The sequence below is a fragment of the Bdellovibrio sp. genome (assembly GCF_047637665.1).
Lineage (GTDB): Bacteria > Bdellovibrionota > Bdellovibrionia > Bdellovibrionales > Bdellovibrionaceae > Bdellovibrio.
Genome location: NZ_JBLJBT010000005.1, coordinates 1 through 56591 on the forward strand (window position 1 = coordinate 1; position 56591 = coordinate 56591).

The 56591-nt window shown below is 46.6% G+C and carries 57 protein-coding genes and 1 other RNA gene (1 of these 58 running past the window's edge); 41 read left to right on the forward strand and 17 right to left on the reverse strand.

The features are described from left to right. Positions 1-104 precede the first annotated feature (104 nt). From ACM64D_RS00530 to ACM64D_RS00545, 4 genes are all read right to left on the reverse strand, one after another. The gene (locus ACM64D_RS00530; protein ID WP_415061224.1) at positions 105-941 is read right to left on the reverse strand and encodes an energy transducer TonB; all 837 of its coding nucleotides are present in this window, start codon (positions 939-941) and stop codon (positions 105-107) included. Continuing rightward, complete coding sequence (locus tag ACM64D_RS00535) at positions 938-1360, reverse strand: ExbD/TolR family protein (protein ID WP_415061225.1); 423 nt, start codon at positions 1358-1360, stop codon at positions 938-940. The genes ACM64D_RS00530 and ACM64D_RS00535 overlap by 4 nt, the downstream gene beginning before the upstream one ends. Before the next feature lies 1 nt (position 1361). Beyond that, on the reverse strand, positions 1362-2102 hold the full coding sequence (gene tolQ / locus ACM64D_RS00540) for a protein TolQ (RefSeq protein ID WP_415061226.1): 741 nt from the start codon (positions 2100-2102) through the stop codon (positions 1362-1364). 74 nt (positions 2103-2176) lie between these two features. Beyond that, positions 2177-3043 carry a hypothetical protein gene (locus ACM64D_RS00545; protein WP_415061227.1) on the reverse strand — a complete coding sequence of 289 codons (867 nt, stop codon included), beginning with the start codon at positions 3041-3043 and terminating at the stop codon, positions 2177-2179. Positions 3044-3215: 172 nt separating this feature from the next. On the opposite strand from ACM64D_RS00545, the gene ACM64D_RS00550 reads away from it, so the two are divergent. The 6 genes from ACM64D_RS00550 to ACM64D_RS00575 are packed head-to-tail and all read left to right on the forward strand — an operon-like array spanning position 3216 to position 8953. Further along, positions 3216-3671: an RrF2 family transcriptional regulator gene (locus ACM64D_RS00550; protein WP_415061228.1), complete on the forward strand. Its 456-nt coding sequence runs from the start codon at positions 3216-3218 to the stop codon at positions 3669-3671. After that, on the forward strand, positions 3664-5115 hold the full coding sequence (sufB, locus tag ACM64D_RS00555; protein ID WP_415061229.1) for a Fe-S cluster assembly protein SufB: 1452 nt from the start codon (positions 3664-3666) through the stop codon (positions 5113-5115). Before ACM64D_RS00550 ends, sufB begins: the two co-directional genes overlap by 8 nt. 29 nt (positions 5116-5144) lie before the next feature. Beyond that, positions 5145-5897: a Fe-S cluster assembly ATPase SufC gene (gene sufC, locus ACM64D_RS00560; RefSeq protein WP_415061230.1), complete on the forward strand. Its 753-nt coding sequence runs from the start codon at positions 5145-5147 to the stop codon at positions 5895-5897. Positions 5898-5900: 3 nt separating this feature from the next. Next, complete coding sequence (sufD, locus tag ACM64D_RS00565; protein WP_415061231.1) at positions 5901-7160, forward strand: Fe-S cluster assembly protein SufD; 1260 nt, start codon at positions 5901-5903, stop codon at positions 7158-7160. Between the two features lie 6 nt (positions 7161-7166). Continuing rightward, positions 7167-8396, forward strand: a complete 1230-nt coding sequence (locus ACM64D_RS00570; RefSeq protein ID WP_415061232.1) for an aminotransferase class V-fold PLP-dependent enzyme — start codon at positions 7167-7169, stop codon at positions 8394-8396. Further along, positions 8393-8953: a NifU family protein gene (locus ACM64D_RS00575; protein WP_415061233.1), complete on the forward strand. Its 561-nt coding sequence runs from the start codon at positions 8393-8395 to the stop codon at positions 8951-8953. The genes ACM64D_RS00570 and ACM64D_RS00575 overlap by 4 nt, the downstream gene beginning before the upstream one ends. 6 nt (positions 8954-8959) lie before the next feature. On the opposite strand, the gene ACM64D_RS00580 is transcribed toward ACM64D_RS00575, so the two are convergent. From ACM64D_RS00580 to ssrS, 3 genes are all read right to left on the reverse strand, one after another. Continuing rightward, positions 8960-9523 (reverse strand): hypothetical protein, encoded by a 564-nt coding sequence (locus tag ACM64D_RS00580; protein WP_415061234.1) that lies wholly within the window; start codon positions 9521-9523, stop codon positions 8960-8962. Further along, on the reverse strand, positions 9502-11475 hold the full coding sequence (locus ACM64D_RS00585; RefSeq protein ID WP_415061235.1) for a hypothetical protein: 1974 nt from the start codon (positions 11473-11475) through the stop codon (positions 9502-9504). Before ACM64D_RS00585 ends, ACM64D_RS00580 begins: the two co-directional genes overlap by 22 nt. A gap of 136 nt (positions 11476-11611) precedes the next feature. Then, positions 11612-11789, reverse strand: a non-coding RNA gene (gene ssrS, locus ACM64D_RS00590) — 6S RNA. A gap of 78 nt (positions 11790-11867) precedes the next feature. On the opposite strand from ssrS, the gene ACM64D_RS00595 reads away from it, so the two are divergent. The 7 genes from ACM64D_RS00595 to ACM64D_RS00625 are packed head-to-tail and all read left to right on the forward strand — an operon-like array spanning position 11868 to position 17711. Further along, the gene (locus ACM64D_RS00595) at positions 11868-12086 is read left to right on the forward strand and encodes a hypothetical protein (RefSeq protein ID WP_415061236.1); all 219 of its coding nucleotides are present in this window, start codon (positions 11868-11870) and stop codon (positions 12084-12086) included. A gap of 53 nt (positions 12087-12139) precedes the next feature. Further along, positions 12140-13546, forward strand: a complete 1407-nt coding sequence (gene xseA, locus ACM64D_RS00600; protein WP_415061237.1) for an exodeoxyribonuclease VII large subunit — start codon at positions 12140-12142, stop codon at positions 13544-13546. Between the two features lies 1 nt (position 13547). Continuing rightward, positions 13548-13772, forward strand: coding sequence for an exodeoxyribonuclease VII small subunit (locus ACM64D_RS00605; RefSeq protein ID WP_415061238.1), 225 nt, complete (start codon positions 13548-13550; stop codon positions 13770-13772). 1 nt (position 13773) lies between these two features. Further along, a complete protein-coding gene (locus ACM64D_RS00610) occupies positions 13774-14643 on the forward strand; it encodes a polyprenyl synthetase family protein (RefSeq protein ID WP_415061239.1) in 870 nt (289 codons plus the stop codon). Positions 14644-14647: 4 nt separating this feature from the next. Then, positions 14648-15418, forward strand: coding sequence for a TlyA family RNA methyltransferase (locus ACM64D_RS00615; RefSeq protein WP_415061240.1), 771 nt, complete (start codon positions 14648-14650; stop codon positions 15416-15418). Next, the gene (locus ACM64D_RS00620; RefSeq protein WP_415061241.1) at positions 15387-16382 is read left to right on the forward strand and encodes a patatin-like phospholipase family protein; all 996 of its coding nucleotides are present in this window, start codon (positions 15387-15389) and stop codon (positions 16380-16382) included. The genes ACM64D_RS00615 and ACM64D_RS00620 overlap by 32 nt, the downstream gene beginning before the upstream one ends. A gap of 9 nt (positions 16383-16391) precedes the next feature. Beyond that, positions 16392-17711 carry an aminopeptidase P family protein gene (locus tag ACM64D_RS00625; protein WP_415061242.1) on the forward strand — a complete coding sequence of 440 codons (1320 nt, stop codon included), beginning with the start codon at positions 16392-16394 and terminating at the stop codon, positions 17709-17711. Here ACM64D_RS00625 and ACM64D_RS00630 read toward each other — a convergent pair whose 3' ends face one another. Beyond that, the gene (locus tag ACM64D_RS00630; RefSeq protein WP_415061243.1) at positions 17712-19058 is read right to left on the reverse strand and encodes a PAS domain-containing protein; all 1347 of its coding nucleotides are present in this window, start codon (positions 19056-19058) and stop codon (positions 17712-17714) included. Between the two features lie 91 nt (positions 19059-19149). Then, positions 19150-19893 carry an HAD family hydrolase gene (locus ACM64D_RS00635; RefSeq protein WP_415061244.1) on the reverse strand — a complete coding sequence of 248 codons (744 nt, stop codon included), beginning with the start codon at positions 19891-19893 and terminating at the stop codon, positions 19150-19152. Positions 19894-19944: 51 nt separating this feature from the next. Between ACM64D_RS00635 and ACM64D_RS00640 the strand changes: the two genes are divergently transcribed. Beyond that, on the forward strand, positions 19945-20400 hold the full coding sequence (locus tag ACM64D_RS00640) for a hypothetical protein (RefSeq protein ID WP_415061245.1): 456 nt from the start codon (positions 19945-19947) through the stop codon (positions 20398-20400). A 4-nt stretch (positions 20401-20404) separates the two neighbouring features. Next, the gene (locus ACM64D_RS00645) at positions 20405-22039 is read left to right on the forward strand and encodes an FAD-dependent oxidoreductase (protein ID WP_415061246.1); all 1635 of its coding nucleotides are present in this window, start codon (positions 20405-20407) and stop codon (positions 22037-22039) included. A gap of 3 nt (positions 22040-22042) precedes the next feature. Here ACM64D_RS00645 and ACM64D_RS00650 read toward each other — a convergent pair whose 3' ends face one another. Continuing rightward, on the reverse strand, positions 22043-23416 hold the full coding sequence (locus tag ACM64D_RS00650) for a PAS domain-containing protein (protein ID WP_415061247.1): 1374 nt from the start codon (positions 23414-23416) through the stop codon (positions 22043-22045). A gap of 299 nt (positions 23417-23715) precedes the next feature. On the opposite strand from ACM64D_RS00650, the gene ACM64D_RS00655 reads away from it, so the two are divergent. The 9 genes from ACM64D_RS00655 to ACM64D_RS00695 all read left to right on the forward strand — a co-directional run bounded on the left by ACM64D_RS00655 (position 23716) and on the right by ACM64D_RS00695 (position 33707). Beyond that, entirely contained in the window at positions 23716-24711 is a 996-nt protein-coding gene (locus tag ACM64D_RS00655; RefSeq protein ID WP_415061248.1) for a hypothetical protein, read from the forward strand. 103 nt (positions 24712-24814) lie between these two features. Further along, positions 24815-25858: a rod shape-determining protein gene (locus tag ACM64D_RS00660; RefSeq protein WP_015089392.1), complete on the forward strand. Its 1044-nt coding sequence runs from the start codon at positions 24815-24817 to the stop codon at positions 25856-25858. A gap of 80 nt (positions 25859-25938) precedes the next feature. Further along, the gene (locus ACM64D_RS00665; protein WP_415061249.1) at positions 25939-26409 is read left to right on the forward strand and encodes a hypothetical protein; all 471 of its coding nucleotides are present in this window, start codon (positions 25939-25941) and stop codon (positions 26407-26409) included. Beyond that, complete coding sequence (locus ACM64D_RS00670) at positions 26390-27337, forward strand: hypothetical protein (protein ID WP_415061250.1); 948 nt, start codon at positions 26390-26392, stop codon at positions 27335-27337. Before ACM64D_RS00665 ends, ACM64D_RS00670 begins: the two co-directional genes overlap by 20 nt. After that, a complete protein-coding gene (locus ACM64D_RS00675; protein WP_415061251.1) occupies positions 27334-29301 on the forward strand; it encodes an ATP-binding protein in 1968 nt (655 codons plus the stop codon). The genes ACM64D_RS00670 and ACM64D_RS00675 overlap by 4 nt, the downstream gene beginning before the upstream one ends. A gap of 31 nt (positions 29302-29332) precedes the next feature. Then, positions 29333-29557 (forward strand): hypothetical protein, encoded by a 225-nt coding sequence (locus tag ACM64D_RS00680; RefSeq protein ID WP_415061252.1) that lies wholly within the window; start codon positions 29333-29335, stop codon positions 29555-29557. 75 nt (positions 29558-29632) lie between these two features. Beyond that, complete coding sequence (locus tag ACM64D_RS00685; RefSeq protein WP_415061253.1) at positions 29633-30364, forward strand: molecular chaperone; 732 nt, start codon at positions 29633-29635, stop codon at positions 30362-30364. Then, entirely contained in the window at positions 30361-32778 is a 2418-nt protein-coding gene (locus ACM64D_RS00690; RefSeq protein WP_415061254.1) for a hypothetical protein, read from the forward strand. The genes ACM64D_RS00685 and ACM64D_RS00690 overlap by 4 nt, the downstream gene beginning before the upstream one ends. Then, positions 32775-33707 carry a hypothetical protein gene (locus tag ACM64D_RS00695; RefSeq protein ID WP_415061255.1) on the forward strand — a complete coding sequence of 311 codons (933 nt, stop codon included), beginning with the start codon at positions 32775-32777 and terminating at the stop codon, positions 33705-33707. Before ACM64D_RS00690 ends, ACM64D_RS00695 begins: the two co-directional genes overlap by 4 nt. 44 nt (positions 33708-33751) lie before the next feature. Here ACM64D_RS00695 and ACM64D_RS00700 read toward each other — a convergent pair whose 3' ends face one another. Further along, positions 33752-34237 carry a hypothetical protein gene (locus ACM64D_RS00700; protein WP_415061256.1) on the reverse strand — a complete coding sequence of 162 codons (486 nt, stop codon included), beginning with the start codon at positions 34235-34237 and terminating at the stop codon, positions 33752-33754. Positions 34238-34491: 254 nt separating this feature from the next. Between ACM64D_RS00700 and ACM64D_RS00705 the strand changes: the two genes are divergently transcribed. Beyond that, complete coding sequence (locus tag ACM64D_RS00705) at positions 34492-35085, forward strand: hypothetical protein (RefSeq protein ID WP_415061257.1); 594 nt, start codon at positions 34492-34494, stop codon at positions 35083-35085. On the opposite strand, the gene ACM64D_RS00710 is transcribed toward ACM64D_RS00705, so the two are convergent. After that, positions 35079-35495 (reverse strand): JAB domain-containing protein, encoded by a 417-nt coding sequence (locus ACM64D_RS00710; RefSeq protein ID WP_415061258.1) that lies wholly within the window; start codon positions 35493-35495, stop codon positions 35079-35081. The genes ACM64D_RS00705 and ACM64D_RS00710 overlap by 7 nt on opposite strands. A gap of 129 nt (positions 35496-35624) precedes the next feature. On the opposite strand from ACM64D_RS00710, the gene lpoB reads away from it, so the two are divergent. Beyond that, complete coding sequence (lpoB, locus tag ACM64D_RS00715; RefSeq protein ID WP_415061259.1) at positions 35625-36224, forward strand: penicillin-binding protein activator LpoB; 600 nt, start codon at positions 35625-35627, stop codon at positions 36222-36224. A 3-nt stretch (positions 36225-36227) separates the two neighbouring features. Further along, entirely contained in the window at positions 36228-37469 is a 1242-nt protein-coding gene (locus ACM64D_RS00720; protein WP_415061260.1) for a COG3014 family protein, read from the forward strand. Between the two features lie 91 nt (positions 37470-37560). Here the strand turns inward: ACM64D_RS00720 and ACM64D_RS00725 are convergent, their stop codons facing one another. Then, entirely contained in the window at positions 37561-38085 is a 525-nt protein-coding gene (locus tag ACM64D_RS00725) for a polyhydroxyalkanoate synthesis regulator DNA-binding domain-containing protein (RefSeq protein ID WP_415061261.1), read from the reverse strand. Between the two features lie 283 nt (positions 38086-38368). Between ACM64D_RS00725 and ACM64D_RS00730 the strand changes: the two genes are divergently transcribed. Together ACM64D_RS00730 and ACM64D_RS00735 are read left to right on the forward strand one after the other, a co-directional pair. Then, positions 38369-38845 (forward strand): hypothetical protein, encoded by a 477-nt coding sequence (locus ACM64D_RS00730; RefSeq protein ID WP_415061262.1) that lies wholly within the window; start codon positions 38369-38371, stop codon positions 38843-38845. 95 nt (positions 38846-38940) lie between these two features. Beyond that, a complete protein-coding gene (locus ACM64D_RS00735) occupies positions 38941-40806 on the forward strand; it encodes a tetratricopeptide repeat protein (protein ID WP_415061263.1) in 1866 nt (621 codons plus the stop codon). Here the strand turns inward: ACM64D_RS00735 and ACM64D_RS00740 are convergent. Continuing rightward, positions 40784-41410 (reverse strand): hypothetical protein, encoded by a 627-nt coding sequence (locus ACM64D_RS00740; RefSeq protein ID WP_415061264.1) that lies wholly within the window; start codon positions 41408-41410, stop codon positions 40784-40786. The two genes, ACM64D_RS00735 and ACM64D_RS00740, sit on opposite strands and share 23 nt — an antisense overlap. A 17-nt stretch (positions 41411-41427) precedes the next feature. On the opposite strand from ACM64D_RS00740, the gene ACM64D_RS00745 reads away from it, so the two are divergent. The 8 genes from ACM64D_RS00745 (at position 41428) to ACM64D_RS00780 (ending at position 49364) form a co-directional block, all read left to right on the forward strand. After that, positions 41428-42054 carry a hypothetical protein gene (locus ACM64D_RS00745; protein ID WP_415061265.1) on the forward strand — a complete coding sequence of 209 codons (627 nt, stop codon included), beginning with the start codon at positions 41428-41430 and terminating at the stop codon, positions 42052-42054. Positions 42055-42130: 76 nt separating this feature from the next. Beyond that, positions 42131-44206, forward strand: coding sequence for a PrkA family serine protein kinase (locus ACM64D_RS00750; RefSeq protein WP_415061266.1), 2076 nt, complete (start codon positions 42131-42133; stop codon positions 44204-44206). Continuing rightward, positions 44206-45303, forward strand: coding sequence for a DUF444 family protein (locus ACM64D_RS00755; RefSeq protein ID WP_415061267.1), 1098 nt, complete (start codon positions 44206-44208; stop codon positions 45301-45303). The genes ACM64D_RS00750 and ACM64D_RS00755 overlap by 1 nt, the downstream gene beginning before the upstream one ends. Positions 45304-45380: 77 nt before the next feature. Further along, complete coding sequence (locus tag ACM64D_RS00760) at positions 45381-46907, forward strand: SpoVR family protein (RefSeq protein ID WP_415061268.1); 1527 nt, start codon at positions 45381-45383, stop codon at positions 46905-46907. Beyond that, positions 46904-47266 carry a translation initiation factor gene (locus tag ACM64D_RS00765; protein WP_415061269.1) on the forward strand — a complete coding sequence of 121 codons (363 nt, stop codon included), beginning with the start codon at positions 46904-46906 and terminating at the stop codon, positions 47264-47266. Before ACM64D_RS00760 ends, ACM64D_RS00765 begins: the two co-directional genes overlap by 4 nt. Before the next feature lie 60 nt (positions 47267-47326). Beyond that, positions 47327-48040, forward strand: coding sequence for a response regulator transcription factor (locus ACM64D_RS00770; RefSeq protein WP_415061270.1), 714 nt, complete (start codon positions 47327-47329; stop codon positions 48038-48040). A gap of 83 nt (positions 48041-48123) precedes the next feature. Next, the gene (locus tag ACM64D_RS00775; RefSeq protein ID WP_415061271.1) at positions 48124-49083 is read left to right on the forward strand and encodes a protein-glutamine glutaminase family protein; all 960 of its coding nucleotides are present in this window, start codon (positions 48124-48126) and stop codon (positions 49081-49083) included. Then, positions 49080-49364: a hypothetical protein gene (locus tag ACM64D_RS00780; RefSeq protein ID WP_415061272.1), complete on the forward strand. Its 285-nt coding sequence runs from the start codon at positions 49080-49082 to the stop codon at positions 49362-49364. The genes ACM64D_RS00775 and ACM64D_RS00780 overlap by 4 nt, the downstream gene beginning before the upstream one ends. Here the strand turns inward: ACM64D_RS00780 and ACM64D_RS00785 are convergent. The 3 genes from ACM64D_RS00785 to ACM64D_RS00795 are packed head-to-tail and all read right to left on the reverse strand — an operon-like array spanning position 49361 to position 52400. Continuing rightward, positions 49361-50692, reverse strand: coding sequence for a DEAD/DEAH box helicase (locus tag ACM64D_RS00785; protein WP_415061273.1), 1332 nt, complete (start codon positions 50690-50692; stop codon positions 49361-49363). The two genes, ACM64D_RS00780 and ACM64D_RS00785, sit on opposite strands and share 4 nt — an antisense overlap. A 29-nt stretch (positions 50693-50721) precedes the next feature. Then, the gene (gene tadA / locus ACM64D_RS00790; RefSeq protein WP_415061274.1) at positions 50722-51651 is read right to left on the reverse strand and encodes a tRNA adenosine(34) deaminase TadA; all 930 of its coding nucleotides are present in this window, start codon (positions 51649-51651) and stop codon (positions 50722-50724) included. Continuing rightward, positions 51651-52400, reverse strand: a complete 750-nt coding sequence (locus tag ACM64D_RS00795; protein ID WP_415061275.1) for a TerC family protein — start codon at positions 52398-52400, stop codon at positions 51651-51653. Before ACM64D_RS00795 ends, tadA begins: the two co-directional genes overlap by 1 nt. A gap of 176 nt (positions 52401-52576) precedes the next feature. Here ACM64D_RS00795 and rpsU point away from each other — a divergent pair, with 176 nt between their 5' ends. The 4 genes from rpsU to rpoD all read left to right on the forward strand — a co-directional run. Further along, the gene (rpsU, locus tag ACM64D_RS00800) at positions 52577-52771 is read left to right on the forward strand and encodes a 30S ribosomal protein S21 (RefSeq protein WP_407652927.1); all 195 of its coding nucleotides are present in this window, start codon (positions 52577-52579) and stop codon (positions 52769-52771) included. A gap of 71 nt (positions 52772-52842) precedes the next feature. Next, positions 52843-53289: a GatB/YqeY domain-containing protein gene (locus ACM64D_RS00805; RefSeq protein ID WP_415061276.1), complete on the forward strand. Its 447-nt coding sequence runs from the start codon at positions 52843-52845 to the stop codon at positions 53287-53289. Positions 53290-53334: 45 nt separating this feature from the next. After that, on the forward strand, positions 53335-55194 hold the full coding sequence (gene dnaG, locus ACM64D_RS00810; RefSeq protein ID WP_415061277.1) for a DNA primase: 1860 nt from the start codon (positions 53335-53337) through the stop codon (positions 55192-55194). 14 nt (positions 55195-55208) lie between these two features. Then, positions 55209-56591 carry the 5' portion of an RNA polymerase sigma factor RpoD gene (gene rpoD, locus ACM64D_RS00815; RefSeq protein ID WP_415061278.1) on the forward strand. It continues 447 nt past the right edge of the window, so 1383 of the gene's 1830 nt are visible here — the first part of the coding sequence; the start codon lies at positions 55209-55211; the stop codon falls past the right edge of the window.

Sequence of the window (56591 nt, forward strand, 5' to 3'; positions counted from 1 at the left end):
TTAATGTAGATTCCGTTTTCTTGGGCTTGCGCGAAAACAGGTGAAAGTCCAAGGACGAGGAGCACGGCCAAAAGCTGCTTTATCATAAGATTCCTCCTAAAAAGTTATTCTGGGAACCCAATAAGGATTCCATCGACAGACACGACCGCCAAGAACTTTTCTGGCGGAGCCGGGAAGGGCGCGGATCGATCAATTGTTGCTAATACTTCTTCATCGTAGCTGGTATTGCCGCTCGATTTAATAATTTTTCGTCCCAAAATATTCCCGCGCGAGTCGATAAAGACGCGCGCTTGAGCTTTAAAGTCTCGCTTCGCCAACCACTCTGGCAGGGCCCAGTTTTGTTTGATGTGGCGATCTAAATCTGAAGCGTAAGATTCGTGTTGAAGTTTTGTCAGACCGGTCAGTGAAGTGCCGGGAGACAACACATTGCCTTTAATTTTCGAAGCCCCTGTATCGGATTTTCCAGCACCAGGAGGACTCTTTCTTTTTTCTTCAGCCACGTCTTCTTTGATTTTCTCAAGGGCTGCCATGGCTTTAAGTTTTTCCAGAGCACTTTGTTGCTTGGACTTCACCTTCTCAAGATTCACCCCATCATCTTCTTTTTTGGGGTGTTCTTTTACAGGTTCTACCTTGGGTTCGACTTTCTTTTCGACGACTTTTTCCACAGGCTTTTCAACAGGTTTTACCGCAGAAGTCTCTTTATCAGGAAGAGCCGCCTTGGCCTCCTCCTTGGAAGGTGGGGGTAAAGTTTTGGGTTCGACCTTGTCGGGCAATCCGACGATATCGACGCGCACGGCTTGAGAAAAATCAATGGGCTCAGAAGAAAAGAACACAGTCTTCAAGGTGAAGATAGAAACAATCAACGCATGCAGGGCAAAGGAAACCCCGAGGCCGCGCGAAAGTTGTTCATCTTGTTGGTTGTCTTCTTCTAAGTAATTCACTGTTCTTTAGGTAAGGTGATAAGACCAATGTTAAAAATTCCCGCAGCGCGAACTTCGGCCATGGCTTCGGCGACAAAACCATAATCCACTTTGCGATCTGCCTGGATATAAACCTGTTTGTTCTTTTTGTTTTCAAAGATAGCTTTTAGTTTTGGGCGAAGTTCGTTCATGGCAATTTTTGTTTTTGCCACGGTCATCTTTTGATCCGGCCCAATGACCAAAACAAAAGGCTCATCGTTCAACTCCACGCCCGAAGACGACGTTTTGGGAAGATCGACTTCGATTCCCTGTTGCATCAAGGGAGTGGTCACCATGAACATAATGAGAAGCACCAGCATCACATCCACGAGGGGAGTGACGTTGATTTCGCTCAATGTTGCGCGGCTTTTTCCTTTGCCGCCGCCAGAACCCATTCCCATGTTAGTTTCCTTGGAAGAAGTTTCTTTTTACAATATTCAAGAAGTCCGCGCTGAAATTATTCAAGGCGATTTCTTGCTTACGGATGCGCGAAATAAAGTTGTTATACAAAACAACCGCAGGGATGGCTGCCGCCAATCCGATGGCTGTGGCAATCAAAGCTTCAGAAATACCCGGAGCAACAACGGCCAAGCTGGCTGTGCCTGTTTGACCAATTTTATGGAAAGAGCCCATGATTCCCCACACGGTTCCAAAAAGACCAATGAAGGGTCCCGTACTTCCGGTTGTGGCAAGAACGGTCAAGCGAGACTCCAGTTTCGCGATCTCGTTTTCAGAAGCTTTGTTGAGCATGCGCTCCAGATTGTCGAGACCAGACAAGATGGGCTTATCGCCCTCCGTTTTTGCCAACAAAGGGGATTCCGAGATTTTCTTCATCTCAAGATAGGCCGCCTTAAAAACACGCGCGACGGACGATTCATTATACTGATCAATGTCTTCATAAAGAGTGTCTAAAGAGTTCACCTTCCAAAATTTATTAAGAAAGAGCTCGTCAGATTGTTTCATCTTTTTAAAGGTCTGATATTTGGAATAACCAATAGCCCAGCAGAACACAGACAAGATGATCAGAATCAGCAAAGTCAGTTGCACAATGGGGCTAGCTTGAAAAATCGCATCAATGGAGCTGGTATTCACTGATACAGAGGGGGCGGCCTGGGCCACATTAACAAAGGATAGAACGGACATATCTTGACCTCCGATGGGGGACGCAAACCCGTCCCTAGAGTAAAAAGATATGCTCAAATGCAGTCGAGTTCAACCTATTGCGCAGGACCTTGGCCGAGGAGGCGAAGCAATTCCGGCAGATTCTCCGTGATATATCCGTCCGCCTTATAGCGACTCGCCTCGGCAAGTTGAGAATCACTCTGGATCGGCCCTAGGAAAATTCTTTTATTGCGACGACGCATTTCTAGAATGATGTCGTCGTTAAACGCGGGACGATTCAAAATCTTAAAGGGCGCAATGAAGACATCCCCTTTGAATTGGGTGGATGGCAGAACATACATGGCGTCAAAGGTCATCAGTCGCATCAGATCGGGAGTGCTGGTTCCGTAAACCCACTCGGGCTTGATGTCTTTGATGGAGGTCATGATAATCAAAGCTTCACTTTGAATGAGCGTGCGCTCATTGGGTTTCAGGTCCTTGATGGCCTCGACAAGGGCGGTGTGAGCTTCGGAAACATTGTCCACCACATTCAGGATGAAGCGAGTTTGCGGAAACTGTTCGTAATATTCTTTGATTGCCGGGGTGGTTTTGTAAAACTCGTTGATTTGTTCCCAGGGGTATTCGGGAAGTTTGCCGCCAATCAGGATCGGTGTGGTGGGATTTTTTTCCTGTTCTTGGCGTTTCATCTCTAGAAATTCTTTATCGCGCGAAGGGGACAATGCAAAAGGCACCTTTTCGCGGGAATAACGAACATCCACCCAAATGATGGCGTCAGGACGAAGTTTCAAGGCGTTTTCGACATCCTCAAGAGTGTTGGCTTTCACGATGATGGCGGGGGTGGGGCCAGCAAAGAAGGCGTGTTCATATAAGGGGTAGTTTTGACCCAGGCCCCAAATACGGGCCATCACAACTAGAACTCCCAGGACGACAAGGCTTGCAACAGTAATGAAAAAGATTCTCATAGGACCTTCGTATAGCACCCTAAGGCATTGAAATCAGCATATTTTTTTCAAACTAACACAATCTTTTCTGTCACGGGCTTAAATACGCTAAAATTAGGCGTATTTCATCTTGTTTTTCATTACACTTTCGTTTAGAAACGCTGAGGACCCATATATTGGGGGAGTTGAGGACATGAACAAAATCAACCGTAAGCTTGAGTATGCTTTGATGGCTTTAAAATATATGAGCCAAAAGATTCCAGGAGAATTAACGACGGCCAAAGAAGTTTCAGATTCTTTTCACACCCCTTTTGATGCAACTGCCCGAGTTATGCAACAGATGGCTCAAAAAGGCGGAATTTTGCGCGCCGAATACGGAGCCAATGGCGGCTATCAAATCACCAAAGATTTGGCGAAGGTGTCTATTCATGATCTGGTTGAAGTCGTGGATGGCCCCACTGCCTTAGTCAAGTGTCTTCATAAAGAGGGCCCCTGCCAGATTCAAGGGACCTGCAATATTGTTTCTCCAATCACACAATTGAACGATCGACTTACGGATTTCTATAAGGGCCTGAGCCTAAAAGATCTTCTTGTGGAAAAATCATCAGCAGCTGGAAAAAAATCAGCAGAGGCAGCAACTCATGGATAACAAATCCTCCAACAATCCTCTTGAGAGTTATGAATACAAGTATGGTTTTACGACCGATATTGAAACCGACGCGGTTCAACTGGGTCTGAATGAAGATATCATTCGCCTGATCTCGTCTAAAAAGAATGAACCTGAGTGGATGCTTGAGTATCGTTTAAAAGCCTATCGCCATTGGTTGACGATGGAAGAGCCCACTTGGGCTCACGTCTCTTATCCTAAGATCGACTTTCAAGCGATTCGTTACTATTCTGCGCCGAAAAAGCAAAGCGAAGCGGATAAGCCCAAATCCTTGGATGATCTGGATCCCGAGCTTATTAAAACCTTCGAAAAATTAGGAATTCCTCTTTCTGAGCAAAAGCGTATTTCTGGTATTGCCGTTGACGTGGTTTTTGACTCCGTCTCTGTGGGCACAACACACACGGAGGTTCTGGATAAGGCGGGGGTGATCTTCTGCTCTATTTCTGAAGCCGTTCAAAAGTATCCAGATCTTGTTAAGAAACACTTGGGTTCGGTCGTTCCGTACACGGACAACTACTATGCGGCTTTAAATGCGGCGGTCTTTACAGATGGCTCTTTCTGCTACATCCCTAAAGGGGTTCGCTGTCCGATTGATCTTTCCACCTACTTCCGTATTAACGCCAAAGACACTGGACAGTTTGAGCGCACTCTTTTGGTTTGCGATGAGGGTGGTTACGTGAACTATCTTGAGGGATGTACGGCACCTCAGCGAGATGAAAATCAACTTCATGCCGCTGTGGTTGAGTTGATCGCCTTTGATAATGCGGAAATTAAATATTCGACAGTGCAAAACTGGTACACCGGCGACAAAGAGGGCCGTGGCGGAATTTATAACTTCGTAACCAAACGTGGAAAAGCCGCCGGCAAGAACTCGAAGATTTCATGGACTCAGGTAGAGTCAGGCTCTGCAATCACCTGGAAGTATCCTTCTTGCATCTTGCAAGGAGAGGGTTCTGAGGGAGCGTTTTACTCGGTGGCACTCACGCATGATCTGATGCAAGCAGATACCGGAACCAAGATGATCCATATCGGTAAAAACACGAAGAGCACCATCATTTCCAAAGGGATTTCGACAGATCGATCTTCCAATGCGTATCGTGGTCAGGTGAAGATCATGCCTTCGGCAGAGAACGCGCGAAACTATTCGCAATGTGATTCGATGTTGGTCGGAGATCAGTGCAGCGCCAGCACCTTCCCTTATATTGAAGTGAAAAATAAAACCGCAATGATTGAACACGAAGCGACCACTTCGCGGATCAGCGAAGATCAAATCTTCTATTTGCAGTCGCGCGGTTTGGATATGGAAAAAACAATTTCGATGCTGGTGAACGGATTCTGCAAAGAAGTCTTTAAAGAACTTCCTTTGGAGTTTTCTGTCGAGGCAGTGAAATTGATTGAAATGAAATTAGAAAACTCTGTGGGTTAGTGTCTTAAAGACAGTCAAAGGTAAAGAAAATGTTAGAAATTAAAAATCTCCATGCACGTGTTGAAGAAAAAGAAATTCTTAAGGGTTTAAACCTGACTGTGAAGGCAGGTGAAGTTCATGCCATCATGGGGCCGAATGGCTCTGGCAAGTCGACGCTTTCAAAGGTTTTGGCAGGACATCCGGCCTATCAAGTCACCGGCGGAGAAGTAAATTATGAAATCAACTTCCATATGCAAAATCTTTTGGAGCTGGAGCCGGATCAACGCGCCAAAGAAGGCATCTTCTTGGCATTCCAATATCCTATTGAGGTTCCGGGCGTTTCTAACTTCACCTTCTTGCACACGGCATTTAATTCGATCTTACAGCATCAAGGCTCTGAGCCGATGCCTGAAGGGGAATTTCGCGAGTTTCTTGTTCAGAAGTTAAAGCTGGTCAGCATGAAGCCGGAATACTTGGACCGTCCGGTGAATACGGGTTTTTCGGGCGGAGAAAAAAAGAAGAACGAAATTTTGCAAATGGCGGTTTTGTCTCCACGCTTGGCTCTTCTTGATGAAACGGACTCAGGTTTGGATATCGATGCGCTTCGTGTGGTGTCTGAAGGTGTCAATAAACTTCGTCGCAAAGACAACGCCATCATCTTGGTGACTCACTATCAAAGACTTTTGGATTACATTAAGCCGGACTTTGTCCACGTTTTGGTGAATGGAAAAATTGTTGAAACAGGTGATAGCTCTTTGGCCTTGAAGCTGGAAGAAAAAGGCTATGACTGGTTGGAGAAGTAAATCATGAACCTACTTTCAACCTACGAGAGATTCAGTCAAGCTTATCCTGCCGAGGGGGCCCTGGCCTCTTTCCGACAGGCGGGTTATGACTATGCCCTTAATAAGGGTCTTCCGACCCGTAAAGATGAAGAGTGGCACTACACCAGCGTGAAGGTATTGAGTGAAGTGAACTTCATGCCCAGTGCTTTTAACCCGGTTGAGCCAAGTCACGATACGATTCTTGAGATTAAAAAACGTTTGAACTCGGCTTTTACGAATGTGGTGTTCTTTAATGGCGTTCTTAATAAAACGCTTTCGGAAGAGTTGCCCACGGGATTTTCTTTGCGGGAACTTTCTGAATATCCGAATCATTTTGATGATGCTTTTGATGCTCTGAATGGAGCCTATTTGGCCAAACCCTTTGCTCTTTCTTTAGCGAAAGAGACCTCTGTGGAAAAACCTGTGAATTTCATCTTTTTCACGTCTGTGGAGGGGGGGCCTGCATTAATGGTGCATCCTCGTCTGTACGTCGAGGTGGGCGCACGCTCTTCAGTGAAATTCATGGAAAGTTACTATGGCAAAGCTGGAGTTTCTTATTTTGTGAATTCCGTATTAGATCTTCATGTCGGCGAAAGTGCCAAGGTCACGTACGTGCGTGTTCAGGGTGACAATGAGAGCGCCATCAATATTGGTCGCACGCGTTTGTGTGTCGAAAAAAATGCCAACTTGGAAAGTCTGGCTTTTGCCACGGGTGCGGGTTTGTCCCGCCATACTTTGGAAGTTATTTTGAAAGGGCCGGGATCGAACTCTGAGATTCTGGGTGTTTACGCCGTTCAGGGGTCTCAACACGTTGATAACACGTCTTTGATTGATCATGCGGTGGGTGAATGCAACACCAATCAGTTGTACAAAGGGATTCTGGATGGCGAATCGCGCGCCGTCTTCTGTGGCAAGGTGTTGATTCAAAAGGGCGCTCAGAAGGCGAACTCAGCTCAACTAAATAACAACCTTATTTTAAGTTCCAAGGCCGAAGCCGATAGCAAGCCCAGTCTTGAGATCTACGCGGACGACGTAAAAGCGGCTCATGGATCTACTGTGGGTCAGCTGAATCGTGAAGAGCTTTTTTATCTTCAATCTCGTGCGATTCCTAAAGAAAAGGCCATCCCGATGTTGAGCTATGGATTTCTTTCTGAAGTGATTTATAAAATTTCTGACGAGAACATTCAAAAATGGTTGTCTCGCCAATTGGACGAGGCGTTCAGCCGTTTGAGTCTGAATCGGTAAGGGTGTATGAGCGAATTAGAAAGTCTCTTTTCCTCTGTACGTAACGAGTTTCCGGCTTTGAGCCAAAAGGTTCACGGTAAAACATTGCGCTATCTTGATAGCGCGGCCACAACCTTAAAACCCAAGGCTGTGGTGGATCGTATTTCTCATTTTTATTCTTATGAGACTTCCAATGTGCACCGAGGGGCGCACTATCTTGGTGACGTGGCGACACAGGCCTTCGAGGCCGCTCGTCAAAAAGTAGCAGAATTTCTGCACGCCAAACAAATCGAAGAAATTGTTTTTGTTCGCGGCACCACAGAGGGTGTCAATTTGGTCGCTCATTCTTGGGGTCTGACAAACTTGAAAGCGGGCGATGAGATTCTGATCACCGAGATGGAGCATCACGGAAATATCGTCCCTTGGCAGATGGTGGCCGAGAAAGTCGGGGCGCAAGTTCTTGCGGCTAAAATTCTCGACAATGGCGAATTGGATTTAGAAGACTTCAAAAAGAAGTTGTCTGCAAAGACAAAAATGGTGGCCTTCACGGCGTGTTCCAATGTCTTAGGCACCAACAATGATATGGCCTTGCTGACGAAGTTAGCTCATGAGGTGGGAGCCAAAGTTCTGATTGATGGCGCACAGATTGTTTCTCAGTCTCCCGTTGACGTGCAAAAAATCGACTGTGATTTCTTTGTATTTTCGGCTCATAAGCTTTTTGGTCCTTTCGGATTTGGTGTTTTGTACGGAAAAAAAGAGATCTTGGATCAAATGCCTCCTTATCAAGGGGGCGGAAGTATGATTGCCAAGGTGACAGTGGAAAAAACCACTTTCAATGAGGTGCCATTTCGATTCGAAGCTGGAACTCCTCATGTGGAAGGGGCCATCGGTCTTCACGCGGCTATTGATTTCATGGAAAAAATCGGATTTGAAAAGATTCACGCCTATGAAATGGAGCTGCTTAAGGAAGCCACGACGAAACTGGAGATGATTCCAGATTTGAAAATATTTGGAACCGCGTCCAACAAGGGGCCTATTATCTCTTTCAATTTAAAAGGAACTCACCATTCGGACGTCGGTCAGATCCTGGATCAAGAAGGAGTTGCCGTTCGTGCGGGTCACCACTGCACTCAGCCGTTGATGGCTAGGCTGGGAGTTCCTGGCACCGTACGGGCTTCTTTTTCAGTGTATAATAATCGTGAAGATATTGATGCGTTAGTAAAAGCCGTGGCCAAAGCCCGGGAGATGTTGTTATGAGTACACAAGATGTTCTAATCAGAATTCAAGCAACCCCCAACCCCAATGCATGGAAGTTTGTCTTGGATCGCCCCGTTTTAACTGAAGACAAGGCGACCTATGCAGATGCCAAAGAAGCCGAACAAAGTCTTTTGGCTTCGTCGCTTTTTCAGGTGGAGGGTGTTCGTCAGGTTCACTTTTTCCAAAACGTCATTACCATCACTCACAATTTTGATGCGGATCCTGAAGAGATTCAAAAAAACGTGTGTTCAGTGATTCAAACCAGAATGCCAGCTCACAATCCTAACGTGACTCGTGTCGATGAAAAGAAAATGCGTCGAGCTAGTCAGCCTCCTGAAGTTCAAAGGATCGAAGAGATTTTGGATGAAACGGTTCGTCCGGGTCTTCAGGGCGATGGTGGTGACTTGGATATCGTGAAGTATGAAGACAATAAACTTTATGTATTCTATCAAGGGGCGTGCGGAACGTGCCCTAGTGCCACATCCGGAACCTTGATGGCGATTGAAGGGATTTTGAGAGACCAATTCAATCCCGAGATTGAAGTCATTCCCGTTTAATTAGAACTACTGGCCGCGATCAGACTTCGAAGTGCCCAGTTGCGCTTCGGCTGCCTGGCGCATCTCGGGGGCGACAGCCTCCCAGGTGTCTTCCGGGCGGCTGGCAACCACGGCGGAATTCCCCAAAACTTCAGCACCCTTTTTTCCAGATGCTTGCAAAGAAATCAGTCTTTGTTTTTCTTTATTAAAACCGCTGACGGTGATTTTGACCTCGACGATCTGTCCATTTTTTACGTTTGAAAAACTGTCGCTGACTTGTCCATCAACGACTTGTACGTCCTCGGGCAAACTCCAGGAATAGGAGAGATCCCCTTGCAGCTCTTGATTCACTAGGATCCGCCCTGTGAGAGTCACCTCATCAGAGCCAGCTTCTGGAATCGACTCGGGCGAAGTGATTTCGACCTTTAATAGGGCGAGATGTTTTCCCAAAGGTGTGGGCATCCAGATTTTTTTCTCACCAACGGAGGAAGGGTGTCTTTGGGCCTTCGCCTTGTCTTTAACATAGGCGGCACCTGAAATTCCGATGATAAGACCGAAGAGGATTACGGTCAGGGTCGTTCTGTTCCGCATAGTTGAGTTCCATCCTTTTTAATGGTGTAGCTGGCGGTTCCTGATTGAGAGCTTTTGCCGTACATATTTATTTTTACATTCAACATATAGAATCCAGCGGGCAAACCGCCGAGATTGATTTGTTCGCTGGTGCCGCCGACGGTGCGACTGTACTTAGCGATATAGGGCGAAGATTTTCCCGCGTACCAATAAGAGTCTTCGAAGTAGACATAAGTTCCATAGTAAAGAATTAAATCCAAATCCATCGCAGTCCCGGTGGTAGAGTAATCCAAACGAAGAGTCGAGTTCGCGCCATTGTGATAGTAAAGATAGAAATCGTTATTCATTTGCAGATCCGAACGAACGATGGGGTCGTCCGCCGACATCCCTTTTTCCTGGGCACTGTTGGTAAATGTCACAGCACTGCACGTGGCCGGTGTTAGATAGTAGGCATAGTCCTTGGTGCCGACGGTTTGTCGCTCTTCGGTCAGGATGTTTGTCCACTCTGTTCCACTAACTCCGTTTTGAGTGAGAAGCCAATGGAAAAGACCTGCATTAGGAATGGGGTAGGTCGTTTTATTGGGAAAGCTATAGGGAAGGGGGACGCTATGATTGTAGCCATTGGTGTCTTCACCCGCGAAAACCTTCCAGATATTCCTAAAGGCGACGCCGCCACCTTTTTTGGTGGAGCCGGTATCTGGGTAAACGGAGGCCACATTGCGAGTTGATTTATAGAGAGTGCGAGCAATGGAAACTTCTCTGAAAATTCCTGTGTCTTGGGGATGGGTTCCAACGGGATCATAGGTGGCGTTGGTTCCAATTTCAGCCAAGTTAAAGGCGATACCGATTCCGTATTTTGAGCTGCCCTTGTAGCCGTAGGTGTCGACATAATAGTGATAACGTTTGGTGGTGGGCATTCGATCTTCTGCTTGGGAGTTACTTTTGGCGTCAGCTCCGGTTAAAACAGCGGCTTGGAAGTAGTTGGCCCAGCCCTCACTCCAAGACAGGCGTGGATCAATCACGAAGTTTCCAGAGTGAGAACCACCCGGAGATTGAGAGTTACCATAGACGTCTTCAAGAAAATGTCCGTATTCATGTAGAATGACAGAATCATCAAAGTGGTCGGTGTCTGAGGCTCTCACGTCCCCGTTGACACCCCCTAAGATGTAAAGCTTTTGTTCTCCTGTTGAGTAAAATGAAAGCGGGCTGGAGTAACCAAAATAAGTGTACGGATTAAAGCCGGCTTTCCAGTAGACGGTCACCTTGTCGGCCACCCACCACTTCGTGGCGTCGGTGCTGGGCACTCCGGGAGTGATTCCGTTTTTTGAGATATTTCTGCGGATGTATTCGTTGGCGATCAAGATATCAAACATGATATTGAAGGCGCCGCCTTCAACTTTAGACGAGAGGCTTTCGTTGGCTTCGGCATAGAGTACATCGGAAGAAAGGTCTTTGCTTCCCGCTAAGATGTCCGCGTCCGAAATCGTGAAATTTTTTGAAATTGAATAGGGTGTGTTTGCGTAGGTGTCCTCGAGGACACTCACCTTAAGATAGTCATTATAGGCTCTGGAAAATACGCGAAGGGTGTAAGAGCCCTGAGTTTTTGGAATCTTAAAGACCGCCAGACCATTGGTATCTGTTTCACCTTGCTGGATGCGAGTGCCGGCTGAATCATAAATATGAAATTCGACAAAAGGAATGGGGACTGCGTTGGCGGTGCTGACCACACTTCCCAATCCGTTGCTAAGCGAGCCGGGTGTGAAATCGAGCTGACGATATAAAAATTTAGCAGGGATGGTCACACGAACGGCGTTGGCGTCGGCAATTTCATTGGGCTTTCCATAATATGTGGGCTCTGCGGAAGCGGGACCCTTGGAGGCGAAGTCGTTCCCCTCAAATTTAGCGCCACCACAAGCAGAAAGTAGTAATGTCATAAGGCTAAAAGCCGCCACAAAAGTCCAACGTAAACTCATAGCAAGCTTATCGGACTTAGGACGGCACGACTGAACGCCAGTAGAGCTTAAAACTTGCTCTAAATTCTTAGCGAATTGACGAAGTTTTTTTCAGGACTGTCTCAAAGGGAGATTAGAAATGAGAAAGATAGAAATAAAAAAAGGCTCGAAGGCCACTCTGAAACATAAACCTGTTTTAGCTAAGGTGGGTGACCATTATAACAACTTTAGGCTTCTCAGTACGAGCTGAGCTTGCACACCATTGTCAGGGACAGTCCCCAAAAATATGCTTGTAAGGTTTAATTTCGATGAGCTTTACGCCGTCGAACCTCTGCTTATGATTCTACCATGTCTGCAGAATCCGTCAATCAAACCGGACTCCTACTTTTTCCCAAGGCTCCGATAAATTGCTTATGACACCAGAAAAGTTAGATTATATTTTTCCATTCGTTGTTTTTTTCTATGGACTGTTGATGGTTCTTGTGTTGGAGAACCCTGTCCTGGTGCGCCTCGGGCAGGAGCGCATGGGAGAGATGTATCAAAACTTGGCGCGGCACAAGTCCCTGGGGTGGGTTTGTTTTTTCGTGGGCGGCCTTTGGGCGGCACAGAATATCTGGTACTCGTCTCTCTAGATTGACTCTCAATGTATTGACTCAAAGGGGGTGGGGCATTAGCCTCTGCTTCCATGTCAGACGCCTCCAATCAAGCTCTTCGTAAAACGGACATTGCCGCTCAAGCCAGTCTTGGGGCGGGTGACATCTCCACCCGAGGTAACGAACCCTCTGTTTACTCCGTTGAACAATTAAATATCTACATCAAACAACTTTTGGAAGGCCAAGTCGGCATGGTGTGGGTGAAGGGTGAGATTTCAAACTTCAAAGCTCACACGTCGGGCCATTTCTATTTTAGCTTAAAAGATTCCAAATCGCAGATCACAGCCGTGATGTTCCGAGGTCACAACGCGCGTCTTAAGTTTAAACCTCATGATGGGATGGAAGTGATCGTTCGTGGCAGAATCACGGTCTACGAGCCGCGCGGAAACTATCAGTTGATGTGCGAGATGATGGAGCCTGTTGGTGCGGGGGCTTTGCAGAAAGCTTTTGAGCAATTAAAGACAAAACTCAAGGCCGAGGGTCTTTTTGAAGCCGCCAAGAAAAGACCGATTCCCACCTTTCCTCGTCATATTGCGATTGTCACTTCTCCGACGGGTGCGGCGATCCGAGACATCCTCAATGTTCTTTCTCGTCGAGCAAGATCCATTCAAGTGACGGTTGTGCCGACCATCGTTCAAGGGGAAGCAGCGGCTCCACAGATTTGTGAAGCTTTTAAAAAAGCCACGGCCTTGCCTGGTGTGGACGTTATTATCATTGGACGGGGTGGCGGTTCCATTGAAGACATGTGGTGTTTTAATGATGAAAAGCTGGCGCGTCTTATTGCTGCAAGTCCGATCCCGGTCATTTCCGCCGTGGGGCATGAGATTGATTTCACCATCGCGGACTTTGTAGCTGACTTGCGAGCGCCCACGCCCTCAGCGGCCGCTGAACTGGTGGCAAAGAGTTCGGGCGAGCTGGGCACGAAGGTCAAGTCATTAGAGCGCATGTTGTATTTGTCTTTTGAAAAAAAGATGAAGTATTTGAATGAAAAAATGCGAGGCCTTTCCAAAAGATTGGTGGATCCGAAAAGACGTTTGCAGGACCTTGAGTTGCGCAATGACGATCTTCTCAATCGCCTTGAGTTTGCCATGAACCGTTTGCTTTCTGACAGAGAACATCGGGTGGAGCTATTAACTGAAAAGTTGGGCAGTCCTCAGGATCTTATTGATGAGAAGAAAAAAGATCTGGAATATTTCCAAGCCCGCTCCGAAAAGGCTCTGGTCTTTGCGATCGAAAAAAAGAAAGCTAGTATGTCTCGAATGATGGCTATTCTGGACAGCTTAAGTCCTCTTAAAGTCGTTGAAAGAGGCTACTCAATTGTTACAAAAAAAGATGAAGTTATAAAATCTGCGAGCCAAGTAAAAAAAGGTGATCTTTTGGATATTCGTTTGGCTCAAGGCTCACTGACCGCGATTGTGGACGGTGTGAAGGAGGATTAGCGTGGATTTTGAAAAAAAATTAGGACGTCTGGAAGAGATCGTTCAAAAGATGGAAAAAGGAGATTTGGCGCTAGAAGAATCTCTGAGACTCTTTGAAGAGGGCGTAAAACTTTCTCGCGAATGTCATCAGCGTTTGAATGAGGCGGAAGCCAAAGTGAAACTTTTGATGTCGGTGGGCCCAGATGGGCAGCCTGTTGTCACTGATTTTACGCCAGAGGAAAACTAACTTGGATCTCGCCATTCAGCTCGAACAAGAAATGGCCTCTCGGGTTCAGACTGTGAATCAGTTTGTGGAAAAGTATTTGACTGAGATGGCGCTTCCCCACGGAGAAGCAATTGCCGAGCTTAGAAAGTCCATGCTTTATTCAGCCACCAACGGAGGCAAACGTTTCCGTCCGGTGTTATCTTTGGTGGTCGGGGAGCTTTTTGGTTGCCCTCAAGATCGTATCTTGCCTTTTGCCGCCGCTGTCGAATTTGTTCATACTTATTCTTTGATTCACGATGATTTACCCTGCATGGACAACGACGATATCCGTCGGGGAAAGCCGACAAACCATAAAGTCTTTGGTGAGGACTTCGCTCTTTTAGCGGGCGACGCTCTTTTGACGGAGGCGTTCTTGCTGATCGCAGAGGCCTATGGGGATACCGCGTTTTTGATCGCGCCGTTGTCGCGTCTTCTTTCTGAGGCGGCGGGGATTCGCGGCATGGTGGGAGGTCAGGCGATTGATCTTCGTGCGGGACAAAAGAAATTCACACAGGCCGAGTTGACTCACTTGCATCTTCTAAAGACGGGGGCTTTGATTCGGGTCTCTGTCGAAGGGGCGGCCCTTATTGCAGGCGCAAAACCTTCCGAGGTGGAAAGTCTTCGCAAGTTTGGGGAAGGTCTTGGTTTGGCTTTTCAAGTAGCCGATGATGTGTTGGATCACGGCGAAAAAGATCAAGACGCTCGCAGTTTTACGGGGATCTTAGGTCTTGAGGGTGCGAAATCGTATTTGCAGGAAGTCAGCGGTAACGCCTTGGCGGAATTGCAAAAGGTTTCGGCAAAGGCTCCTCTTTTAGAATATCTCATTAGCTTTAATCAAAATCGTCAGGTGTAAAGGCATGTCTGCGAAACGACGTTTGGATGTCTGTCTTGTGGAAAAAGGATTGGCTCAGTCGCGGACTCATGCCCAAGAACTCATTGAGGCAGGACAGGTGGTCTTGCTGGTCGGATCTGCAAAAAAAGTTTTAAAAAAAGCCAGTCAGGCTGTCAGCCCTGAGGATCTTATTCAAGTTGAAGCCGGTCCGGCGAATCGTTTTGTGTCGCGTGGAGGGCTGAAGCTGGAAGGCGCTTTGGAGCATCTTAAGCTCTCGGTGACCAATCGGAGCTGTCTGGACGTGGGAATTTCCACAGGTGGATTCACCGATTGTCTTTTACAAAAAGGAGCGGCTTTCGTTTTAGGCGTGGACGTGGGTCATGGGCAAGTGAGTCCCTCGTTATTAAAAAATTCCAAGTTGAAGGTGATCGAAGGAATCAATGCCCGGTCTTTGCTCGACGAGGTCTCTGTGGTGGCACTGACTCCCAAAGAAAAATTCGACCTGATTGTGATGGATGTTTCCTTTATTTCGATTTCATTAATTATTCCCCAGTTGAGGGACTTCCTTAAGACGGAAGGCCATCTTTTAAGTCTGGTTAAGCCTCAATTTGAGGTGGGCGTTGACGGTCTTGCAAAGGGGGGTATAGTCAAGGAAGCCTCTTTGTATAAGGATGTGGAAGAAAAGGTAAAACGAATTTGCCGCGAAGAGGGCTTTGAGGTTTTGGACTATTTCTCTTCTTCGATTCAAGGAAAGGACGGAAACAATGAGTTCTTTGTCTTTGCTAAAAAGATCTAGTTGGATATTGCCGCTTTTGTTTCTGGCCAGTTGTCAGTCTTTGAGGACTCGAGAGGAGGTTCGTAAGATTCCATCTCCTTCGCGTCCCTCAGTGACTCATCCTCAGCAGCCCCCCTCGGCACCGCCGTCAGTTTCTCCAGTCGAAGAAGAGGTGAGTGAGGCGGAACCCGTTTTGCCACCGCCGGCACCAGTGATTCCTTCAATTCCTAAAATTGGAATTGTTTTGGGGGGTGGCGGCGCTAAGACCTACGCCCATATTGGCTTTCTCCACGAGCTGATGAGAGCCAAAGTTCCGGTGCACTCGATTGGCGGCGTTGAGTTTGCCGCGCCGATGGCGGCTTTGTATGCAAATAAAGAACAGGCCAATGATGTCGAGTGGCAGATGTTTAAGCTTAAAGATGAGGAGGTTTTGAAAAAATCTCTTCTGGGGTCTGTGAACAAGAATAATGATGTCACCGTTTTAAGGGACTTTGTCGGAGCGGCCTTCAGTCGCGCGAAGGTGGAAGACTTTCGCCTTCCCTTTGCATGTCCTTCTTATAGTTTAAAAAAGAATCAAGTGTATCTGATGAATCGTGGGGGCTTGGATCAGCTGATGTATCTGTGTATGGCTTATCCTCCGTTCTTTAAGCCCTATCAAGACAGTGTCGCGGGGGTGCGCGATGTCTCTGCTTTGGCGAACTATTTGCGTTCCAAAGGTGCCAACTACATTGTTTTTGTGAACGTTTTGCAGGCCCCCGGAGGCGGAAAGCCCTACACCCTGGACGCTGCGGCCACCGATAACGTCTTATGGAGTGAGATCGCAGGTCTGTATAATAGGCCTTTGCAAGGAATTGACTCCGTCGTCTCGCTTGAGGTTGGCAATTATGGTATTATGGATTTTGATAAACGTCGCGAGATCATGAATAAGGGCGCCGAATCGGCGGCTCGACAGCTTAAAAATCTGACTCGCAAATGGGGACTGTAGGAGAAGAGCATGAGAAAACCCGCTTTTGATATGAATGTTTTTGCGGAAAGAAGAAAGAAAGTTGGGCAAGAAATTGCCGGAGGAGCTTTGATCGTCGCGGCTCACCCGGAACACATCCGCAATCATGACGTTCATTTTTCTTATCGCCAGGATTCAAATTTGTTTTATCTCACGGGGTGGGAAGAACCTGAATCTATTATGATCTATCGTCCCGGGCTCAAGCCAGAGACGGTGATGTTTGTGCGCCGTCGTGATCCAGAAAGAGAAACCTGGGATGGTTTCCGCTATGGTCCTGAGGGCTGTGAGCGCGAATTTAAAATCGACAAAGCTTATCCCATTGATGAGTTCTCAAAAGTGGCGCCACAGCTTTTAAAAGAAGTGGATCGCGTTTATTACCGCTTGTACAAAAATGCGGAAGTCGATCATCTCATGCAAGGTGTTCTTGAAAGTGTTAAACAAATGCAGGGGCGTACGGGCTATGGCCTGCTTTCCATTCACGATGCCGACACCTTGTTGGGAGAGTTGCGTTTAGTGAAGTCCGAATATGAACTGACACAGTTGCGTGAGGCGTGTGAGATTTCGGCTCAAGCTCATTTGGCAGCGATGCGCTTTACTCGTCCGGGAGTCACGGAACGTCAGGTGCAAGGTGTTCTGGCGCATCACTTCTTCATGAAGGGATCTGCGCGGGAAGGGTATAACTATATTGTTGCTTCAGGAAATGCGGCAACGACCTTGCACTACAACTTCAACGATCAAGTGTGCAAAGAGGGTGATTTGCTTTTGATCGATGCGGGGGCTGAGTACAATTATTATACCGGAGATATCACGCGAACTTTCCCCGTGAGTGGTAAGTTCACGGATGAACAAGCGCGCGTCTATGAAGGCGTTTTGAAGGTTCAAAAGCAAATCATCGACTTTATCAAGCCGGGCATTGTGTTTAAAGAGCTTCATGACATGGGGACCTCTTTGTTGACCGATGTGATGTTGGAGTTGGGATTGTTATCGGGCCGCAAAGAAGATTTGATCCAAGCCTTGGCGCAAAAGAAGTACTATCCTCATGGCATTGGCCACTGGTTGGGCATGGATGTTCACGATGCAGGTTTGTACTTTAAGAAGGGTGAACCTCGTCCGATTGAAGCCAACATGTGTTTTACTGTCGAACCCGGGATCTATATTCCGGCTGAAGACACGTCAGCTCCTCAAAAGTATCGTGGTATTGGTATTCGAATCGAAGACAATATCCGCGTGACATCAGGAGGATCTGAAAATATGACCTCGTCGGTTCCGAAGGAAATTGCGGACCTTGAGAAGGTTGTTGGTAAAGCGTAACTAGACTGTGACCAATTCTTCGACCCACTTCAAATTTGAAGAAATCTTATCAAAAAGAGCATTCAAATTTCCGGAGTGGGTCAGTCCTCGTTTACATTCAGACTCAATTTGACGAAGACTTGTTTTAAACTCCAAAGTGAGATCTTCCATATCCTTCAGGCGAGCCGCCAGGGATGAGGAAAGGTCTTGAATCCGAGCCATCTCGATCTTACCCACCACACAGATGACATCCATTCCTGCGGTGACTTTCGATAAAGCATTGATCGATTGCAGAAGGGATTTGTTGTCACGGGTGAGTTCTTTGGCCGTGATCTCTACGTTTTTAAAGTTATCGGCGATAAGGTGTTTGAGCTCGGAGCAATTTGCGAACAAAGAGGGTTCTTCGTCTTGGGATGCTGCGGAGCTTTGAAGGCCGATCATTTCTTCGACAAACTGATTGAGTACTTCAATTTGAAATCTCGAGATCGCGACTGCAAAATAAATACTCATCACGGATTTTTGGAAGGACTCAAAAACAGACTCAAAGTGGGTCGAACTTTGTACGATCTCATGGCAAAGTCGTTCGAGATTGGTCGACACCATCGCCAGAGGCTTTCCCTGTTCTCCTAATTTCGAGGAAGAAATGGTTAAATTAGTCGTGACCAACTTCACGTTATTGGAGATCGCGAGGATCTCTTGCGTTGTATTCATGAGGTCTTGAGTGACTTTACTTAAATGACTTGAGTTGGAGAAGGCGGATCTCGCGGCGTCCACACAATTTACGGAAGCAGCCAGCAGGTCTTTCAAGCGAGTTTCTGAAGAGGCGATGGGCTTGAAGTTCTCAGTCAGATCTGCGGCGAGGGCTTGATCTCGGACACTGAGTTCTTCGAGCAGGGCGGCGGTCATAAACTCGTCATAAGAATTAAAACCAAGGCCCGCCAATTTTTCCAGAATCAAGGCGATACCCTCCTCCATTGGAAGGCCCGCATTTTCTTTCTCAAGAACCTCGGCATAAACTTGCTGAACGATCGGAAAGAATTTCGAGGTTGGTTTAAGTCGGACCGACAAATACCCGTCGGCCATGGGAAAGGCCATGGCAAAAACCCAATAGAACTTGCCTGATTTACTTTTATTTTTAACGTAAGCGGCGATGGGCTTTTGGGAGTGGAGAAAGCTCCAGAAGAGCTTAAAAACGCAGCGAGGGATGTCGGGATGGCGAATGATATTGTGGGGTTTGCGAAGCAGTTCTTCTTTTGAAAATTCACTCACACGGATGAAGACGCTGTTGCCGGTGAGTATTAAACCCTTGAAGTCGGTTTTTGAAAAGAAGAGTTCTTTCAGACTAAAATGTGCTTCGAGTTCGGCCATTAGTGATCCCTTATATATGAATCACTATAGCTACAGCTTCGTTTAATTCAGAAGCACTATACGAGTCCTTCGGAAGATTCCACCTGGGGGATTAGACAAAGCGATGAGTTAGCCAATTATTTTTTTCGGCATTTTCCTGGAGTTCCAACTCTGTTTTAAAAAGTTTATCGTCGCGAGAGGCTGCGCTCACCGCGAGACTCAGATGTGTTGCGGCCTGGAGAAGTTGAAAGTCACCCATGGTGTTTCCTGCAGAGAAAAAGGGAAGTTTACCTTTCGTTTTTTGAAGAAGAGCATCCACTTTTCCTTGTCGATATGTAATCAGACCCTTTTGATGTTCGGTGATGGTGTTGTTCTCAACCAGAGTCTCCACCCCGATCACACTGTCTTTGCCCAGACCCAGAATAGCAGCCCCAGGTTCCACGGACCATTTCACCGACGCCGTCACAATGAAAATCTGCACGCCTTTTGAGAGCATCAGATCAATAAGTTTTTTTTGCTCAAGAAAGACGGGCAAGGGGGATTGAGTTGACACCGCCTCTTGCGCCCACTGATGGACTTGCGCCAGACTTCTTCCGCGACAGATCTGGGCTAGCCAAAGGTAGGCCTTTTGAGGATTCTCAGCCTTCATCTCTTGGTAAAGATCCCAGGGTTTTTCGGGGAGTTCGACAAGCTTGTTGTCGATTTGATAATGGAAAAACGTTTCCCCCAGGTCGATATCCCACAAAGTTCCGTCGGCATCAAAAGCGGCGATGGGAGCCGGGTCGTCTTTTAACACGAGGTCCAGGGTTGTGTTTATGCGGTTCCAGATATGGGCGGAATAGTCTTTGTATTTCATATGCGCTTAGTATGAAATAGATAGGGTAAAATGACAAGGAGACCTCCGGCCATGAGCCTTTTTTGCCGTGTGATTCAAACGGATGATTTGCAAGATATTTTGGACTTGGAAAATAAGAAACTTCAAGAGTCCTATCCTGATGAAATGGAAAGAATGATGGCGGGATGGAATTCCAAGTTTCGTGTGGAAGCTTTGAATCACTATATTCCCTTGGGCTGGAGTTTCCTGGCTCGAGATCAGGACAGCGGTAAACTTATGGGCTACTTTATTGCCCAGCCACTTTTGTTTTTGGATGGTCACACGCAGTCCTTATGGGTAGAGCATGTCCAATACTGCTCTTTGCAGGCTCGTGATGAGCTGTGCGAATTGGCGTATCGGCTGGGGCGAGAAAAGAATCTTCAACGAGTGTATTTCCCCAACGACAACGGGGTCCCCAACTCCATCAAAACTTTCAAAGCGGAGACTTGGTCGCCCGGAACACTTTCGGTCAGAACGACAAAGGGATAACGGCATGAAGAACTTCTCTTTTGCAAATCGGATCCAAAATATCAACAAGATGAAAACTCATGAATTTGATCTTGTGGTGATTGGCGGGGGAATCAATGGGGCGGGAGTCGCTCGCGATGCTTCGGATCGCGGCATGAAGGTCGCTCTTATTGAAGCTCGAGATTTTGCATCGGGAACCTCGTCGAAATCGAGTAAGTTGATTCATGGTGGAATTCGCTATCTTGAAAATCTCGAATTCAAACTTGTTTTCGAAGCATTGAATGAAAGAACTCGTCTTTTTGAGATGGCCCCTCATCTTGTGCATCCCTTGCGTTTTATGATTCCTCTTTATGAAGAGAGCCGTGTGGGCATGATGAAGATGGGAATGGGCATGTGGCTCTATGATGCCCTGTCGTTATTTCAGGCGCCTGAAATGCATGAGCGCTTAAATGCCAAAGAGTCCTTAAGCAGGATGCCGGCGATTCGGTCCGTGAATTTACTGGGGTCCTATATCTATTCAGATGCTTACATGGATGATGATCGTTTGGTTCATGAGACCCTGCGCTCGGCGAATGAAAATGGGGCCGTTTGCGCGAACTATGTAAAAGCCATCGGCGCTGAATTTGATAGTGCGGGAAAAATCACTGCGGTGTCTTGTGAGGATCAGATCTCAAAAGATAAGTTTTTGATTAAAGCTCGTCATGTGATCAGCAGTGTCGGCCCTTGGACGGATCAGTTGGGGCAGACGCTTTTAAAAGACTGGAAAAAGATTCTACGTCCAACAAAAGGAATCCATTTAACGCTGCCCAAACATCGCCTGCCTTTGAGTAGCGCCGTGGTTATGGCCGCTGAAAAAAGTGATCGAATTGTGTTTGGAATTCCTCGTCATGAAATGATTATTATTGGAACGACGGATACGGACTTTAAAGAATCTCCCGAAACCGTGACGACGACGCCAGAAGATGTGAAATATCTTTTGTCTGTGACTGATCAATACTTTCCAGGTGCGGGGATTACGGCTCATGATGTGATTGCCAGCTATGCGGGGGTGCGACCTCTGGTGAAGGATGACTCACAAAGTGAAGGTAAGACCAGTCGTGAACACACGATCATCAATGATCCTCGCGGAATCACCTTTGTGGCCGGAGGCAAGTACACCACCTATCGTTTGATGTGTGAACAGACGGTCACCCAGGCGTTACACTTTTTCAGCATGGAAGATCGTATCAAGTTTGGTGTGTCCCATACGGCAAAACCTCTGAACCCTTACACAAGTGTTGAGGCGTTCCATCAGGCGCAGAATTTATCCGAGGTCTGGGCCCGAGAGTCGGGGCGGTCTGTCGCTGAGCTGCAACTGCTTACAGAGCGTTATGGTCTTGAAGCCGCAGAAATCTTAGAAAAAAATCCTCAAGAGTTTACATACTGGCAGTTGGAGGCGGCACAGGCCATTGATATGACCATGTGTCTGCATCTTCGAGATTTTTATGCTCGTCGTGTGCCGCTCTTTTTGGCCGACCGCAATCATGGCGTGAGATTTATGGATGAGGTGGGGCAGATCTTCCAAGAAAAGCTGAGCTGGAGCGATGCTCGCTTAAAAGATGAAAAACATCTTCTCACCGAGTACATGGCCCACGAAGTAGAGTGGAAAAAACACTTTTAAACTTCACGGGCTTCTAAGTTCTGCCGGGGTCTCGTGGTTAGAGTATTTCGATGCAAGATCAAAAATTGTATCAACGAAGCCAGCCATCGAGGATGCCGAACTTTTGATTAGGCTGCAATCGTGCTGAAGCTTTTCAACTTCACGATGAATATTCGAGTTTGAGGCCTGCAGCAGGGAAATGAATTTTTGCATTTCTTCTAGATAGTGGATAAAAACTTGGCGCACTTCATTTACACGCGCTGATTCGACGGCACCAATTTGTCGAATGACCTCAAGACCCGTGGTGAACTTCTTGACGTCCTCCATCTGGCTTAAAACGCCCTGAAGATCTTTTTCCAGCCCGGTGATTTCGAGTTCCAAATCTTTAGCGTAGCTTCGAAACAGTCGCGAAAAATGAGTTCTATTTTCAATCATATCGCCAAAGGCATTCTGAGAAGTTTTGATCTTTTGGATAGATTCCTTAATAAAGAAGTCCACCATCAACATCTGAGAATCCAGGGCCACGATTTTAAGAGCACACTTTTGAATCACATTGGCGAGCAGCTCAACAAAGTCAACGAGGCCAGAAAGATGAGATCGGATCTGTTCGGAGAGGTCAGAAAATTCTTTAGCAATAACACCGAGGCTAGAGGCAAGTTCGCCGAACTTGGCAGCGGCAACGGTCATATTCAGGGCGATGAACTTCAGATGTTGAAACCCTTTCGTGAGATCCTCCATGGTTGCAGAAAACGCCTGATTGCTCTTTTGAAACTCCTGGATGCGCAAAAAACAATCTTTCAGTTCTTCTGAGGCCTCAAAACTGATTTCGGTAATTTCCTTAAGAGCCCCTTTGGTTTCTGCGTGAATATAACCTTTGCTTTTTTCCTGAAAGGCATTGAGTTCTGCGAAGGCCGCTTGAATCATAAAATCAGTGTAACTATTGAATCCACTTTTTTTGATTTGATCTAAGAGAAAGGGGATGGATCCCTCCATACCTTCTTTTTCTTCCACCTCTAAGGCGAGAGGATAAAGGGCTTGGGCAGCTGCAAATAAAGCTGACGAGGGCTTTTGGCGGATCGAAATATAGCCATCTTCAATGGGGAAGACAAAAGCAAAGACCCAATAGTAGTTGCCATTGGCCGACATGTTCTTCACGTAGGCGGCAATCGGAGATCCCGCGTGAAGTGTGTCCCATAAAAGTTTAAATACGGCTCGGGGCATATCCGGGTGTCTGATGATACTGTGAGGGGCACCCTTCAAAACTTCTTTGGGGTAACCACTCACACGAATGAAGACGTCATTTCCAAATCGGATGACACCTCTTTCGTCGGTGGTACTAAAAAAGAGTTCGTCGAATCCAAAAGGACTTTCTGATTGCGTAGGTTTTGGTTTTATCATTCCGGTGAGTCCTGCCTTTTAAAAATTTAAACACAGGCCATGTAGACCGACAAAACAAAGAATTTTGTCTAGACTCAATGAGGGGCGAATTGAGTCTGATGATAGCTTTTTTCATGTTAGAATATGAGTTGTACTTCGCTTGCGATCCAAAGTAATTGTAATCGAGAATGAGCCTTATTTTGTCACGACCCACTAAAAGATAGACACTCCTTAAGGGCCGAAAGGGCGTTAAGCGCTCTCTACGGGTGGCAAGATCCTTGAACCTCTGCAGACGTTGGCTCTCTGAGGGAGGTCTGCTTATGAAATCTCAATGGCGATTGGTAACGACAGTGTTGGCGTTAGCTCTCGGCGCTTGCTCTAATGGCGGAGGCGGTGGGGCGGCAGCCCCGGCAGTGACTCAGACAACTACGACCACTCCACTTCCTGAGACTCCCGGAGAGTTCACTTATGAGCTTGTGTTTAATGGTTGTTCCACGGGTAAACATAAACTGACGACAAAGAAAGCATATTGTGATGCGCTTTTGAATGATGCCCTCAATAATAATTGCGCTCGCGAAATGCGTGTTGAGAACTATAATCGGCATTGCACGGGAGCCCAACCGGCCAACCCGGGAACTTTGCCGTCCATGAGTTCCGCTCGTTGTGTTGTGAATGGAATGGACCTAAAGGATCGCACCTTTCTTGATAATATAAATCCCTTTAACCCGCAAAGACGGCAAAGTTTCCGCGATATGTTTTGGGATGGAAAAAAGGAACAAGGATACGATATCTTGCTTTCTTCCGCCGATTCTTACGGGAAAGCTCGTTTTGTGTTGTCGCCTGCTTTGTCAGGAACGGCGGCTTTGGGAGAGATTCAACTTCGTCAGCGCAAGAATCAAGATAGTTTTTCCGTGCGTTCGGGTCTTGGTTCTGAGATTCGCCTTCTGGTCACGAACTATGACGTAGAAAAAGAAGTCGAAGCGGTTTGCATTTCGGATAAAAGCTTTCAAAGACCCAAGGTCGACTTACATCGAGTGCGCTGTTCGACTCAATCAGGAGAAGAGATTATTGAGTGGGATGTGAAGAGCACTGTCGAAAAAAGAATTAAAAGTTCTCGCAACAAAGAGACGGTGATTGTTCGTCTGAAGCCTGCAACTCAAGGGTCTTTAGAGCGCATTGAAATTGAAGCTTTGGAGTTAGACTACGATAAGACATTGAAGGCAGAGGGAGCTCTCAACGAAGGTCTGGAGATCCGCTATCAGGGGCGTGAAACGGCCAAGGAAGTTGCTATCTCCTGTGCGCCCGCGTCAAAATAACTCAGGGACGGGTCTAAATATCTGCATTGACTCTGGTTTTCATAGAACCTAGACTTGAGATGTTTAGCCCCCGATGAAAATTTTCTCTGAAGTGAGATTCAGCATGAGTTTTTTTGACAAAGTTCAAGATTATTTTTCCAATGATATCGCCATTGACCTTGGCACCGCGAACACCCTTGTTTACGTCAAAGGACGCGGGATTATTCTCGATGAACCCTCTGTCGTCGCAGTTCAAAAGAACTATCGCGGTATGCAAAATCGAGTTCTTGCCGTCGGTAAAGAAGCGAAAGATATGTTGGGTCGTACCCCAGGTAGCATCGTGGCAATTCGCCCTATCAAAGACGGCGTTATCGCGGACTTTGAAGTGACTCAATCCATGCTGAAGTACTTTATTGGAAAATCTTTGGGCGAGAAGAAATCGTTTATCCGTCCTCGTATCATTATCTGCGTTCCTTACGGAATCACTCAGGTTGAAAAGCGTGCGGTGAAAGAAGCCGCTCAATCCGCGGGAGCTCGTGAGGTCTATTTGATCGAAGAGCCCATGGCCGCGGCGATTGGTGCGGGTCTTCCGATCACAGAACCATCTGGGAACATGGTGGTGGATATGGGTGGCGGAACCACGGGCGTCGCTGTGATTTCTTTGGGCGGTATCGTCTATTGTAAATCAATTAAAGTGGCCGGTGATAAGTTTGACGAGGCCATCGTGAATTACGTTCGTCGCCAGTTCAACTTGTTGATCGGTGAAAGAACGGCTGAAAATATCAAAATCCAAATTGGCAATGCTTACCCATTCGAAGAAGAAAAGTCCATGGAGATCAAAGGTCGTGACCTCGTTGCCGGGGCACCCAAAACTATTGAGATCACCTCTTCTCAGGTGAACGACGCTTTGATGGATCCCTTGTCTGAAGTGGTCGATGCGGTTCGCACGGCTCTTGAGAAAACTCCCCCTGAGCTTGCCTCTGACATTGTTGATAACGGCATTGTCTTAACTGGTGGCGGCGCGCTTTTAGCGAACTTGGATGTTCTTTTGAGAGAAAGAACAGGTCTTCCCGTTTCAATTGCTGAAGATCCTTTGAGCTGTGTTGTTATGGGTTCCGGCAAGGTTCTCGATCAACTTGATCTTTTACGACAACTTACTGTCGACTAGAGTCAGCAAGAAGAAGGGGCCCATCTCTGGGCCCAACATCTGGACTGCATTTCTGTCCCCACTTCTAATAGAGTAGTTATATGACTGAGGCTGACGTACAATCGATTGCTCTATTTTTCTACTTTGCACTTCTTGATGACCAAAAGGCGATTGAAGCTTCATCGCAGGCACTCGTCTTAGGTCGAGCCCGCAAACAAAGAAATCCCAATCTTAAAAATTCAGTGGCAGTGGTCGCCGCGACAAAATCTGTTTGGGATAAATATAAAGCTCGAGTTGCAAGAGGCCGCCCCAACACCTCCGTGGAGTCCGGCTGGTTGATTCCCGAGGGAGTTGATCTGGGCCCTTGGCGCGAATTTCAGAAATCAGCGTCTGAGGACGAGCTTTTAACAGTGATTTGGTCTAAAATTTTGAAGATTGAAGATGATGACATCTCAGAGGGATTGGGAATCACACAGGGTACGATTCGCTATCGACTGGGACGAGCCCTTCGTAAACTAGGCAGTATGACCCAAGGTGTGAGTAAGTTAAAGCATGGCTCAACAGGAAAATAAGATTTCACTTTCAAAAAAAGGCAAACGAGAGATCTCTCCCTTTATTGGGCATGAACTTCTTTATGATTACCTCTCGGGAAGTTTGGATAAAGAACGTCGCGTAGTCATTGAAGATCACGTGAAATTTTCCCGAGATGCACAGTTAGATCTTACCAAGATTCAAAACGGACAAAGTTATGCGGAGAGGCTGGGCGATACTATTGTTTCTCAACCCATCATTGCGCAGATTAGTACGACCTCAAGCTACATTTCCGTTCTTATGCAAAAATCAAATTTCGATAAATGGCCTCAGGGACTCAAGTGGGGACTGGAAGCTTTGGTCGTTGTTTTGGGCATTGTGATTTTATTGTCGGTGACTCCATGGCAGAAAGTCATGCAACTTGGAATTGGCAGTGGCAGTAAAGAAGTTGTGCTGGCGGAGGTTTCAAAAACGGGAACAACGGCCACGACCTCTGCGGATGCGGAAGACAAGCCGGAGTTTGTTGACGAGGGAGTTAAAGAAGCAACCAAAGAACCTGTGGCGGCCAAGGTTCCGGAAAAAACCCCAGCGCCCGAGAAAACTGTCGCAGCAGCCGTTGTTGCCAAAAATGAGAAGCCTACGACTGAACCACCGTCTGTTACGGCCGTCTCCGGTGGGTTCCTCTATCGCGGTGAAATCGCCGTTACAAATATTGAAGTCGTCGGTCCCAAGATCACAGAAAAGATCAACGAACTGGGAGGGCGTAAGGCCGGCTCCGTGGAGTTGGGTTGGAAGAAAACTGCGAATTCCATGTATTATCACTTTACGATTCCTGAGGCGAAGTATCAGGACCTTATGGGCTTTTTGGCAACTTATGGAAAGCCAAAGATTAGCAAAGAAAAACATCCAAGAGTCATGCCCGACGGGATCGTGCGTATGATTGTTACCGTGGACGAAGCCAAGAAGTGAAAACTTTAAGGAAGAAACCAAAACGATCACTGCGAACAATTTTGATTGTCTGGTTTGTTTTGTTTTCGGTGATTCCTTTGGCGTTTGTTACGGGATATTCGATGGTGAAGTATGAAAAAGCCATCGATCATGAACTGTCGCAACGTCTTAGTGGAAATGCGCGAGAGATTGATCTTGTGCTTTCAGAGTTGCGCGCCAGTCTTCAGCAAAAGCGTGATAAGTACATCCGAGATCCCAGTCTGATCTATCATATGACCGTAGGGGACGGGGCGACCCTTCGAACTTTGTCTTCGCAGTGGATTAAATCAGATAACCTTTCCAGTCTGACGTTTTTTGATCGGGAAGGAAAGATGTTGGCGTCTGTTTTTAAGGACGATAAAGAGAACGTGCGCAGCTTTGTTCCTGTTCAAGACGCGGTTTTCCTCTCTGCAAAATACATGGCTCAGGTCAAAGATGAAAAGGAAATGGCCATAGCCGAAGCCGGCGACAATCAAAAAGTAAATTTGATTTTTATTTCTAAAGTGACGGCGGCGGCAGGAAGGCCTGTAGGTTTTGTCGAGCAGACAGTGAGCCTGGATAAGGCATTTGTAAATCGCCTGAAGAATCGTTTAAAGCTTGAACTGATCTTTTTTAAAGACAGCGGACAGGTCGTGGTTGCCAGTCACCCTGATTTTTATCTCTATAAAAAAGATTTCTTCCGTCCTTTTTTCCGTCCTGGCAACGAGCCATTTTTTGATTTGAATGTTCGATCTATACCTTACGGCTTTTTGATTTATCCCTTGGATTGGGGAATTACCAAGCTTCATGTTGCGCTGGGAGCCTCAAAAAGCGAAGCCAAAGCTGTTCTTAAGAACGTGAACTTTGCTTTTATGACAGTTGTCGGGGCGGTTGTGGTTCTTCTTGTTCTGACCATTCTGGTGACCTCAAGTTGGGTGTTAAAACCCTTGTACGATCTTGTTGAGGCTTTGCAGTCGTTTGAATCACAGGAACAAGCAGTGACCATTCCTGTAAAAAATGACACCGAGATCGGTCTGTTGACGGAATCCTTTAACGAAATGAGCAAGAAGATCTGGCAGGCGCGCTCTGATTTAAGAAAGAAAATCACAGAGCTTGAATCTGCCAACAAAGAACTCAAAGACACCCAAACAAAACTTGTTCACTCCGCCAAGATGGTCAGCCTTGGTCAGTTGGTGGCGGGGGTGGCCCATGAACTCAATAACCCGATTGGCTTTATTTACAGCAACATGACTCATCTCAAAGAATATTCAGAAAGACTGATTGAGATTGCAGAAGTGGCTGAGAAAAACCCTCCGCAACTTCCCGCACTTAAAGAAGAGTATGAGTTTGATTATATTGTAAAAGACTTGCCGAAACTTGTGGCCTCTTGCCAAGATGGTGCCCGTCGTACGCGGGATATCGTATTGGGTCTACGAAACTTTTCACGTCTTGAAGAAGCGAAGCTGCAAGAAATCGATATTCATCAAAGTCTGGATACAACCCTGAATCTCCTTCAGGGTGAAATTAAAAACCGCATTGAGATTCATAGGCAATATGAACCCACCCCTTTGATTCACTGTTATGCCAGCCAGATCAATCAGGTGTTTATGAATATTCTCTCGAATGCTGTTCAGGCCATCGAGGGAAATGGCCATATTTGGATATCCACAACGGCACTGAAAGACTACAAGGGCTCCAAAGATCGTCGCGGCTGGGTGCAAGTCTCAATTCAAGACAGCGGCAAAGGAATGTCGAACGAAACCCTTGAGAAAATTTTTGATCCCTTCTTCACGACTAAAGGCGTGGGGCAGGGGACCGGCTTGGGTCTCAGTATTTCCTACGGAATCATTCAGAATCACGGAGGAGAAATTCAGGCGCGCTCAGAAAGCGGAGTCGGCACTGAGTTTATCGTAATCATTCCGGTATATCCTCCTATACAAGAAAAAAATCCCGTACTTACGTCCTAAAGCTTTCGTCTGTAATTCCGAAAAGTTCAGCATGAAGTACCTTCTTGTTCTTTCTCTGACTTTGATGGGATCTTTGGTTTTGGCAAAAAATCAAAATCTGAAATTAGCGGGAACGGTTCCCCTTCAGGGTGAAGTCCATATTGTGTTTTCGAAATCAGGCACACTTCAAGTCGTGACCCCCAAAGATTCGTCTCTTCTTCGCGTAGAGATTCAGAAGCGCCAACCGGCCTCTTTAGTTCGCGTATCAGCTCCTTAACTATCTTAAGACTAGATGTTAAAGACTCTTAACATTCAGATTTTCCTCTCGAATTTCCTCGAATAACCTGAATGCATGACATTATTAGTATTAAGTTTTGCCGCATTGTTTGTAGGCGCACCGTCATTCGCAGGGGCCTTTCGGTTGACCCCGATGGTGGTGCAGTTTGCTTCTTCAGGGCCTAAGGCGACCCAGGTGATTACATTGGAAAACCCGGGAGGGGAGAAAGTTCCCGTGCAAATAGAGATCTATGCACGAACCTCAGATGCTCGCGGAGAAGAAGTTCGAACGAAGACCGATGAGTTCAATATCTATCCAGAGCAGGTTGTACTGCTTCCCAATGAAAAACGAAATGTGCGAATCACTTGGGCGGGAGAATTTAAAGACGCTAATGAGAAAGCATTTAGAATTATTGCGTCTCAATTACCTGTAGAGCTTCGAGAAAGAAACGCAAAACCGAAAAACAGCGGCGTGAACTTGAAGTTTCTTCTTCAATACGTCGCTTCCGCCTACGTTACTCCTGAGGGAGCCATTGCAAAAATTAGAGTTAAGGACGTAAAAAGTCTTGGGGCAAAAAAGATCTCACTGGTGATCGCCAATGAGGGGACGGCACACAAGGTGCTGCGAGCAAAAAGTCTCAAGATCTATTCTGGAGACAAATTTCTTCTAGAAATTTTGTCGCCGAAAGAGTTCGACAGTCTCAATCTCCTGCCAGGAAAAGAACAAAACGTCGAAGTTAATTTGCCCAAAGAGGCCGTTGGCTCGAACCTTCGTGCTGAGCTCAATCTTTGGGAGTCGGGAGATTGAGAACTCTTTGTGTCTTAGCTTTCCTTTTGCTTCTTTTTCCCTGGGGCGTCCGTGCCCAAGAGGCTCGCCCGTCATTAGATAAACCGTATTTAGTGGCGCCGTTCATCATGGATAATAAAACGTTGGGTGAGGCTTGGGTTTTTCCGCGCGAAGAAAAGTCAGATTTTGCCATTGAGGCCGAAACACTTCTTCGCTTACTACAGCCGCATCTGAAGGATGATCGGTTGGCTCTTTTGAGAAGCCGTATACGTAAAGAAAAAACTTTAACTTTGCGCGACCTTGAAGCCGCTGGGTTGTCGGTCAAGTTTGATGAGAGCACATTGGAAATGTATTTGGACGTGCCCCTGCGATACAGAAAAACCAATGAGCTTGATTTGAACTATTACGACATTGATGGTCAGAAATATCTTCGTCCTCAGGGACAGAGTGGTTATTTAAATATTCGGACTCAACAGTCTTATCAATATGGCTCGGCGGTGCCGGAAGAAAAACTTCCTCTGACCGGACATGTGGATTTTGTCGAAAATGTGAACGGTGTGGTTTTCGAGACCATGGCGGACTACCTTGAAGGCGCTCTTCATCCGTGGCGGCGTTTAGACACTCGCTTCCGTGTCGATGATGAAAAGAATATGATCCGCTACACCTTGGGAGATTTAACCTTAGGGTCTCGAGGTTTTCAGTACTCACCAAATATAGCCGGAATTTCGGTGGTTAAAGAGTTTTCTATCCAACCCTACAAAACACTTCGCGCCCTGAGTGCCACAGAGATCATTATTAAGAGACCCTCCCTGATTGAGATTTACGTCAACGGCTTTCTTTTTAGTCAAATGCGTTTGGCTCCGGGAGTTTTTAATATCAGAGACTTTCCTTTGGCGACGGGACAAAACAGCGTCAAGATTAAGGTGCGTGATGATCTTGGCCAGGAGGAGATCTATGATTTTTCTGTCCTCTTTGAAAATACTCTTTTAGGTAAAGATGTTCATGAGTTTTCCTACGGACTGGGTCTTCCTTGGAGTGAATCCGGGGCTGATCGGGCCTATGATAACACCGGGGCTTTGGGGACTTTCTTTCATCGCATCGGCTTGAGCGATCATTTAACCTTCGGTTTGAATTTTCAGAACTATCGCTCCACGGCCCTTAGCGGGATTGAGTTTTCTGGCGTATCGAACTGGGGCTATATTTCCTTGGAGGGCGGGTATTCGACAGGAGCTTCGCAAATACAAGGATATGCTGAGCGACTGCGCTATCGAACCTTGGATCGTATGTTCGGACGGGACGTGCCGGTTGTTCTGACTTTTGAGGCAGAAAATAGAGATGTTCAATTCCGTCCAGTTTCTGTTTTTGATTTGGGTTTGGCGAATTATTTGCGTCGTTATGATAGCCAACTCAATTTCCGTTTTGCGAATTCCTGGGTTCTGGGAGTGGGAGCCGGTGCTTTTGAGGTGAGTGTTGGAGAGAATAAAAAAATTTATCGCTCGAACCTGATCATCCCTTTGAGTGCACGAACTCGTCTAGAGCTTAGTTATAATAAGTCCGTGGAGAAGGAAGCAGAGGATCGAGGATTACTTTCGTTCTTCTGGAGCGAGTCGCAAGGACGATATAGTGCCAGTGCTTACTACGATTCCTTGCAGAGGAATACCAACCTTGCCCTCAATCGCAACAACCTACAGAAGTATAATGACAGTCGCTGGAACGTTTCTTTACAAGAATCCAACGGGGACTCGTCAGGAAGTCTTTCGGGGGAATATTTAGCTCAACCTCTCAGTTTAAGGTTAGATCATTTTACATCGAATCGGAATGGCCTTCAAACTCACACGACGGGGGTGGGTTTGAACACCGGATTTGCCTGGGTGGGATTGCAGGGCGCCTTTACGCAACCTATTAATGATAGTTTTGTTTTGATTCACACCAAAGAATTTCCGTCAGGGCAGGAATTGATTATCAATCCGAATGGAGAGAATGGCGAAGCTCAGCTAGGTCCCAGAACCGCTACGGTCCTGCGTGATCAGTCTGCTTATTATAGATACTTTGTTAATGTCGACTCAACTTCTTTGCCGGTGGGTTATCTGTTGGAAAAAGAGTTCTATGGCGTTCAGCCCACCTATCGTAGTGGGATCGCCATTGATCTTGGTCTGAAAAAAAAGGTGATGGTGAAGGGGCGACTCGTAAATCGATCTCTTCAGCCTTTGTCTTTTGTGGCGGGCGACGTGATCAACTCCCAAGGACAGTTGGTTGATAATAACTTTTTTACGAACAAGAGTGGGGGCTTCTTAATCGAGGGTCTAGAGCCAGGGATTTACAAGGTCATCACAGATCACCCTGGTTCTGCGCCAATATCTTTCGAAGTGAGAAATGTTGATGGCAATATGCTGAGCCTGGGTGACCTGATTCAACAGGAGGAGGCGGGAGAATGAGATTTCTGATATACATACTACTTCCATTTATTCCCATTTTTGCACGGGCTCAAGGGGCCTCCTGTGTCAATATGCAGCTTCAGGTAAATCAGTCGGTGATCAACTTAACCTCAGGTCAAATCACGGCCAATCCTCAACTTGTGGTTAAGGCGAACACCAACCCTGGGGGCTGCGATTTCTTTATGACTTTTGATTATGGACAGGGAAACTCTTATAACAACAGAGCGTTGCGACGCGGTTCAGATGTTTGGCCCCTACAAATTTCAAAAAATTCTTCCGGAACAGAGGTCTTAAAAAATATTCAAGACGTATCGAGCATGAATGATGTTTTGTCTGGAGCTCTCAGAGCGGGAAGCAACGATCGCCAAGTCAGCGTGAGCTATTGGGTCCTCTTGAATATGGCAAATCCGTGGTTGAGCGCCGGGTTGTATCAGGACACTTTTGTTGTAAAGCTCTATAAAGGTTCCCCCTGGGGTGTTTATTCACTGGTGGAATCAAGATCCGTGGGTATTACCTTCCAAGCACCCAAAAAGGCGGATATTTCGTTGGTGCCAAGTGGGGGGAGCTTCAATCTCAATGACACCACGGAAGTTTTGAACTTTGGCGAGTTGACAGAGGGAAGCATTCGCTCTTGTGATGCGGTCTTAAAGTACAACGCGGGTTACATATTGAAAGCCTCATCAGCGAACGAGGGACGACTGAAACATCAAACGATGCAGGAATATATTTCGTATCAAATAAGATTTAATGGAAGTCTATTTAATTTATCTGGAACGGCATCGTCGCCACGACAGATTTTCCGAGAACTTGGAAGATCCCCGGCCAGCGGTCTGTCCATTCCGATCTCAGTAAAAGTAGGGAGCGTGTCAGGCAAACGATCAGGATCTTATCAGGATGTCATTACCCTGACCGTCGAATCAGCTGAATAGGAAAGCCAATCAAAATGATTGGCTTCCTTGTTCTGTCTTTAAAATTAGTTGTTTGATTGGATGGAAATCGTCAGTGTGTCCTCATAGGTTCCCGCTGGAGCCAGATCATATGCGGTTACGTCCACGGCAAGTGTCGAGCTGGCTGTTTGCAGACCGGCTAAAGAACCAGAGTTCTTAACTTCAACGCCACTTGTGGTTGGAGTGACTGCGCTGGCACCATTGTAGCGAACTTTATAAGAGGTTGCTTTCGAAGCGTCTGCCGTATGCCGTAGTTCGCCTCCGGTAGGAGATGAAATAATAATCTTATATCCCAAAAGATTGTTGGATGTTTCATCAACCGAAGCGACCAGTTTATTGGTTTCGCCACCTCTAATATTTAGACTTGTGCTGCTGGCATTGGCTGCCACACTAATTTCTGAAACGACGCTGACCGTTCCTTGAAGAATAAGATCTGCCGATGTTGCCGCTATAGCCGTGTTTGCAAACGTGAAAGCGGCTACAATTGAAGTTGTGAGAGTCATGAATTTCATAGAGGTCCTTTCGCAAAGGGGGTGGGGGGTTCTTTGACCGATCCTTCACTTCATGGTCTGTGCCACGTCTCAAATTGATTAAAATTCGGTAAGAACTCTTTCGGGATGTCTAAAGGTTCGACACTTATCCAAGAAACGTTTTACAGATACATTTCTGTTTACGAATAGATGTCACTCGTTTTTTCAATAAGACAAAATAGCTAAGTAAAGCTCTCTTTCTTAAGAATTCGACCTCGGGGACCGATAAGACCCTTATGGCATCCAAGACGTCACAAAAAGAAAAGTCCATGTTGCTAGCTTTGCTTCTCTTTATTGGGGCGGCAGGGTTGATCTTTGCGTATTTGGGAACAGAAGAATCTGGAAAAGCGGACAAGCCATCACCCACTGTGAAATCTGAAAAGTTCGAGAAGGCCGTGAACAAACATCTCATGCTGACCAACGAGCGCATGGAAATGGAGCGCCAAAGAATGCAGTTGGAAAATGCGCGTCTTTTGAACTCAGACTTCAATCAAACTGAACCACAAAGAGCTTACGCCAATGATGGGCGATTGGATCTTTCCGGCGATACTCGTGCGGCAGAGTTGGCCAATGAATTAGGGCGAGGCGAACGCCGTGAAGAATCTATGAGTCCTCACGACATCGTACAAAGAGAGCTTTTTAATGCTCAGCAAATGAATGAATATTCTCAAGCCTACAAGGAAGAATATGCGCGGCAGTTTATTGAAAACGCGCGCCGAGGTGGTTACAAAGTCATTTTGAGTGAAGATTTAAGTCGAGTTATTTCCGTGACCCCGATTCGCCAAAATGAAATGAATCTTTTCGGTTCAGGGACAGGCTCCGTTCAGTAAAGCCATCGTGCCGAGGTCTTTCTCCATTTTTTAAAATGTCCATGATCTGCCATGCTGTAGTATTGGTGTGGGGTCATTATCAGGTGATCATTCAGAGGAATCTGAAAGAGGGTGGCGAGTTGATGGATCTTGCGTGTGAGGATCAAGTCCTGTTCTGAGGGGAGGGCTTGGTTGCTCGGGTGATTGTGCGCCAAGACAAAAGAACTGGCGTTGCACAAGACGAGCGTTCGAAAGATGTCGCGCGGATGAATCAGGCAGTGATCCGCTGTTCCGCGAAATAGCATTTCCTTTTTGATCAGGACCATTTGTGAATTTAAAGCCAAAAGCCAGAGTTCTTCGGCGTAGGGATTGATTTGCGCATTCAGACATTTAAAGGCTTGGTAGCTTGAAGAGATCTCAATCATGTTCATTTTTAAATGCAAATAGATGGGGTTTCATATCCTGAATAGGCCTCGTATGAGGATCGGTTTGGGACTTGCGCGTCCGAAGTCCTCGACATAGACTTTTGTGGTATGTCCCAGAGGGGATAGGAAGGTATTATGAAAAAGAATCTAACTATAGCAGCTCTTTCTCTTTCTTTTTTAGCAATGACCAGTTGTGGTCCCAAAGCATTCGTCAAAGGACAATATGACGATGTCAATCGTGAGAATCTTTTAAATGACCAATGGTCTGAAACAGATATGCAAAAAGCTGTTCAAGATCTTGTTGCAAGTGTCATGGCTTCTCCGGCGATTGCGGGCGCTAAAAAAATGCCTGTGGTGATGGTCACCAATTTACAGAATAAAACCAGTGAACATATCGACACTCAAAGCATTATGGACATGGTTCGTGTCGAGCTTATGAAGTCTGGCAAAGTGGGATTCGTGGATAAAGAGGCGCGCCAAGATATCTCTGACGAGTATAACTATCAGAACTCGGGCATGGTGGCTGAGGATTCCAAAAAGGGTCCTGGCGGACAAGTGGGAGCAGACTTCATCATCAACGGACGTTTGGATTCCATCGTACAAGAGGTGGGTAAGGACAAGTCCGTGTACTACAAGCTGACACTGAATCTCACCAACTTGAAAACCAGCATGATCACTTGGTCTGATCAAAAACAGATTCGTAAGACATTTAAGAAGAAAACAATCGGTCTTTAATAGATGAAACTTTTTTTGCAAAGACTCACGCCTGTTGTGGGTCTTTTCTTGATTCTTTCTCTTTCGGGCTGTGCCACCTACCAAAATAAAGTTCAAGAGGCACGGGATGCCCTGACTCGTCGTGAATACACCACAGCTTTAAATGATCTGAAGCCTTTGGCGGAAAAAGAAGGGGATGATCAACTGGTTTATCTCTTGGACTATGGCGTGGCTTTGCAGATTGCGGGAAAGATCAAAGAAAGCAATGAAGTATTTTTGAGAGCCGATCGCCTGGCGGAGCAAGTGGACTATCAGTCCGTTTCGCGATTTGCCGGTTCTTTAGCGCTCAACGAAGAGATGGTTCAATACAAAGGCGACACTTTTGAAAAGATCTTTGTAAATGCCTACTTGGCCATGAACTTTCTGGAGTTGGGGCAACTGGACGACGCCTTGGTAGAAGCTCGTCGTATTAATGAAAAATATTTGAAATATCGAGCTGATGAGAAAAAGAAATTCGAACTGAACTCTTTCAGTAAGTATCTTTCGGCACTGATTTGGGAAGCCAGTCGTAGTTATGATGATGCTTATATTGCCTACAACGAGGCTTATAAGATTGATCCTACTATTGCGACGATTCATGAAGATCTTGTGCGCTCTGCGAAGTTGGCACGTCGTATGGATTCCTATCAGGATTGGAAAAAAAAGTTCCCAGAAGTGAAGGAAGATCCTGCTTGGTATGACAAGAACCTTGGCGAACTTGTTGTGATTTATCAACAGGGTTGGGGGCCGCGAAAGGTGCCCAGTCGAAGTGAATACCGGTTTCCAGCCTTGATGCCTGTTTATAGTGAAACTCAAAAAGCACGATTGACCGTTGCTAACAAATCTTATCTGAGTCGAGAGGTTTACGATGTTCAAGGTGCGGCGATTGAGACCTTGAAGGATGATCAGGGAATTTTGGTGGCCAAACGCCTGTCGGGTCTTGCCACGAAGGCAGTATTGTCTGATCAAGTGCGCCAGAAAAATGAACTCTTAGGAAATCTAACATGGATCGCGCTGAATATCGCCGATCGTGCGGATGTTCGGCAGTGGTCCACGCTGCCACAAACGATTCAGACGATTCGTCTTCCCCTCGCACCGGGACAATATCAACTGCACCTGGAGGGTCTAAATGCCTCTGAGGCATTGACGGGCGAAAATCTTGAGGGCCAAGTGGTCGATATCAAGGCCGGACAGAAGAAGTTTATTATTTGGCGTTCGTTAAAATAGAAAAGCGGAAGAAATCTGAGAATAAAAAAAGGCTCTGTAAATACAGAGCCTTTTTATTTGCACGAGAGTGTATAAAACTCAACAAACGGTCTTAGTTGTTCAACAAAGAAGAACCAGGAAGGTTTGGAGTTTCGTCATCTTGTTGAAGACCAGGAAGAACCGTTGCTTTTTCAGCAGCGACTTTAGCAGTCGTGTCTGTGTTGTAGCGAGTTGCAGCAGTTGCAACGCGGTTTTCCAAGTTTTGTTTAACGCTGTCAGTAGAAGCGTGCTCAACAACTGTGTTTACTTGCTGCTTAGTCATGTAGTCCTGAGGGAACGCGCCAAGCTTAGCCAAGTAACCAGAGATGCTTCCGTTACCGTTCTGGATGATTTCGCGAAGAGTGAAAAGAGGAGCATATTGAGATGCCTTCTTTTCTGCTTCGAAAATGATCTGAGTCAAAGTAGCAGCAGTGATATCGTTTTTAGACTTATTATCGATAACCATTACTTCTTCGTTTGTGCGGATCATTTTAGCGATATCATCAAGAGTCACGTAGCAGCTTTGCTGAGTGTCGTAGAGTTTGCGATTCTGATAGCGCTTGATGATTTTAACTTTAGAATTTGGCTTCGATGTCATTGTTTCGTTTTGGTTGATCAAAGTGCCTCCCAATTTGAAATTTCCCCAAAGTCTCAAGGAGATAAGCTGCTTTATGATTCAGCGTCCCCCTGTAGATGGGCGCAACCTATCCCTGCCGCCACCCCTTGTCAAGGGGTCCTCAGGCCAAAAGAAAAGACTTTAAGCGTCATATATTCTGCAAACTGCCATTCGTTTTTAATTATTTAACAGACCTTTGTCTAAAGTTTTCCTCTAAGGCCGCCGAAAGGTATGAGTATAGGCCGTCGTTTCGGGAAAGAATTTAATGAAAAATGAAGAAAAACAAGAGTTTAAGTCTTCTGGAGTCCTGGCCCTGTTGGGTTTGGTCGGCTTTTCTGCAGCGATTATAGCGACCCCGTGGAATCGCCAAATGCAGGACTCTCGGGCCGAGATCGCCCTTCAAAAAGCTGAGGTCGTTGGCTACCAGGTCGTGCAAATTTATCGCGAAGCGGCAAAAAATTCTCATACATCAGGTCGAAATCCCGCGTCGGTAGAGGAGGCCTCCACGGCCGAAAACCTCCGCAGCACGGGCCTTATGGGCACAGATCCTTGGGGAATGCCCTTCCGGTATCGAATTCTTTCATCCGATAAGGCGGGGCATGTGCGCATCCTTGTTTGGTCTTCAGGACCAAACAAGAAGGCAGAGACTGTCGCCTTGGATAATGAAGAGGTCGCGGTGACTGCGCAGCCCGTCTATTCCGGCGACGATGTCGGAGTCCTTTTGAGTGTGACTCAGAATTAGACAACTTTCGAATCTCGATCAAGGTCTCGATGAGGTCCTGACTTATCAAGGAAATCTCAAAATACGCCGATCAGCCTAGTGACCAAGGAGATCTAATGTTTCCATTCACTAGGACTGCGATAATCCTCCCTCTTATAGCGACTCTCACAGCTTGCGCGACGCTCACTCCGAACGAGTCTGACAAAGCCCCTTATTACGAAGCATCATTTGATGATAAGAACAGAGCTCCTGCGTCTTTTGCTCCTCCGGTCGTATCGCAAGATGGAAACGCAACATTAGACCCTCTCTATCTACGCACTCAGGCTGATTACTATTTCGCGATGGGTGAGGCCTACAGTCTGGAGGGCAATACGGCAAAGGCTGTGGAGTCTTTCAAAATGACTTTGATTTATGATCAAGAGTCTCCGGCTGTGCACATGCGTTTGGCGGCAGAATATCTGAAGCAAGGTCTGATCTCCGAGTCTTTGACGCAAGCTGAAGAAGCTGTCAGCAAAGACCCTAAAAACGTGGATGCGTATTTGTTGTTAGGCGGTTTGTATTCTTCTTTGAAGATGTACCCCAAAGCGATGGACCAATACACGAAGGTGATGAAGCTTCAGCCTGAAAACACGGAAGCACCTCTATATATTGGAGCCTTGTATTCAGAGCAAAAGCAGTACGACAAAGCGGTGAAGTATTTTGAGTCTTTAGCTAAGAACGCCGACTATGCCACGCCCTATTTAGCGCATTACTATATCGGCCGTGTTCGCATGGATCAACCGGAGGCGAAATACCAAAAGGCTGCGGAAGAGTCCTTCAAGAAGGCCTTGCACTTGAAACCGGACTTTGCGGATGCCGTTCTTTCTTTGGGAGCGTTGTACACGAAGCAGAAGAAGGAAGACAAAGCCATTACGATGTATCGCGAATTCCAAAAAGAGAATAATCCAAGTCCTCGTGTGGCGGAAATTCTTGCGCAAACTTATATTGAGCGCGGTGACTATGAAAAAGCTTATGAACAACTCGAAGTTGTAGAAAATGATTCTGACGAACCGCTCAATGTTCGCATGAAGATGGCTTTGATCCTTATTGAGCAGAAACGTTATGACTTGGCCTCTCAGAAGTTGGAGGAGGTTCTTAAGGAAGCTCCTGAGTCTGACAAGGTTCGCTTCTATCTCGCGGCGGTCTATGAAGAGACCAACCAACATGAAAAAGCCGTGAAAGAATATGTTAAAATTCCAGTGACCAGTACTTACTATGGAGAATCCGTGGTTCATGCCGCGTATCTTCTTAAGGGAATGGGCCGCTTGAGTGAAGCTTTGGAAGTGGCGGCGAAGGGTTTAAAAGAGCGCCAAGATCAGCCGCAGGTTTTTGCCATGTACGCGTCTTTGTTGGATGAAAAGAACGACTATAAAGGGGCGGCGAAGATTTTAGAGCAAGGTTTGGTGAAGTTCCCAGAAAATGCTCAGTTGCGTTTTTACTATGGCACGATCAACGACCGTATGGGGAATAAAGATGTGGTCGTTAGTGAAATGAAGAAAGTTTTAGAGATCGACCCGAACCATGTGCAAGGCATGAACTACTTGGCGTTCACGTGGGCTGAGATGGGAATGTATCTGCCGGATGCCGAAAAGCTGGCGCGCAGAGCTTTGGAGTTGGAACCTAAGGACGGTTATGTTTTAGATACTTTGGGTTGGATCTTGTACAAGCAGAATAAGTACACAGAGTCGATCAAGTTCCTCGAGGCAGCTCATAAGTATCAATCCACGGTCAGCATTATCGCTGAACACTTGGGAGATGCCTATTATAAGCAAGCGATGGTTGATAAAGCGAAAAAGATGTACCGTAAAGCCGTGGATCTTGAGACTGACAAAAAGAAGGTTGAAGAGATTCGAAGCAAAATCTTCGCAATTGAAAAACAAGAGCTTTCAACGCCTCGATTGCCCGCGTCTGTTGAAACACCTATTGCCGGACAGGGGCAGTAAAACCGCGTTGATTCATTTCAACGTAAGCAAAATGATTTGCATAAAACAAAAGAGGGAGTGTGACCAGAAGTCCCACTCCCTTTGTCATTCCAGAAATCAAAATCAACAGTCCGAAATAAAAGCTGAGTGCAAAATAAAGTCGAAAATTTTTTAGCGAGGCGAGGCCGACAATGTCGATGGCTTTGGCAAGGCTCTCGTTTCGTTCAGAGTGCAAACGAAGGGCCTGGCTTAAAACTAGATAGAAATAGACCGCCAGGATCAGGAGTCCCAAAGACATCGGAGCTGTGGCAAGAAGGGTTTGTGGACTTTCTAAAATTCCCAAAGCGGATCCCAAGAGGACGCTGGTGGGTAAAAGGATCAGGCTTGTGATCAGGTAGGGGATCCACTCTTTGCGAAGAAATTGAGAATGAGGACGCCAAGAAGCGGTGACAACAAGATTTCGAGCCACTTCCTGGAATATGAGGATTCCAAAGGACATCACAAAAGCGCTTCCCCAGGGAATATAACGAACCAGAAAAATGAAAAAAGTGGCGAGGGCCCCTAAAATAAGGCTGTTCTTCCAGGAGCTATTTAACTGATTCAAGGCTTGTTTAAAAGAATTCATTTCTCTATGCTAAGGCAATGAATACAAGGATCAATTATTTTCTCTTTTTGTTTTTAACCCTTTTCCTTTCTGGTTGTGTCACTAAGATGGTGAAAGAGGGGGTTTACCAAAAAGCTCAATGGGAAACCAAAGCTTTGATTAAGAACCTAAGAGAAGATAAAACACAGTCACTCAATATAGATATCTATGCCGTGAAGAACGAGCGTGCCCGTTTTGAGATCTCGGCGATCTTGGGATATCAGGTGGCAAGTTTGGTGATGAGTCCCACCGAGATCTCTTATATTATTTATCCGCAGAAGACTTTCTTTTATGGAAGAAACTCTGAAACAGCGTTCAGTCGTATGATTGATCTTCCATTGCATCCTATGAATCTTGCAAATATTGCTTTTGAAGAGCCTGTGCGCGGGCCTGGATGGAAATGCACTTTAGACAACTTAGGTTGGCTCTCTCAATGTGAGAATGTTCAAAAGAAAATTCGTGTCGAATGGTTGAGTCGCAATGAGGGACAGAAGAGAGTCGTCATTACGGCCCCGCAATTCGAAATGCAGTGGCAATTTTCAAGTCCCCAGACCGACGTCCAGTTCAAATCTGAGCTGTTCACTTTGAAACAACCCTCGGGATTCAAAGCAATACAAATAAATTAAATTCCTCGTTAACCGTCTAGTAATGAGGCATAATCTAACGAAGTAGGTGTGTCACCAAACACCCGGGGGAGAGATTATGGCCTCTAAGATTGATCTTCATTCGTTGGTAACTAATTGGCAAAATTCGAGCGCGCATGCGAAAGAACACTGGAGTGGTTCTTTTGAGGAATATCTCGGCCTTGTCAAACAGAATCCAAAAATCACAAGAAACGCTTATCAACGTATGTATGACATGATCGTTGAAGAGGGCACGGAAACGTATATCGACTTTAAAAAAGAAGTCGTTCGTTACAGATTCTTTGATGATGTCCACAACAACGGCAAAGATGCTGTCTTCGGACTCGATGTGCAGCTAATGAAATTGGTGAATGTCTTAAAGGCCGCAGCCTTGGGATACGGAACTGAAAAGCGTGTGATTCTTCTGCATGGCCCCGTGGGAAGTGCGAAGTCCACAATCTGCCGGATGTTGAAAAAAGGTCTTGAGCGCTACTCTCACTCTAAGGGCGGTGCCCTTTATACTTTTGAGTGGATCGATGAAAAATTAGAACTCGATGGTCTTCTTGGAAAGGGCGTTAAAGTTTTCCAATCTCCCATGAATGAAGAGCCCCTTCTTTTGATTCCCGAAGAATTGCGTGCGCAAGTTTTTGAGTCCTTGAACAAGGGTCAAGAGGGGACTTATCGTGTGCAAGTCGAAGGGGAGCTCAGCCCTCCTTCGCGTTTTATCTTTAAAGCTTTGATGGAGCGTTACGACGGCGACTTGATGAGAGTGCTTTCTCACGTCCGAGTCCGTCGCCTCTTTATTTCAGAAGCAGATCGTATCGGCATCGGTACGTTCCAGCCTAAAGATGAAAAGAACCAAGACTCGACAGAGTTAACCGGCGATATCAACTATCGTAAGATCGCTGAATACGGATCTGATTCAGATCCTCGCGCGTTCAACTTTGACGGTGAGTTCAACGTCGCCAATCGCGGCATGATTGAGTTCGTCGAGGTGCTCAAACTGGATGTGGCTTTCCTGTACGATCTTTTGGGAGCTTCTCAAGAGCATCGTGTGAAGCCTAAGAAGTTTGCGCAGACCCATATTGATGAAGTGATTATCGGTCACACGAATGAGCCGGAATACCGTCGTCTTCAAGACAACGAGTTCATGGAAGCTCTTCGTGACCGTACAGTGAAAATTGATATTCCTTATATCACTCGTTGGAGAGACGAAATCAATATCTATAAGCGTGATTTCAACTCGCAAAAGGTGCGTGGTATCAGTATTGCCCCTCACACGGTGGAAATGGCCGCGATGTGGGCGATTCTGACTCGTTTGGAAAAACCGAAAAAAGCCAATTTGACTCGCTTACAAAAGCTGAAACTGTATAACGGTAAAACGTTGGCGAACTATACTGAGGACAATGTGCGGGAGCTTCGTAAAGAAACTCAGCGTGAGGGTCTTGAGGGAATTTCGGCTCGTTATATCCAAGATAAACTTTCAAATGCTCTGGTGGCGGCTCAACAATCCAACAAAGGTTCTGTGAATCCCTTCATGGTCTTTAAGGAGCTGGAGTCGGGTTTGAAAAATCACTCGTTGATTTCCAGCGAAGAATTGAAGACCGAATACAAAGAACTCTTGGGTGTGGTCATGCAGGAGTACGAAGAGATCATCAAGGCGGAAGTGCAAAGAGCCATCAGTGCTGATGAAAGTGCGATGCAAAGACTTTGCGCGAACTACATTGATAATGTGAAGGCTTACACTCAGCGCGAAAAGGTGCGTAACCAGTTTACTGGAAACGATGAGGAGCCCGATGAGCGTCTGATGAGATCCATCGAAGAGAAGATTGAGATTCCCGAGTCGCGTAAGGATGATTTCCGACGTGAGATCATGAACTATATCGGCGCCTTGGCTTTGGAAGGCAAGAAGTTCAACTATAAGATGAACGAACGCTTGCACAAAGCGATTGAACTCAAACTCTTTGAAGATCAAAAAGACAGCATCAAGCTCACCACATTGGTGAGCAACGTGGCTGACAAGGACACTCAAGAGAAGATTGATATTGTTAAAACTCGTCTCATCAAGGACTTCGGATACGATGAGATCTCTGCGACAGACGTGTTACACTATGTTGCGAGTATCTTCGCCCGAGGGGACGTAAAGAATAAATAATGTCTATACGGGAAGACCATAATAGATTTAGAGAGATCGTCAAAGGCAAGGTCAAAGAGGACCTTCGCAAGTACGTCTCCCAAGGTGAGATGATCGGGAAGCGTGAGGATGAGTACGTAAAAATTCCGCTTCCTCGCATCGACATTCCGAACTTCCGCTACGGCCCCAAACAACAAGGGGGCGTGGGTCAGGGAGAAGGTCAACCCGGACAAGACGTGGGAGATCCTGGTGAGGGCGGACAAGGTCAAGCTGGCGAAGCGCCGGGCGAGCATCTTGTCGAAGTTGAATTGAGCATGGAAGAATTGGCCGACATTCTGGGTGAGAAATTACAGCTCCCGCGGATTGAACCTAAAGGGGCCAAGAACATTGATTCGATGAAAACGAAGTTCACAGGGCTTGCTCCGGTGGGTCCTGAAGGACTTCGTCATTTCAAATCCTCTTACAAAAGAGCGTTGAAGCGCATGGTGGGGGCTGGGACTTACGATCCTGAAGAACCTCTGGTTCTGCCAATCCGCCGTGATATGCAGTACAAGTCCTTCAAAAAAGTGCAGCAACCGCAAACACAAGCGGTGGTGATTTATATGATGGACGTCTCGGGAAGTATGGGAGACGAGCAGAAAGAAATCGTGCGCTTGGAAAGTTTTTGGATCAATACGTGGCTGAAGAAACATTACAAGGGCCTTGAGACGCGTTTTATTATCCACGACGCCGCAGCGAAAGAAGTCGACGAAGACACGTTCTTTAGAACCAGCGAATCGGGGGGAACTTTGATCAGTTCCGCCTACAAGCTGTGCCAAGAAATTATTTTGAAAGACTATCCTGTCCAGGATTGGAATATCTATCCGTTCCATTTTAGCGATGGAGACAACTGGTCAGGCGAGGACACGCGTTTGTGTATCAAGATGCTGACGGAGTTCTTTCTTCCGAACTGCAACGTCTTTAGTTACGGACAGGTGGAAAGTAAGTACGGAAGCGGTCAGTTCCTCAAAGACTTACAAAAGGAAATCGGCGCCGACGAACGCCTGACGTTGAGTCAGATCGAAAGCCGCGACAAAATCCTAGACTCAATCAAAGATTTCCTAGGCAAAGGCCGCTAACCCGAAAGGTACGCCGTACCTTTTTGAAGTGCGCTGCGACATTGGGACTAGGTGAGAGTTCGAGAAGTGGAGTAACGATGGCCAACTTAACACCGGAATTGGAAGCTGAAAGAAAAAGAATCTGCCAAATCGCCAAAGATGCGGGCTTGGATTTCTTTGAGACAATCTTTGAGCTGATCACCTACGACCAAATCAATCAGTTTGCGGCCTACGGCGGATTTCCTGTTCGCTATCCGCACTGGAAATTTGGAATGGAGTATGAACATCTCTCCAAGAGTTATGAATACGGTCTTTCGAAAATCTACGAAATGGTGATCAATACCGATCCTTGTTACGCGTACCTCATGGAGGGGAACGCGATGATGGATCAAAAGCTCGTCATGGCCCATGTGTACGGTCACTGTGATTTCTTTAAGAACAATATTTGGTTTTCAAAAACCAATCGCAAAATGATGGACCAAATGGCGAATCATGCCACGCGCATTCGTCGTTATATGGATCGTTATGGCCAGGACACCGTTGAGAACTTCATCGATGTTTGTTTGAGTTTGGAAAATCTGATTGATCGCTACAGTCCCTATGTGGAAAAGTCTGTGACTAAGTCCGAAGAGTCGAGGCCTCAAGAGCCGAACTATCTTCTTCGTGTTGATAGATCCTATATGCGGGACTATATCAACCCGCCGTCTTTCGTAGAAGAACAGCGGAAGAAAGCGGAAGAAGAAGCAATACAAAAAGCCCAAAGATTTCCTCGGGAGCCCGAGAAGGACGTATTAAACTTCTTTATTCATCATGCTCCGCTGACGGATTGGCAGCAGGACGTGTTGTCGATCATTCGTGACGAGGCTTATTATTTCTCTCCTCAAGGAATGACGAAGACGATGAACGAGGGATGGGCCTCCTATTGGCATTCAAAGCTGATGACGACGAAGATCTTGAATGATTCTGAGATTATTGATTTTGCCGATCATCACAGCGGAACAATGGCGATGGCTCCGAACGGTTACAATCCCTACAAGGTAGGAATCGAACTTTTCCGTGACATCGAAGAGAGATGGAATAAGGGTCAGTTCGGTCGTGAGTGGGAAGAGTGCGACGATGTTCGTGAGCGTAAGAACTGGAATCGAGATTTGCGCCTGGGTCGCGAAAAAATCTTTGAAGTTCGTAAGGTCTGCAATGACGTGACCTTCATCGATCAGTTCCTCACTGAAGACTTCTGTGTGCGCAATAAGTTGTTTGTCTATAAATTCAATAAAAAGACCAATAAATTTGAAGTCGACACCAAGGATTTTAAGGCCATCAAAGCGCAGTTGTTGTTTCATATGACGAACTTTGGACAGCCTATTATTCGGATTGAGGATGCCAACTTTGAGAATCGTGGAGAGCTTCTTTTAACTCATCTTCACGAAGGTATTGATATGCAGCCCGACTTTATGAGTGAGACGTTGAAGAATGTCTTCAGGATGTGGAAGCGCCCAGTCAATATTGCAACGGTCATGGATGAAACTCCGCAGCTTTTTAGATTTGATGGGAAGGAGTATACTCAGCACAAGCTAGGCCAAGAGCCGAGCCCGAATCCCGCAAATGAAGAAAAGCAAGGGACATGAAGAATACTCGTTTAGTTTACAGTACTGACCCCAAAGACAACGTTCGCTGCCCTCAGTGTAAAGAGCTGAAAGGGGAATGCCAGTGTCGTCCCCAAGACAGCATGGAGGGAGCGCAGTTTACAGTGGTGTTTCGTTTAGAGAAAGGCGGGCGCGGCGGAAAAACCGTCACAGTTATGGATGGTTTCCCTCGCAATGAGGACTATTTAAAGACACTGGCGAAAGAGCTCAAAGCAAAATGTGGCGTGGGTGGGACTCACACTTTATCCGACAAAAGTGGTATAATTGAAATACAAGGTGACAAAAGGGATCAACTTAAGAAGATACTTGAGGGTAAGAAGATCAAGTACAAAGGTGTATAAATCTGGACCCACTGGATCTTGAATTTTAAAGATGATCGCGAGATGCTACAAAATATGAATATGTTTACTACGACCAATCCCTTAAGAGGTGCGGACTTGGCTGCCAAAAAGATTGTTATCGTTGATGACTATGAAGAAAGCTGCAAGCTTCTGGCGGAAATCCTAGGCTCAACCTACGAATGCTCGTACACCTCAGACAGTTCAGCTGCCGTGAAGCTTATTAATGATAAAAGACCGGATTTGATTCTGCTGGATTATAAAATGCCGGGAGTCATGGGCGTGGATGTTTGCCGTATGGTTCGCGAAAGTGAATCAACGAAAAACACACCGATTATTTTTGTGTCGGGTGCTGCGACGATTGATGAAAGAATCAAAGCCTTTGAGACGGGTGCGGATGACTTTATTTCTAAGCCGTTCCACGTTAAAGAGTTGGTTTTGAGAATCAAAGCTCGTCTTTCCGATAAAGAGCCGGAAATGGCTTCCGAGTTGATTGCGGCAAATCTGCGTATGAACCTTCTTTCGCGACAAGTTTTTGTTGATAATGAAGAAGTCGGTTTAACGCCGAAACAGTTTGATATTTTGAAGCTGCTTGTGGCAGCTAAAAATAATCTTGTGACTCGTGAGAAATGTTTGACGGAAATTTGGGGTGATACCGAAGTGACGTCCCGAAACGTAGACTCGCAGATCAACTATCTCAAACGCAAAATTCAGAAATTCAATGGCCGCATCGTTGCGGTGCCATCCTTGGGCTATCGCTTAGAAGTTCAAGATTAATAAAAACCCGGCCAGCTGCCGGGACCAAGGTCCAGAGCGCGCATATTATAAAGAAAGCACCCGTCAGCGCCGATAAGTAGGTGATGCGTTTTCTAGTCATTTTTCTATCTCTAAATTTTCTTTTTGCAGCACCTCTTTGTTGGGCGATCCCACCGGAAGTTCTGTGTAATCAGGATCTTTTGGAAGATCTTGAAGGGTTTCAGAAGGACAAGATTCAAGAGATCTGTTCGCAGGCGGGTCAGTACGAAGACTCTTTGCTTCCAGATCAAAATGCCACGACGTCGGGAAAGTTCCGTGAAGGAAAGACAGCGACGTACGATTACACGGACTTTTTTAAGAGCTTCACAAAGTCCCTAGGATCCATCCATCGTGGAGAGAAGTGTGAGCCGCAAAAAGACAGCGACACGCGTGTTGCTTATCCCAGCCTCAATCTTGAAAAGACAGCGGCCGGAACCATTCCCGTTTCCGTGGTCAGCGAAGAAGAGCTAAATAAGATTTTTGACGAGTTCTCCAAAGACCCGAAATATGCCTTTGATATCCCCGAAAACGGCTGTTGGGCCCGAGCTCATTTGATGGCTCGTGAGTTTGAGAAACGTGGAATTCGCGTGGCGAAGATGTTTGTCGAGGGAACGTTGGTTGTGCAAACCAAAAAAGCTCTGAATGGTGAGGGTGTTGTTTGGACTTATCATGTCGCTCCGATGGTTGCTGTTCAGACGGCCAAGGGTGTGGAGATGAGGATCTTGGATCCCTCTTTATTTGAAAAACCCGTTCCTGTAAAAACCTGGACAGACAAAATGTTGCCAGCTCCCGAATTAAAGGAAGATGTGCAGATCTACGTCACAGATCGTTTTGTTTTAGATCCTCTTCGCGGGGAGAGTATGAAATCGATCAAAGAGGATCCTTCGCGAGGACGCTGGCATATGGCTGAGGTCGTGATGGCGGAACAAGAGTTGGAAGAGCGACGCATGGACTCGGAAGATCGTAAAGAGTGGCGTCAAAAAAAACTGATCCCCTCATTTGAGCAAGGAGCCTTTTCACAATGAAGCTCTTCTTAACCACCCTGGCATTTCTTCTTGGAAGTTCGGCGTTTGCAGAAGAGCCGACTGTAAAGCCACATTCCTTTATTGATGTGGTTTATAAAATTAAAACTCAGAACGGAAAATCGCTTATCACTTTTTATCGAGCACCCACGTTGTATGAGGTTCCCGAAGTCAAAGACATGACCTTGTTGAGAAAACTAGAAGCAAGTCAAAAAGATAAAAAGCCGATTCGGGTCACCGTGGACCCGTTGACACGTAAAATCCTGTCGATCAAAGCCCCTTAAGCGCGGGGCCCTTTCTTAGAGAAACTTTTGTGCGATTTTTTGTGTGAACTCTTGCCGTGAGGGGGGCCCTTCTTTTCGGGGCGGTTGCCAGCACGAAAGCGGTTCTTGGCTTTGTTCTCAAGGCGTTGTCCTTCCAAGATGGCTTTGGCTTTTCCCGGGCTCAAGACCGCCGCCTTGGCAATAGCCTCCGAATGATAAGGATGATCGGTGACAAGCTCTACGGTCTGACGAGTGACTTTTTCTACGGCGAACATGAACGATCGTTCTTCCGCTGTACAGAAAGAAATGGACTGTCCCGAAGCTCCGGCGCGCGCCGTTCTTCCGATACGGTGAACGTAACTTTCAGGAATATGCGGCATCTCCAGGTTGATCACGTGAGTGATGCCATCGATATCAATTCCGCGAGCAGCAATATCAGTCGCGACCAGTACGCGAACATCTCCGTTGCGGAAGTCTTCAAGAGCGCGTTGACGAGCGGACTGAGATTTATCGCCATGAATGCCGGCCGCTTGGATGCCTGCTTTGACCAGTTTATCGACAACGCGGTTGGCTCCGTACTTCATTTGCACGAACACGAGAACCTTGTAAAGGTCGTTGTCTTTCAGAAGGTGAAGAAGAAGATCCAATTTATCTTTCTTTTCCACATACATCACTTTTTGTTCGACTTTTTCAGCCGTCGAAGAAGTGGGTGTCACTTCCACCTTTTTGGGACGAATTAAAATTGTTTCGGCCAGCTTTTGAATTTCTGGCGGCATTGTTGCAGAAAAGAAAAGATTGTGGCGACGTTTCGGCAAAAGAGGAAGGATGCGTTTAATGTCTTGCATGAATCCCATGTCCAGCATGCGATCAGCTTCATCCAAAACAAAGATATCAACCTTATCCAGGCGCAGAAATTTTTGCTGAAATAAATCCAAAAGTCGTCCCGGAGTGGCGACTAAAATATCTACGCCCTCTTGCAAGGCGCGCACTTGCGGGTTTTGTCCAACGCCGCCATAGATCACCGCATGTTTAAGTTTCAAGTGGCTGCCATAGGCCTTGATATTGTCATAAATTTGAATTGCGAGTTCTCGAGTTGGAGTCAAAATCAAGGCCCGAGGACACTTGGGCTCGGGACGAGAGGTGTAGCGAGTCAGGTTTTGCAGAATGGGCAGCGAGAAGGCCGCTGTTTTTCCAGTTCCTGTTTGGGCAATACCAAGAAGATCTTGTCCCTCAAGAATAACAGGAATAGCTGCCAACTGAATGGGAGTTGGGGTTTCATATCCTGCTTCTTTTAACGAAAATTGAAGAGGGGCGATCAGGGGAAGGTCAGTGAATTTTGTCTTTGTCATCAACTGGGATTTGTAACAGGGTGGCAGAACTAGCGCAAGGCCGATTTCTTGAGCGCAGTTTTGAGCAATTTTTGCACGGCCCAGAGGATGTCTTTGTTGTAGCCGAAGATCTCTGGAACCCTCTTAACGTCCAACCACTCCACACCTTTGTGATAAGAGGCGTCCTCCACTTTATGAGGGGGGCTCCACTCTTGATCTAGAACGCCCACATAAAAGACTGTGCGACAGGCGTGGATATTGCCGTTCCAAAGAAAGTCATATTTGCGCTCAAAGGCGGTTTCTTCCAAAATTCGTACTTTATAGCCCGTTTCTTCCAGGCATTCTCGCGCGGCGGCCTCGATCGAGGACTCCCCCTCTTCGAGACCCCCTCCGGGAACAAAGAAGTACGGCGTTTGGGATGTGGGATCCACGGCGTGAAATCCCAAAATTTTATTCTTATGAACAACAATCACCGAGGTGCGATCGCGAAAGATTTTTTGTGTTTTAGAGGCCTTGTGTTCTTCGCGGCGATTTTGGAAAAAACTTTGCAAAAGAGCGGCGCAGTCGGGGGCAAGGACTCCGGCGGTGACTTCCACTTGATGATTTAAGCGAGAGTCATTCAAAACATTATAGAGACTCTCAATAGCGCCCCCCTTGGGATCGGAAGCTCCATAGACCACGCGCTTCAGACGAGCTTGTTGAATGGCGCCCGCACACATCACGCAGGGTTCAAGGGTTACATACAGGGTGCAATCACTCAGACGCCAGTTGTGTTTTTTCTGAGAGGCCTTATGAAGAGCAAACAGTTCCGCGTGACCCAGGGGAGTTTGTTGTCTTTCGCGAGTGTTGATCGCCCAAGACACCAATCCGTCAGGTCCTACGAGTAAAGCCGCGATCGGAACTTCGTTCTTCTCGGCGGCTTTTTTGGCAAGGCGAAGGGCCTTGCCCATCCATTTCACATCTTCAGCAGAAAAACTCACTAGGACTCCTCAGAGATTCTTTCGCGAAGTTTGACAGGTTCGGAAGGCTTTTTCTTACGCATGCGAATGTTGAGCATCTCAACTCCGACTGAAAATGCCATCGCGAAATAGACATAGCCTTTGGGGATATGCACTTCCAGGGATTCGACGATCAAAGTAAAACCAATCATCAACAAGAAGCTCAAGGCCAAGATTTTCAAGGACGGGTGGGCGTCGACAAAATTGCTGATGGGTTTTGCGGCAAACATCATCACCAGTGTTGAGGCGATGACTGCGGCGACCATCACGGAAATTTCACTCACCATACCCACCGCTGTGATCACGGAGTCCAAAGAGAACACGATATCGAGCAAAAGAATTTGTACGATCACTGCGTTGAAAGAGTGGGCCACGTGTCCCGATTGGCTGCCCTCCACACCTTCAAGTTTGTGATTGATCTCCATCGTACTTTTAACAATCAGGAAGAGACCTCCAAGAAGAAGGATCAGGTCGCGGCCGGAAATTTCCTGGTTGAATACTGAGAAAAGGGGTGCCGTCAGGCCAATAATCCACGACAAAGAGAGAAGCAGAAGGATGCGAGTCCCCACCGCCAGCCCCAAACCGGTGATGCGGGCTTTGTCCTGCTGGTCTTGCGGGAGCTTCCCGGCCAGGATCGAAATAAAGATGATATTGTCGATGCCGAGGACCAACTCCAGGGCAAACAGGGTGGCGAAGGCGATCCAAATTTGAGGGTTCGTTAGCATTTCCATTGTAAAAACAACTCCTTAAGGGGTGACCCAGTTATAAACTAATCTCACAGCCTTTCAATTTTGATTGCGATAAGATAATTCAACGCGTCAGGACCCCAAGGCTTGCCCCTTTTGTGCTGCTTTGTTATACACTTTCCTTCTTATTCCACTCAGAAGGGCAGGTGATTGTTGTGGCAATGGTAAAGATCAAAGACGGTGAGTCTTTTGAATCTGCGTTCAGAAAATTCAAAAAATCTTGCGAAAAAGCAGGAATTCTTTCTGAAGTTAAAAAACGCGAACACTTTGAAAAGCCCTCTGTAAGACTTAAAAAGAAGTCTATCGCAGCTCGTAAGCGCGCTGTGAAAAAATCTAGAAAAGGCTGGAACGACTAATTTTCCGATCTTACGGAATTTGGTTTTTATAAGAGGCGGCCTATGGTCGCCTCTGTTCTATGGAGGCTCTAATGGAAATCAGAGAAAAAATCACTGCGGATGTCAAAGCCGCGATGATCGCTAAGGAATCAGTTAAGTTGGGAGCTCTTCGTATGCTCCAAGCGGCGATCAAAAATCGTGAAATCGAACTTCGTCCCAACGCCATCACTGGTGAAGAAGTTATGGGCGTCGTTAAAAAGCTTGTAAAACAAAGAAAAGAATCTATCGATCAATTCCAACAAGCGGGTCGTCAGGATCTTGTCGATCAAGAAACTGCGGAATTGAAAGTTCTAGAAGTTTATTTGCCAGCGCAAATGAGCCGTGAACAGATCGAAGCTCTCGTAACAGAAGTGATCGCAGCATTGGGTGCAAAAACCGTGAAGGACATGGGTCCTGTGATGAAAGAAGTCATCGCAAAATCCGGTGGTGCCGCAGACAACAAAGTAGTGAGCGAAGTTATTAAATCTAAACTTGCTTAAGAAGGGGCTCTGAGGGCCTTTTCCTTTTAAGTTGTCGGAAGGTGCATGAGATTTTCTCAAGACTTTATCGAGAGAGTATCCGAGGCCAATAACCTCGTCGACATCATCTCTCAATATACTCAGCTTAAACAAAGTGGTAGCGGCCTTATGGGCCGCTGTCCGTTTCCAGATCACGTCGAAAAAACGGCGTCGTTCTCGGTTTCCGAGACCAAGCAGGTCTATCACTGCTTCGGTTGCCACAAAAGTGGCAACTTATTTTCCTTTCTGCGTGACTACCAAGGCATGAGTTTTCCCGAGGCCGTGGAGTATCTTGCCAATCGTGCCAGCATTCCAATGCCCGCTCCTGAAAAAGAGGATGAGGCCCGAGATCAGGTGGCTGAAAAAAAGAAGCTTTTGTTAAAAGTAAATAAGCTTGCGGCGACTTACTTTTCAGAACAGCTTCAACGTGTTCCCCATGATCATCCCGTGCGTAAATACATTGCCAGTCGTGGACTTTCCGCCGAGGTGATTGAAACCTTCGGTATCGGTTATGCGGTGGCCGAGTGGGATGGGCTTGAAAGGCATTTGGCCTCTAAGCAGGTGCCTATGGCTTTGGCGGAAGAAGCCCGTTTGGTGAAGGCGCGCAATAATAAATCCGGATACTTTGATATCTTTCGCGACCGCCTGATGTTCCCGATCTTCTCGGCGATGGGAGAGCCCATTGCTTTTGGTGGACGATACCTAGAGAAGAAAGAAAACGAACCTAAATATTTAAACTCTCCTGAAACTCCCGTTTTTATTAAGGGCAAAGTCCTTTACGGTCTTTCGCAAACGGCGCGCTATATTCGCAGTGAGGATATGGCCCTGATTGTGGAAGGTTATATGGATCTGGTGTCGCTGTACCAGGCGGGCATTCGCAATGTCGTGGCCACCATGGGAACGGCGTTGACGCCCGATCATGGTAAGATGCTCAAGCGTATGACGAAAAACGTGGTCGCGCTTTTTGACGGCGACTCTGCCGGGATGGAGGCTGCCGAGCGCAGTTTGCCGATTTTATTGGCGGCGGATCTTTATCCGAAAGGACTGACTCTTCCAAACAATATGGACCCCGATGATTATGTCAAAAAATACGGGGCCGAAGCGCTGAAGGCGGAGCTTGAGAAAGCACCGGATCTTTTTGTGATGATTTTAGCGCGTTGGATGGAGGGGTATCGGGGGGAGGCTTCTGAAAAAGTGAAGCTGGCAGATAAACTCAAGCCTCTTTTTGAGGTTGTTCCCGATCAGCGCCTGCGGGACCTTTATCTGGCTGAAGCGGCTCAAAAGATGAGCGTCACTCTTCCCTGGTTGCGTCAAGCTGTGGGGCTACAAAGCAGTGGGCCTGTATATTCACAAAATCGGCCTGCGATGAGTCGAACCATGCCCCAGGGGCCGGCGGCTAACCAAAAGCCCCCTGAAGAGGTGTCTCAACCTTCAGAGGGAGGCAAAATCAGCCTCAAGGGAGCCTCAAAGGCAGAGATTCTGCTATTAGGACTGGTACTCAAAAGTCGTGCCAATTTTGAGCAATTTTCGAATGAAAAACTCATCGAGAGTGTTGCTCATGAAGGAGTGAAAAAGATCCTCGAAAAGGCGACGGATGTGTATAGACAAGATCTCAATAAGTTTGATAAGTTGACCAGTCTGCTTGTCTCATACGTTGATCAGCCTGAATATTTATTCCAAGTGGGGCCGACTCCAGAGGCCGACCCAGGGTTCGACGAAGAGGCAGAGACGAAACTGCTGCGTGATTGCTTTAAGCGCGTGCGTGAAAATTTCTTACGGGAACAAGCAAAGCAATTGGCGAGAGATCTTAAAAACGAACCTAGTTCGGAAAAGTTGGAACAGATTATGAATATTCAGAGAAACCGAATCTCTCTGAATAAAGGGTAAAAGGCGGGGTATTGATGAAACCGAACCTACCAAACAAACAAGAGAAAGAGCCCGTAAAGGTTCTTTCTTTGCAGGAACAAGAAACGTTGATTAAAGAAGAAATTCAACGATTTCTGAAGCTTGCAAAGGAAAAAGGCGCGTTGACGATTGAAGAGATCAACGACCTTCTTCCGCCTGAAATTATCGCTCCTTCTGTCTTGGATTCCTTCATGCAGGGTCTTGAGGCTGGTGGTGTAGTTATTTCAGACTTGTCTGAAACTTCGAAAGAAGAAGAGGGCGAAGGAGCATTCCTTGAAAGCCCGGATTCTGATGACGAAGAAGTAGATGAAGAAGAAAAAGCTGAAAGCGAAGACGTTAAGGGGAACGACCCTGTTCGTCTTTATTTGCGTAAAATGGGTAGCGTCTCTCTTCTCACTCGTGAGGGTGAGGTTGAGATTGCTCGTCGTATTGAAAAAGGGGAGCGTGAAATCGTTCGTGCGATCCTTTTGTCCCCTCTGGGCACCTACGAGATCATTCAACTGGGTAAGCGTCTTGATGAAGGACGTATCAAAGTTAAATCGATCTTCCGTGGTCTTGAGGACGAAGATACTCAATACGATGAAAAGGAGTACATCGATAAGATCCATGAGCTTATCGGTAAAGTGACTGAGTACCAAAAGGCCGCTCAGAAGTACTTCGATGTTCTTCGTAAAGAAGAAACAAACACGCCGGCTCGTCAAGCGGCCATGAAAGAACTTGTTTTGATGAACGACAAGTTGATGGCGAACTTCGAGTCTGTGAACTTCAATCGTAAAACAATCAATCGCGTTGTGATTAAGTTTAAGAACTTGGTCAGCCGTATCGGAACTCTTCGTCGTCGCATTAAAGATGGCGTTGAACGCACGTTCTCTAAAGACGTGGCGGCGATGGCAGAGCGTATGAAGCTGATCGATGCGAATGAAAAAGAATTAACCAGAATGACTCGCGACACGGGTTTGAACTATCAGAAGTTCAAATCTTATGTGTTGCAGGCTCAAGAGGCTGAAAAGCGTATTAAGCGTTTGGACTCTGAGACTGAGATGAACCACAACTGGGTGAAGGAAACTTACACAGCGATCTGGAAAGGGGAGCGTGAGGCAGATGCGGCGAAATCAGAACTCGTCGAAGCGAACTTGCGTCTCGTGGTTTCTATCGCGAAGAAGTACACCAACCGCGGACTTCAGTTCTTGGATTTGATCCAGGAAGGTAACATCGGTTTGATGAAGGCCGTTGATAAGTTCGAATACCGTCGTGGTTATAAGTTCTCGACTTATGCGACTTGGTGGATCCGTCAGGCGATTACTCGTGCAATTGCCGATCAGGCGCGTACGATCCGTATCCCAGTGCATATGATCGAAACGATCAACAAGCTGGTTCGT

Excerpts from the sequence above, each read along its gene's own strand:
- ACM64D_RS00625 (WP_415061242.1), top strand. The coding sequence starts at position 16,392 with ATGAGAAAACCCGCTTTTGATATGAATGTTTTTGCGGAAAGAAGAAAG.
- ACM64D_RS00780 (WP_415061272.1), top strand. The coding sequence starts at position 49,080 with ATGAAGCTCTTCTTAACCACCCTGGCATTTCTTCTTGGAAGTTCGGCG.
- ACM64D_RS00735 (WP_415061263.1), top strand. The coding sequence starts at position 38,941 with ATGTTTCCATTCACTAGGACTGCGATAATCCTCCCTCTTATAGCGACT.
- ACM64D_RS00795 (WP_415061275.1), bottom strand. The coding sequence starts at position 52,400 with ATGGAAATGCTAACGAACCCTCAAATTTGGATCGCCTTCGCCACCCTG.
- ACM64D_RS00645 (WP_415061246.1), top strand. The coding sequence starts at position 20,405 with ATGAAGAACTTCTCTTTTGCAAATCGGATCCAAAATATCAACAAGATG.
- ACM64D_RS00745 (WP_415061265.1), top strand. The coding sequence starts at position 41,428 with ATGAATACAAGGATCAATTATTTTCTCTTTTTGTTTTTAACCCTTTTC.
- ACM64D_RS00755 (WP_415061267.1), top strand. The coding sequence starts at position 44,206 with ATGTCTATACGGGAAGACCATAATAGATTTAGAGAGATCGTCAAAGGC.
- ACM64D_RS00685 (WP_415061253.1), top strand. The coding sequence starts at position 29,633 with ATGACATTATTAGTATTAAGTTTTGCCGCATTGTTTGTAGGCGCACCG.
- ACM64D_RS00580 (WP_415061234.1), bottom strand. The coding sequence starts at position 9,523 with ATGCGGAACAGAACGACCCTGACCGTAATCCTCTTCGGTCTTATCATC.
- ACM64D_RS00730 (WP_415061262.1), top strand. The coding sequence starts at position 38,369 with ATGAAAAATGAAGAAAAACAAGAGTTTAAGTCTTCTGGAGTCCTGGCC.
- ACM64D_RS00640 (WP_415061245.1), top strand. The coding sequence starts at position 19,945 with ATGAGCCTTTTTTGCCGTGTGATTCAAACGGATGATTTGCAAGATATT.
- ACM64D_RS00775 (WP_415061271.1), top strand. The coding sequence starts at position 48,124 with ATGCGTTTTCTAGTCATTTTTCTATCTCTAAATTTTCTTTTTGCAGCA.
- ACM64D_RS00700 (WP_415061256.1), bottom strand. The coding sequence starts at position 34,237 with ATGAAATTCATGACTCTCACAACTTCAATTGTAGCCGCTTTCACGTTT.
- ACM64D_RS00770 (WP_415061270.1), top strand. The coding sequence starts at position 47,327 with ATGTTTACTACGACCAATCCCTTAAGAGGTGCGGACTTGGCTGCCAAA.
- ACM64D_RS00705 (WP_415061257.1), top strand. The coding sequence starts at position 34,492 with ATGGCATCCAAGACGTCACAAAAAGAAAAGTCCATGTTGCTAGCTTTG.
- ACM64D_RS00620 (WP_415061241.1), top strand. The coding sequence starts at position 15,387 with ATGAGTTCTTTGTCTTTGCTAAAAAGATCTAGTTGGATATTGCCGCTT.
- ACM64D_RS00695 (WP_415061255.1), top strand. The coding sequence starts at position 32,775 with ATGAGATTTCTGATATACATACTACTTCCATTTATTCCCATTTTTGCA.
- lpoB (WP_415061259.1), top strand. The coding sequence starts at position 35,625 with ATGAAAAAGAATCTAACTATAGCAGCTCTTTCTCTTTCTTTTTTAGCA.
- ACM64D_RS00615 (WP_415061240.1), top strand. The coding sequence starts at position 14,648 with ATGTCTGCGAAACGACGTTTGGATGTCTGTCTTGTGGAAAAAGGATTG.
- ACM64D_RS00680 (WP_415061252.1), top strand. The coding sequence starts at position 29,333 with ATGAAGTACCTTCTTGTTCTTTCTCTGACTTTGATGGGATCTTTGGTT.
- ACM64D_RS00765 (WP_415061269.1), top strand. The coding sequence starts at position 46,904 with ATGAAGAATACTCGTTTAGTTTACAGTACTGACCCCAAAGACAACGTT.
- dnaG (WP_415061277.1), top strand. The coding sequence starts at position 53,335 with ATGAGATTTTCTCAAGACTTTATCGAGAGAGTATCCGAGGCCAATAAC.
- ACM64D_RS00535 (WP_415061225.1), bottom strand. The coding sequence starts at position 1,360 with ATGGGAATGGGTTCTGGCGGCGGCAAAGGAAAAAGCCGCGCAACATTG.
- ACM64D_RS00660 (WP_015089392.1), top strand. The coding sequence starts at position 24,815 with ATGAGTTTTTTTGACAAAGTTCAAGATTATTTTTCCAATGATATCGCC.
- ACM64D_RS00750 (WP_415061266.1), top strand. The coding sequence starts at position 42,131 with ATGGCCTCTAAGATTGATCTTCATTCGTTGGTAACTAATTGGCAAAAT.
- sufB (WP_415061229.1), top strand. The coding sequence starts at position 3,664 with ATGGATAACAAATCCTCCAACAATCCTCTTGAGAGTTATGAATACAAG.
- sufC (WP_415061230.1), top strand. The coding sequence starts at position 5,145 with ATGTTAGAAATTAAAAATCTCCATGCACGTGTTGAAGAAAAAGAAATT.
- ACM64D_RS00650 (WP_415061247.1), bottom strand. The coding sequence starts at position 23,416 with ATGATAAAACCAAAACCTACGCAATCAGAAAGTCCTTTTGGATTCGAC.
- xseA (WP_415061237.1), top strand. The coding sequence starts at position 12,140 with ATGTCAGACGCCTCCAATCAAGCTCTTCGTAAAACGGACATTGCCGCT.
- ACM64D_RS00740 (WP_415061264.1), bottom strand. The coding sequence starts at position 41,410 with ATGAATTCTTTTAAACAAGCCTTGAATCAGTTAAATAGCTCCTGGAAG.
- ACM64D_RS00595 (WP_415061236.1), top strand. The coding sequence starts at position 11,868 with ATGACACCAGAAAAGTTAGATTATATTTTTCCATTCGTTGTTTTTTTC.
- tolQ (WP_415061226.1), bottom strand. The coding sequence starts at position 2,102 with ATGTCCGTTCTATCCTTTGTTAATGTGGCCCAGGCCGCCCCCTCTGTA.
- ACM64D_RS00725 (WP_415061261.1), bottom strand. The coding sequence starts at position 38,085 with ATGACATCGAAGCCAAATTCTAAAGTTAAAATCATCAAGCGCTATCAG.
- ACM64D_RS00545 (WP_415061227.1), bottom strand. The coding sequence starts at position 3,043 with ATGAGAATCTTTTTCATTACTGTTGCAAGCCTTGTCGTCCTGGGAGTT.
- rpsU (WP_407652927.1), top strand. The coding sequence starts at position 52,577 with ATGGTAAAGATCAAAGACGGTGAGTCTTTTGAATCTGCGTTCAGAAAA.
- ACM64D_RS00670 (WP_415061250.1), top strand. The coding sequence starts at position 26,390 with ATGGCTCAACAGGAAAATAAGATTTCACTTTCAAAAAAAGGCAAACGA.
- sufD (WP_415061231.1), top strand. The coding sequence starts at position 5,901 with ATGAACCTACTTTCAACCTACGAGAGATTCAGTCAAGCTTATCCTGCC.
- ACM64D_RS00630 (WP_415061243.1), bottom strand. The coding sequence starts at position 19,058 with ATGGCCGAACTCGAAGCACATTTTAGTCTGAAAGAACTCTTCTTTTCA.
- ACM64D_RS00710 (WP_415061258.1), bottom strand. The coding sequence starts at position 35,495 with ATGAACATGATTGAGATCTCTTCAAGCTACCAAGCCTTTAAATGTCTG.
- ACM64D_RS00760 (WP_415061268.1), top strand. The coding sequence starts at position 45,381 with ATGGCCAACTTAACACCGGAATTGGAAGCTGAAAGAAAAAGAATCTGC.
- ACM64D_RS00785 (WP_415061273.1), bottom strand. The coding sequence starts at position 50,692 with ATGACAAAGACAAAATTCACTGACCTTCCCCTGATCGCCCCTCTTCAA.
- ACM64D_RS00805 (WP_415061276.1), top strand. The coding sequence starts at position 52,843 with ATGGAAATCAGAGAAAAAATCACTGCGGATGTCAAAGCCGCGATGATC.
- ACM64D_RS00635 (WP_415061244.1), bottom strand. The coding sequence starts at position 19,893 with ATGAAATACAAAGACTATTCCGCCCATATCTGGAACCGCATAAACACA.
- ACM64D_RS00585 (WP_415061235.1), bottom strand. The coding sequence starts at position 11,475 with ATGAGTTTACGTTGGACTTTTGTGGCGGCTTTTAGCCTTATGACATTA.
- ACM64D_RS00570 (WP_415061232.1), top strand. The coding sequence starts at position 7,167 with ATGAGCGAATTAGAAAGTCTCTTTTCCTCTGTACGTAACGAGTTTCCG.
- ACM64D_RS00575 (WP_415061233.1), top strand. The coding sequence starts at position 8,393 with ATGAGTACACAAGATGTTCTAATCAGAATTCAAGCAACCCCCAACCCC.
- ACM64D_RS00550 (WP_415061228.1), top strand. The coding sequence starts at position 3,216 with ATGAACAAAATCAACCGTAAGCTTGAGTATGCTTTGATGGCTTTAAAA.
- ACM64D_RS00655 (WP_415061248.1), top strand. The coding sequence starts at position 23,716 with ATGAAATCTCAATGGCGATTGGTAACGACAGTGTTGGCGTTAGCTCTC.
- ACM64D_RS00665 (WP_415061249.1), top strand. The coding sequence starts at position 25,939 with ATGACTGAGGCTGACGTACAATCGATTGCTCTATTTTTCTACTTTGCA.
- ACM64D_RS00720 (WP_415061260.1), top strand. The coding sequence starts at position 36,228 with ATGAAACTTTTTTTGCAAAGACTCACGCCTGTTGTGGGTCTTTTCTTG.